This is a genomic window from Micromonospora sonneratiae (assembly GCF_042679305.1).
In the GTDB taxonomy this organism is placed as follows: Bacteria; Actinomycetota; Actinomycetes; order Mycobacteriales; family Micromonosporaceae; genus Micromonospora_H; species Micromonospora_H sonneratiae.
This window is the reverse complement of record NZ_JBHTMP010000036.1, coordinates 1-57,449: the sequence shown is the minus strand read 5'-3', so window position 1 is coordinate 57,449 and position 57,449 is coordinate 1. Positions and strand designations below refer to the sequence as shown.

Sequence of the window (57,449 nt, the reverse complement as noted above, 5' to 3'; positions counted from 1 at the left end):
TGGATCGTCGGCATGGTCACCGCCTGCCAGGTGGTGCCGTTGAAGCGGAAACCTTTGCCCTGGATCGTGTCGAAGGCCCAGATGTCGTTGGCGGCGAAGGCACGGACAATTCCGATCGGATACTGGCTACCCGCCGCCGTATTCGACCAGGCGGTTCCGTTCCAGTGCCAGCGTTGCGGAACATCCTGCGAGTCGAACACGAAGAAATTGGTGCAGGAAACGCCACCGATTGCGGAATACCTTTCGCTGGTGGGAATATTCGGTTGCGGAATCTGCGCCAGTGTCGAACCATTCCAGCAGCGGATGCCAGCCTGGTATTCGTCCGCGAACAGGACGTCGCCGGAAAGGGTCGGCTCGACATAGTCGTAGGCGTTGGGCTTGGGTTGCGTCGGTGCTGGACCGACCTCCGCCACCTGCCAGGTCCCGGGTTGCAGGGCCTGGATGGTGGGGGTTCCGGCAGCGTGGGCGGGAATCGAGAAAGAGGCTAGTCCGACGAGGAGGCTGCCGGCGGTTGCCAGGCGACCCCAGTTTTTCAGTCGCAAAATGCTTCCCCTCTTTTGCGCAGGCCACGGAGACCTGTCCCAACAGGTCTTGTTGTGGCGGATCCCCCGTGGCCCGGTGTTTTCTCGGGCTACTCAAAATCCTAATCGGACGATGATCGAGATACCAGGGTTGACATTTGGCGGCGACCACTCCGCTTTTCAGCGACTGCGCGGAACACCTTTCAGGCGGCGACCCATCTCGCGGGCGATCTCCCGGTTCGCGTCCCGCTCGGCCAGCACCTGTCGCTTGTCGAAGCTGCGCCTACCCCGGGCCAGGCCGATCTCGACCTTCGCCCAGCCGTTGTCGAAGTACAGCGACAGCGGCACCAGGGCCAGGCCCGGCTCCCGGATCTTGGCCAGGATCCGGTCGATCTCACTGCGGTGCAGCAGCAGCTTGCGGGTCCTCCGGGGCGTGTGGTTCGTCCAGGTGCCGTAGGCGTACTCGGCGATGTGCAGGCCGTACAGCAGCAGTTCGCCGTCGACTTCCTGGGCGAACGCGTCCACCAGTGAGGCGCGGCCGGCCCGCAGCGACTTGACCTCGGTGCCGCGCAGCACGAGGCCCGCCTCGTACGTGCGCAGGATCTCGTAGTCGTGCCGCGCCCGCTTGTTCGAGGCGATGACCTGCCGGCCGGTCCGGGAACGCATGTCGCCAAACATAGCCGCCATCCGGGGAACCCGTGCGCCACTGCACCCGGGCGGTCGTCAGGCCGACGGCCGTGGGGGGCCGACGGTCGCGGGCGGTCGCGGCTTGACCTAGCCCGCTGCGGCACCCCCGGCGGCCCGCTGTTCGGCGTACGCCGCCAACCAGGCGACCTGGACCGGATCGAGGGACGGCCGGACCCGTTGCCGGGCCACCGCCACATGGGCCGAGGTGACCGTGGACGCCTCCAGCGACTCGCGCATCGCGGCCAACGCCGACTCCCGGACCAGCGCTGCGCAGTCGGCGGCCGAGAAGCCGTCCAGCGACTCGGCCAGCGCCGGCAGGTCCACATCCTCGGCCAGCGGCACCGAACGGGACGCGGCACGCAGGATCTCGCCCCGGGCGTCCGCGTCCGGCGGCGGTACATAGACCAGCCGTTCCAGCCGGCCGGGCCGCAGCAGGGCCGGGTCGACCAGGTCCGGCCGGTTGGTCGCCCCGATCACGACCACGTTACGCAGGGCCTCGACCCCGTCCAACTCGGTGAGCAGGGCGGCGACCACCCGGTCGGTGGTGCCGCCGTCGCTGGCCTGGCCGCGTACCGGCGCGAGGGCGTCCACCTCGTCCAGGAAGATCAGCGTCGGGGCGGCCTCCCGGGCCCGGCGGAACAGTTCGCGTACCGCCCGCTCGCTCTCCCCGACCCACTTCGACAGCAGCTCGGCACCCTTGACCGAGAGCACGTTCGCCCGGCCGGTGCCGGCCAGCGCGGTCACCAGGAAGGTCTTGCCGCAACCGGGCGGGCCGTAGAGCAGCACGCCACGCGGTGGCTGCACGCCGAGCCGGGCGAACGTGTCCGGGTAGGTCAGCGGCCAGAGCACCGACTCGGTCAGCACCTCCTTGACCGCCACCATGTCACCGACGTCGTCGAGCGTGACGGTGGCGATCTCCAACGTGGACGACGCCATCGACGTGGGGCGGACGACCTCGAGGGCCGCCGTGAAGTCCGCCATCGCCACCAGGGGAGCGGAGGCCGACTTCTGGCGCAGCGCCGCCCGTACCCCGGCCTCGCGGACCAGCGCGGCCAGGTCGGCGGCGACGAACCCGGGCGTACGACCAGCCACCTCGTCCAACCGCACGTCCTCGGCCAGCGGCATCTCCCGGGTCAGTACGGCCAACTGCTCGCGCCGCAGCGCCGGGTCGGGCAGCGGTACGACGATCTCCACCGACAGCAGGTCGGGGGAGCGCAGTGACGGGTCGACGGATTCCGGACGGCTGGTCGTACAGACCACGGCCGTGCCGGCGCGTACCGCCTCGGCCAGCGTCTGTCGGAACACGGTGGCCACCGGGCCGGGCTGCTCGCGAGGGGCCAGCGCCTCGACGTCCGAGATCAGCAGTACGGCCGGCCCGGAACGCCGGGCCGCCTCGGCGGCTTCCCGGAGCCGGCGTGCGGCGGAGTCGTTGGTCAACGCCGCGACCTCCGGCGCCCACAGTGTCTCGACCCGGGCCTGGACCGTCCCGGCCACCGCCCGGACCAGGGCGGACTTGCCCGATCCGGCCGGACCGGTGATCAGTACCCCCAGGGAGATGGTGGTACCCAGGCGGGCCAGCACCTCCCGGTGGTGGAAACCGAGGTCGAGCAGTTCGGTCAGTTCGTGTGCCTGTGCCTTCAGGCCGGGCAGGTCCTCCAGACTGGGCACCGGTTCGACCCGGGACCCCGGTTCGACCCCGGATCCCGCTGCGCCGCTGGTCCCTGTTGCGGTACCGGGTCCGGCCTGGGCGCCGGAGCCGGCCGTTGCGCCAGTAGCGGGGAGTCCGGTAGATCCGATGCTCGGCTCTACCGCGGCTCCGACCCCGGGAGCGACCGTGGCCCCGATCGTCGCCCGCGCCGGGTTGGCCGGACGTACCTCGGAACCGGTGGACCCGTGGGTGACCTGACCGTCGAGCCAGCCCACGACGGTGTCCATGGTGACCAGCGCGGCATCGGCCGGTTCGGCGGTGGCGACGGTGAGCAGGGTGCTGGTCCAGGCGTAGCCGAGCCGGTTGGACAGGCTCCGCCTGGCCGCCTCGACCAGCGTCCGGACGGCTGCGTCCGGCAGGACGTCCTGCGGCAGCAGGGACACGTCGTCGCCGGTGGTGACCATCTTGCCCAGCAGGGCGAGGCGCAGCATCTCCGGTGAGACGACAGCGGTGATCTCCGCCGGACCGGTCAACAGCACGCGTCGGGCGGCGACCACGGGTGCCGCAGCGATCGTCACCTGACCACCGTCGCGTACGCCGAGGTTGCCGAGGGTCAGATCGTCGGCGTAGAGCAGGGCGCGACTGGCGGTGGTCTCGGCCAGTGCCGCGATCCCGGCGGTGACCCGGCGGCCGGTCAGACGTACCGGGGCTCCCGGACGCAGTCCCAACGCGGCCAGCACCTCCGGGTGCAGCCGGACGATGCCCCGGCGGGCGTCCAGCGCGGCCGGCCGCAAGCTTACGGTGAGAGTGAGATCGGGATCCGCCACGACGCCGAGCGTATCCGTCCGGCCCGCCCTTTCTGACCGGGCAGCGACGTGCCTTGCCGGCGTACGGCGGATCTCAGGCAATCCTCAGGATCCGGGCCGTAACGTGATCGCATGCCTTCCCCGCTGTCGGCGCGGCTTCGCCGTGCCCTGCCCCGGCCGACCCGGCGACGAGTCGTCACCGCCTCGGTGGTGACCGCCCTGCTAGCCGGGGCCGTCGTCTGGGCGGTGTGGCCCGAGCGCAAGAGCTTCCGGGTCCAGGAACAGACGATCACCGTACGGTCCGGTCCGGCCGGTGACCAGCCGGTCGACCTGGACACCGCCTTCTACCTACCGGACAGTGCCTCCGCCGGGCGCCCCGTACCGGCGGTGCTGCTGGCCCACGGGTTCGGCGGGACGAAGGAGACGGTACGGTCCGACGCCGAGGACCTGGCCGGGCTGGGGTACGCGGTGCTGACGTACACCGCCCGGGGGTTCGGTCGCAGTGGTGGCCAGATCCACCTGGACAACCCGGACTACGAGGTACGGGACGCGTCCCGACTGCTCGACTGGCTGGCTGCCCGGCCGGACATCCGTACCGATGCGGCCGGTGACCCCCGGGTGGGTGTGGTCGGCAGCTCGTACGGCGGTGGCCTGGCCCTGATGCTGGCGGCCCAGGACCCCCGGGTCGACGCGATCGTCCCGATGGTCACCTGGAACGACCTGCCGCGAGCGTTCCTGCCCGAGTCGACGGGCAGGTCCCCGGTCGACGGGGTGTTCAAGAAGGGCTGGGCCGGCATCTTCTTCGGCAACGGCAGCAGCGTCGGCGGTCCGGGCATCCCCGGCGGTGCCGGTGAGCAGGGGGCCGCTGCCGGTCCGGAGTCGGCTGGCGGCCCCGGCCAGCCCGCCGGCCCGAGTGGGCAGGTGCCCGGTCGGGCCGCACTCGATCCGGCCTGTGGCCGGTTCGCGGCCGATGTCTGCGCGGCGTACCTGGAGATCGCCGCGACCGGGCGGGCCAACGAGAAGGCGGTGGAGTTGCTGCGCCGGTCCAGCCCGGCCAGCGTGCTTGGCAGGATCAAGGCGCCGACGCTGCTGGTCCAGGGTACGGCGGACACCCTGTTCCCGCTGGCCGAGGCGGAGGCGAACGCCCGGGGCATCGCCGCCAACGGCACCCCGGTTCGGGTCGCCTGGTTCACCGGCGGTCATGACGGCGGCTCCGGCCCGGACACCGATCAGGACCGGCTGAAGTTCCTCACCGCCCAGTGGCTGAACCACTACGTCAAGGGTGAGGGGGCGGCCCCGGAGAACAGTTTCACCTGGTCGCGGATTGCCGGTTTCGACGCGATGGACCGGGGGCTGGTGGCCACCGGCTACAGCACCGCCGACTATCCGGGGCTGGGTGGTCAGGCCACCGAGTCGGTGCGGGTGGCCGGGCCACCGCAGCGGATCGCCAACCCGGCGGGTGGCAATCCGGCGGCGATCTCGTCGCTGCCGCTGGCCGGTGGGTTCTCCTCGCTGCTTGAAGGGGTGGCCGGTGACCTGCCCGGCCAGCACGCCCGGTTCGAGTCCGAGCCGTTGGCCGAGGCGGTGGACGTGGCCGGCTCACCGACCGTGTCGATCCGGGCCGCGTCGCCGACCGGCGAGGCGGTGCTCTTCGTCAAGCTCTACGACGTGGACCCGAACGGCCCGGCGGCACTGTCCAACGGCCTGGTCGCCCCGGTACGCCTCACCGGCCTGCCCACCGATCTCGACGCCGCCCAGTCGGTGAAGGTGACCCTGCCGGCGATCGTGCGCCGGATCGAGGCCGGCCACCGGCTGCGGATCGTGGTCGCCTCCTCCGACCAGGGCTTCGCCACCCCGAACGAGCCGACCGTCTACTCGGTGGCGGTCGGTGACGAGCCGGTGGCGCTGCCCACGGTCACCGGTGAGCCGATCCCGACCACCGCCGCAGTGTGGCGCTGGGTGCTGGCCGGTCTGCTGGCCACCATCGTGGTCGGGCTCGTCGTGGTCATCCTGGTGGTCCGTCGCCGGCACCGTCGCCACGACACCTCGGTGACCGCCGAGTACGCCGACACTCCGCTGGTCGTACGGCAACTGCGCAAGGAGTACGCGGACGGCTTCGTCGCCGTCTCCAACGTGGACTTCACGGTGGAACGTGGCCAGGTCGTCGGCCTGCTCGGGCCGAACGGTGCCGGTAAGACCACCACCCTGCGGGTGCTGATGGGGCTGACCCAGCCGACCGCCGGGGAGATCTACGTCTTCGGTCACCGGCTGGTCCCCGGCTCGCCGGTGCTGTCCCGGATCGGGGCGCTGGTGGAGGGGCCCGGGTTCCTGCCACACCTGAGCGGTCTGGAGAACCTGCGGTCGTACTGGCGGGCCACCGGGCGACCGCTGGCCGACGCGCACTTCGACGAGGCGTTGGAGATCGCCGGCCTGGGTGACTCGGTACACCGCAAGATCCGGACGTACAGCCACGGCATGCGGCAACGGCTGGCCATCGCACAGGCCATGCTCGGCCTGCCGGAACTGCTGGTGCTCGACGAACCGACGGACGGGCTCGACCCGCCCCAGATCGCCGAGATGCGCCGGGTGCTCAAGCGGTACGCCACCGACGGCCGGGCGGTGCTGGTCTCCAGCCACCTGCTGGCCGAGGTGGAGCAGACCTGTACGCACGCCGTCGTGGTCAACAAGGGCACGATCGTGGCCTCCGGCCCGGTCGAGGAGATCGTCGGCGAATCGCCGAGCGTGCTGTTCGACGTGACCGACCCGGTCGCCGCCCGGGACGTGCTGGACCGGCTGGAGGGCGTACGGGTGCTGCCGGACGGGGACGGCGGGCTGGTCGTGGACACCAACGGCACCGCCCGCAGCGAGGTGGTGGCCGAGCTGGTCCGGGCCGGTGTCGGGGTGGACCGGGTGGTGCCACGACGCCGCCTGGAGGACGCGTTCCTCGCCCTCGTCGGCGAGAACTCACGGGGAAGCGGGGACCGCTGATGTCAACTGCCGCAGCCAAGTCGACCGGCCGGTCCGGCCCGACTGACCCGCTGGTGGCGGCCGGTGCCGCCCCCGGCTACCGCCCCTCGGCGACCCTGCCGGTCCTGGCGGAGTTCCGACGGCAGGCGTCGCGTCGTCGTACGCAGTTGGCGCTGGGCTTCATGGTGCTGCTACCGCTGATCATCCTGATCGCGTTCCAGTTCCCACAGGACGACAACGACCGTAACGGTGGTGGCGAGTTCTCCAGCCTGATCGACCTGGCCACCACCGGAGGGCTCAACTTCACCCTCTTCACCATCTTCGTGTCAGCGTCGTTCCTGCTGGTCGTCGTGGTGGCGTTGTTCTGCGGGGACACCGTGGCCAGCGAGGCGAGTTGGGGCAGCCTGCGCTACCTCTTGGCGGTCCCGGTGCCCCGGGCCCGGCTGCTGGCGGTGAAACTGATCGTCGCGCTGGCGTACTCCGCGTTGGCCCTGCTGTTGCTGGCCGGCACCGCACTGCTGGCCGGCACGCTCCGGTACGGCTGGGAACCGTTGAGCAGTACGGTGGCCGCCCAGATTCCGGCCGGTGACGGGCTGTTGCGGCTGCTGGCGGTGCTCGGCTATCTGGCGGTGGTACTGCTGACGGTGGCCGGCCTGGCGTTCCTGCTGTCGGTGCTGACGGATGCGGCGCTGGGCGCGGTCGGCGGGGCGGTGCTGCTGTGGATCCTGTCCAGCATCCTCAACCAGATCGAAGCGCTCGGCGTGGTGCGTGAGTTCCTTCCGACGCACTACAGCAACGCCTGGCTGGGCCTGCTCTCGACGCCGATGCAGACGGACGACATAGTGCGGGGCTGTATCTCGGCGATCTGCTACGCCACGCTGTTCTGGTCGCTGGCCTTCTGGCGGTTCACCCGCAAGGACGTCGTCTCCTAGCCCCGAAGATCCCCGTGATCAGGGAGTACGTCCGGCATGTCGCCGGCTCGTTCACGATTCACCTTCCCTGATCACGGGGATCATTGCGCCTGACACGGGGATCATGGCACCTGCCTTGGGGGGCGACGATCAGCCGCAGTTGCCCCAGGTGTACCGGCCGTTCATGGCGTAGTCCGAGCTGGTGGTGATGGCACCGTCGTACTTGACGCACTTGCCGCTCGCCGACACCCGCACCGCGGCGTAGTAGTTGTAGTAGCCCTGGTCGCGTTTCCAGTCACTGGCACCCTGTACGTACACCCGGGCGTCCATGCTGTTACCCGTACCGAGGAACTTCGTCTTGACGGTGGTGACGCAGTTGTCGCCGGTCGCCCTGTTGTACATCAGGTAGACGTCGCCCCATTTCGCGCCGGAGTATTCGGCCGTCAACGTCCGGTGGCCGTCGGACGTCCGACTCCAGGTGCCGCCGAACTCGGTCGAGCAGGCCGCCTCCGGCGTGTACGGCGTGGCCGCCTGCGCCGGTGCACTGACCGGCAGCGCCAACATCAGGGCCGATGCGCTGACGATTCCCAGCCGTCGTACAAGCTTCTTCACGTAGTCCGCGCCCTTTCCATGTCAAGGAACATTGCCGATAAAGTGCAATGTGGAGCGTGAATCAGCGTACGTGGAAGCGTCGTTCTGATGATCATGGTCGGCTGACTCTTGAGTCTTTCTTGAGCCGGTGTTCGGCGAGGTGGCGTGGAGCGGCCCGGCACTCGGAAGTGCCGGGCCGCTCCCTCAGACGCCGTTATCCGCAGCGAACCCAGACCTTCGCCGACGCGTCGTAGACGCACGCCTGGTACAGGAGCGTGCTGTCCTCGTAGTAGTTCTTGTTGCACACGCCCCACTTGCCGTTGCCCAGGCCGTTGCGGCAGCCACCCTGGCGGTAGAGCGTGCCGTTGCGGTAGTTGCCCCAGTGGGCGACGGCAGATGCGCTGTCAGCGGCGGTGTCCTTCACCCACCACTTGTCGCCGTTGGCCTGGAAACAGACGGTGGCCCCGGTGACCGCGCGGCAGGGAAGCCCCGACGGTGGCGTCCCCGCCTCGGCGGTGTTCCACTCGTACGTCACCATCGGCTGGATGTCCGGCGCCGATGCGGCTGCCGAGGCAGGTGCCGACGTCAATGCGCCGACGGTCAGTGTTGCTGCGGCGACTGCGGCGAGCGCCTTCAGTGCTCGTTTCATGGAGTTGGTTTCCTCTCTGTGGCGGTAAGGCCCAGCTCAGATTGGCCGGCTCCACGCCCAGCATGTCCATCGCAACGTTATTGCGTCAATGAGCATCAATATTCTATTTCTGTCGCATTGATTACTCATTACGCATCGTGGCGGCATCGAAGGCATCCCGTGCTGATTGGTCACCGTTTGTTGAGCCCGAGTGCGGACCTACGGCTGGCAGCCGCTTCGGTCGAAGCGGACGCTGACCGGGCTCAGTCCTCAGCCGCCGTGTTCAGCGCCTGGAACAAGAGGTGGTCCTGCCACCTTCCGGCGATGCGGAGGTAGGAGGGAGCCATGCCGATACGGACGAACCCGTTACGTTCGAGCACCCGCTGGGACCGATGGTTGTGCAGCAGGATGTCGGCTTGGATCCGGTGGAGTCCCAGCTCCTCGAAGGCCACCCGTTTGATCTCGCGTACCGCGGCGGTCGCGACGCCACGGCCGTTGTGCGCAGCCGCGACCCAGTAGCCGACGTGGCACGACTGGACCGAGCCGCGCACGATGCCGTTGAGCGCGATGCCGCCCACCACCTGCCCGGATTCGTCGAGAATGACGTGCGGAAGGGTCATCCCGAACGCGTGACGGTCGAGGGCGTCCTGAATGTCGGAGCGTTGACCGGCGACGGTGAAGTAGCTGTCGGGTCGGCTCGGCTCCCAGGGGGCGAGGAAGTCACGGTTGACCTGTAGCAGCTCCGCCAGGATCGGTGCGTCGTCGGGAGTGACGAGTCGGGTAGAGACCATTCGCAGAATTCTGGCAGGGGTGGCTCGGCTCAGAAAGCTCTGAGGCCGAGTGCGGCGACAGCGCTGGCAAGGGTAGGTGCGCTGGCGAAGTGTCGCAGAGTGCTGTCCCGCTTGTGGACGAACAGAAGGCAGTCAACGTGTTCGAAGCGGACGCTGACCGACTGCCCGACGTGATGGCGGATCAGCGGCACGGGGTCCTCGACGAGTGGAGCTGGTTGCGGGGTCTGCAGCACCGGGACGGCCTGGCCAAAGTCGGCGGGAACGGCAGAGTCCACCCTCGCCGTTGGCGTAGGGCATGGTGGGTATTTCGTCGCCGGGGAGGTCGTAGCGGATGTCCCAGACCAGGCCGCCATGGTTACGCTGTCGGGCTTCGACCACGAGGTCCAGACAGAGCAGGTCGGCCAGTTGACACAAACGGCTCAGCTCCGCGTCGAGGTCACGGGCTGCCGGCCGCATCATGTTGCCGAGCCAGATCCGCCACGGAAACCAGCAGTACCTGCCGAAGGCTTCGGCCTCCAGCCGCCACCGCTCGGTTGCGGGCAGATCCGGTGTCCAGTTCCGAGGTAGGGAAATGTTGAACTTGGCTATCCGCTGGCCGGGTAGCGCATGTCCCACCAGGTCGCCACCCGTACCACTGTTGCCAGATAGGCCAGCAGCCGCTTCGGGGACGACGCCACTTCCGATGTCGTCTATGTCGAGGACTACACCGACGCCAACTATCTCGACCGCTCTGACGATGTCCGGGCGTACACTCGCCTCTGGAGCAGACTCCAGGCCGCCGCCCTGGGGCCGGTAGAGTCGCGCCACCTGATCCTCGGCCTGGCCGACGAGATCGAGCGGCGACAGAGATGACGAGGGCCAAGCATGACCACCCCAGACCTCACCGACGCGGCATGGCGGAAGTCCAGCCGCAGCGATGCGAACGGGGGTGCGTGCGTCGAGGTGGCTGACCTGCGCGCCGGGGTTGCCGTCCGAGACAGCAAGGACCCGTCCGGGCCGGTGCTCGCCTTCACTCCGACCGGCTGGCACGCCTTCATCGCCGGTACGAAGGACGGAAACTTCAACCTCGCCTGACCGGCGCAGCCAGGCTAGACGAGTAGTTCCGAAATCTGGCCGGTTCCCGGCGGTCAGGGAAGGCCGCCGTAGAGGCTGTCGAGTTGCCTCGTCCACGCTCCCGCCTTTCACCCCGGTCTACCCCGGCACCTGGCGGGCGCTCTCGCGGATGGACATCGCCCTGGACAAGGAACTCCCGAGACGACGCACGCCGGTGCCAGCAGCCCACCCCGGTGTCGACCCCGTAGCGGTCGGCCACCTCGTGCGAATCCTGACCACCGATGGCGCAACGGCTTGCCCCGCCTGTGCGCCCAGCTCGACAGCCAGCAGACCTCCTCGCCCCCGGCATCGGCGGCGGAAACAACAACAGTTACGCGACACCCGACGAGTAGTCACGAAACCCGGCCAGTGGCCGTCGACGGCCACGTCCAGGTTCTGCATCACAACACGATCCTGGACACCCTCCCCATGCCCGAACATCGACCTCTGACTTCGGAACTACTCGTCTAGAAGCGATTGCGGTAGGCGGCGATGGCTTCACCCGCCTTCTTGAGCAGGGACGCCGAGTCGTCGATGTGCTGGCGTGCTCCGGCCAGGCGCCCGTCAGTACGGCCGACAACTACTGGTCGACCACCAGCGAGGACGGCCAGAATGGCGTTCTGACTTTCCCGCATCTCGATCGTGACCGCCTTCAGCTTGTTGGTGGCCCGATCGACCTGCTCGATGACCTGCCCGAGCCCGGCGACGACCTGGCCTACGAGGCTTGACTGTCCGCCGGGTAGAGCCGTTGCAGATTGCCGCTTACCTCGCCGGCCACCACTGCGCTTGATGCGGTGCCGCCCAGCCGTGGGGCTTGTCGCTGCTATCTGGGCTGGCTGCTGGTCTCGTCGTTCTCTGAAATGGTCGACGGAGGCGGCAATGAAGCCCTTGCCTGCCACCCCCAGCACACCGCCAAAGATGGCCCCGGTGATCACGGAAGCGGTTACCGGTAACCCCCAACTGCTGATGCCCAGGCCGGTCAGGGCACCGAGTGCCCCACTAACCTGCTGAAGCAACGTGCCGCTGCCCTCTTTGAGCGTCTCGAATCCCACTCGCCGTACGAACGGCCGCTCGGTGTTTCTCCGGCGTCGGTTGCCCTTCCGCCAGGTCATGGGGATGTCACGGGGTCGAGGAATGCGCAGCTCGTGGCAATCATGAGCGGAACGTGTATGGAAACGTCGCGCGCGACCTGCTGGGGAGTCATCTCCGAAGGCTCGTCGCCGTCTTTGACGTTTTCAGCATCGTCTGCATACAGGACGCAGGATTGCCAGAGGTCCGAGTCACGGAACGAGAAGGACCACAACCCGTATACATCCACGGGGACGCCGAGGATGGGTTGGTTGGCGAAGCCGATGCGGTGGAGGTGAGGTTCCTCGGCGGTCGAGCCGAGGCCCTGGCCGAGGGGCAGGAGCTTGTGGCGACGGAAGACCGGCTCCAGATCGCCGTACGGGTCGAACTCGACCAGCAGCCCGCGCTGAAGCAGGTCGTCCACGATCTCGGCGGCCCGAGGCTCCGGCTTTGGTGCAGTCTGCAACAACCGGATCAGTGACTCCCGACTGACCTTCAGCTTCGCGTGCGACTCTGCGTCGATGAAGGCAGCCGCCCACACCGCTGCATCGGTCTCGGTCAGCTCCAGCAGGTCGTCACCGAGGTGGATCTCGTAGCACTCCGGTGTCGGGTCCGGCGGTCGGACGTACCGGAAACGTGGGCCCATCGAGAGTCCGACGGGCACGATGACAGACGACATGGCGTACCCCTCGGGTCAGAAACCGGCGACGTAGTTCCTGGTGGCGCCCACCGCGCCCCGCGCGAGCGTCGCGGCCTCGTGCAGCTTTTCCCTCACCTGCCCCAGTCGGGCCAACGCCTCGGCGACCTGGCTGTGGCTTGTGCCGGTGGTGATCGCACGCAGCAGCGCCGTCGTCTGGTTCACCGACTCGACAACCGCCAAGATCTGTGCAACTTGCTGCTCGGTTCTTTCCCCAAACTGAGCCACGCCCGCTTTGATCTCTTCCACGGTTGCCATCGGTTGCGGTCCTCCCCACTGGCTACGAAGGCACCTGAATGCTGACGGTACTGGATTGAGTGCTTTCCGTCAGCCTTCAATGTGGCCAGGTTGGTGGGGTGTTGTCACGCTCAGCTCGACCGCCTGCCGAACGACGTCAGATGCCGTGTCTGGGCGGGGCGCAAGAGCAGGTCGGGTCGGGCCGGGGCTCGCGGTAGCGTGATCACATAATCAGCACGTCATGAGCCGTCTGGGAGAGCTGAAATGATCTTCATTACCGCGAAGTTCCGGATCCTGCCCGAGTACGCGGAACAGTGGCCGCAGATCGCCGACGAGTTCACGAAGGCGACCCGTGCCGAGCCGGGCTGCCTGTGGTTCGACTGGTCGCGCAGCGTCGAGGACCCCACCGAGTACGTGCTGGTCGAGGCCTTCCGGGACGATGCGGCCGGGGCCGCGCACGTGCGGTCCGAGCACTTCAGGAAGGCGCAGGAGACCCTTCCTCCGCACCTGGTCGAGACGCCGAAGATCGTCAACACGACGGTCGGGCAGGACGACTGGTCCCTGCTCGGTGAGATGGCCGTACCCGAGCGGAGCTGAGCCCGTACCTTCGTCAGTCCTGGTCGGCGGAGAGCGTGGTCAGGTTGATCCTGACCCGGTCCAGCGTGGCGACGAGTTGTCGCCGCTCGGCGGGGTCGAGCCCGGTGGTGGCGGTGTCGGCCAGTCTGCGCCACACCGCCTCCACCTGTGGAACCGCTGCCAGTCCCTTTTCGGTGAGCTTGATGCGGACGGCCCGCCGGTCGCCCGGCACCGGCTCCCGGGTGAACCAGTCGCCCGGTTCGAGCCGGGCGAGAGTTCGGGTGACGGTCGGTTGTTCGATGCCGAGGCGCTCGGCGATCTCGCTCACAAGTAGCCCGGTCGGTTCCTGCCCGAGGGTCCACAGGACCACGTCCTGACCGGGGTGCAGTCCCAGGTCCGCCAGCAGTGCCGCCTGTGCTCCGCGGTAGAGCTTGGCCGTCTTGACGAGGGCCTTGTTCGTGGCGACGACCTCCGCGAAGTCCATCCGATGAGTTTAGTACTCCAGCCGCAGATATTGATCTTGATGACTGTTTCTGCTGGCGGCAGGATGAGCTGATCGCCCACGGCTCCCTCGGGTGGGGGATGCCGGTACCTCCCGGCGGGGAGGTGCCGGTCGGGCCCACGCGCCAGAGTCGCGGGCATGAATCTGATGAAACCGTCGTCGGCGGCGTGGGCTGGGGCGCTGGCACTGGTGCCCTACGCGGTGATGAAGACCTACTGGGCATTCGGCGGTACGGCCGGGCGGCCCGCGGGTGACCTCGCGGCGCAGTTCGAGCGGAACGGTGCTCCCGAACTGCTGGTCTGGATGGAGCGGCACGGACTCGACTTCACCGTAATGGGGGCGCTGGGGGGAGCGCTGTTGCTGATGGGGCTGGTCCGGCCGTGGGGGATGAGGGTTCCCCGGTGGGTGCTGCTGGTTCCCGGTTGGGCGGGTGCGGTGTCCCTCACTCCGTACGGGATCGGCACCGTGATCGCCGCAACGCTCGGCATCTCGGTCGGCACCACCGAAGGCTGGTCACCGTGGGTGGGGATGGTCGGGGGCGTCGCGTTTGCCGGACTCGGCGGTGCATTGGCGATCTCAAGCTGGTCCTATCAGCGGCGGTCCCAAGCGGAGGCTGTCGTATCGGGAGTGGTTGACAGGCCGTCCGAGGGTAATGCATAGTCGGCTAATAGTTAGCCGACTAAGGAAAGGTTTTCGGTGGAGACGTATCTCAAGGGCAGGGTGGCGTTCGTCAGCGGCGGATCGGGTGCGATCGGGCGGGCCATCGCCGTCGGGCTCGCCGCCGAAGGAGCTGCCGTCGCCGTGTCCTGGCACTCAGGTCGAGACCGGGCGCAGGAGGTGGTCGACGCCATTTCACAGGCGGGCGGGCGAGCGGTTGCGGTCCAGCTGGACCAGCAGGATCGTTCGGCCGGGCTGGCCGCCCTCGACCGGGTACGACAGGAACTTGGCCCGGTGTCCGTACTGGTGGCCAATGCCGTCCAGTGGCCCTCCCGGGATCTCGACGAGGTCGAGGGCCTGGCCGCGTCACTGGCCACCAACACCGTCGGCACGGCAGCCCTGATCGACGCCGTACTGCCCGACATGCGGGCCGCCGGCTGGGGTCGTGTCGTCATCGTCTCCACCGACATCGTGGAGCAGCCGATGGCCGGCCCGCTCAGCTACGCCGTCGCGAAGGGCGGGCTGGAGACCGCAGCCCGGGTCCTCGCGGTCCGGGAGGCACGACACGGCATCCTCACCAACGTCGTACGGCCCGGTTTCACCCTCACCGATCGGGCTCTTACCACGCCCTTCCTCGGTCAGAAGGCGGTGGACAGCGAGTCGGCGAAGACTCCCACCGGGCGGATCTGCACGCCGGAGGACGTCGCCTCGGCAGTGGTCTACCTGGGCTCCGGCGCCAACGGGCACGTCAACGGGCAGGTGCTCTCCGTCGCCGGCGGCCGGGAACTCGTCCGCTGACGGCGGCGGTGGGGATCTTGGGGAATGGGTCACACCCTGGCCAGTACGTGGGACACCGTTCCAGGGAAGCCGGCGGTGGGTCGTAGACTCGGCCCGACACACAACTGAATACCTCATCCAGAGGGGCTGAGGGATACGGCCCGATGACGCCCCGGCAACCACCTTGCGGACTCGATGATCGAGGCCAGGCGAGGCAGGTGCCAAATCCGTCCCCGTCGCATGGTGCGACGTTGGGAAAGATGAGAGGACGGCCTCGACATGACGTCGATCATCGACGCGACCCCCACCCAGCCCACCGTTGCTGCCAGCCCCGCCCGTGCCCTGGTCTGTCGTGGCTGCGGCGCGGAATACCCGCTGGCCGCCCAGCACGCCTGCTACGAGTGCTTCGGACCGCTGGAGGTCGGGTACGACCAGGCGGCGCTGGCCCGGGTCACCCGTGCCGACATCGAGGCCGGGCCGCAGAACCTGTGGCGGTACGCGGCGCTGCTGCCCGCCGGGCAGGACCCGGCCACCCGGGTCACCCTGGACCCCGGCCTCACCCCGCTGGTCTCCGCTCCCGCTCTCGCCGCCGAACTGGGCATCCGGGCCCCGCTCTGGGTCAAGGACGACAGTGCCAACCCGACCCACTCGTTCAAGGACCGGGTGGTCTCGGTCGCCCTGACCGCCGCGCGTGGCCTCGGCTTCACCCGCTTCGCCTGCGCCTCCACCGGCAACCTGGCCAACTCGGTCGCCGCCCACGCGGCCCGGGCCGGCGTACCCTCGATCGTCTTCATCCCCGGTGACCTGGAGCAGGGCAAGGTGGTGACCACCGCCGTCTACGGCGGCGACCTGGTCGCCATCGACGGGTCGTACGACGACGTCAACCGGCTCTGTAGCGAGCTGGTGGAGACCGAGGAGTTCGAGGACACCGCGTTCGTCAACGTGAACGTGCGGCCGTACTACGCCGAGGGCTCCAAGACCCTGGGCTACGAGGTCGCCGAGCAGCTCGGCTGGCGCATTCCCGAGCAGGTCGTCATCCCGATGGCCAGCGGCGAGCTGCTGACCAAGGTCGACAAGGCGTTCAGCGAGCTGGTCGAGATCGGCCTCGTCGAGGCACCGGCCAACGGCTGGAAGGTCTTCGGTGCACAGTCCGCCGGCTGCAACCCGATTGCGACCGCGTTGCACGCCGGCACCGACGTGATCACTCCGGTCCGGCCGACCGGTATCGCCAAGTCGCTCAACATCGGTGACCCGGCCGCCGGCCTGTACGCCCTGGAGGCGGTGCGCCGTACCGGCGGTTGGATGGAGTACGCCAACGACGACGAGATCCGGGATGCCATCAAGCTGTTGGCGCGTACCACCGGGGTGTTCGCCGAGACGGCGGGTGGAGTCACCGTCGCGGTGCTGCGCAAGCTGGTGGAGAACGGCCGGCTCGATCCGGATGCGGAGACCGTCGTCTACAACACCGGCGAGGGACTCAAGACCATTGACGCGGTGGCGGCGCAGGTCGGACCGACGTACCGGGTCAAGCCGTCGCTCCGCGCGGCCCGCGACGCCGGTCTGCTCGGCTGACCAGCGGTTGTCCGCCGAACGTCGGCCGCTCGGTCGGGCCCGGCTGCGGTGGAATTTGCAGTGGTTAGCTGCGTTCGGTAACGGCTTGTTTTCCATCCGTATGAGAAACACCCCGCCAAGGGCTTGACGGCGGCATCTGAACGACGCAAGATGCTCCGTGCGGGGGGACGTATCGCCGTAGACTTTTGAAGTTCTTACGACCCAGCGCCGGAGGCGTTGTGCGAACGTCCCCCCGACCAACGTGTCCACAGTTGATGGACGGGTTGGTCGGTCGGCCCGGCTGAGGTGGCGACCGATCGTTCTGCGAAGTAAATCGTTCGCGAAACCTGTTTTCCGTCGGCACGCTACGTGCTATGGACATCGCCATCATCCCCCTGGACCCCACCGACGACACCGCCGTTGAGCAGGCCTATCAGATCGTGGCGGCCAGTGACGCTGCCGACCTGCCCGACTTTCCGCCACACTGTCGAACGCGCTTCGTCGGTTGGCTGCGACATCCGATGCCCGGCAACCTGACCCACTTCGCGTTGGCCCGGATCGACGGTGTGCCAGCCGGTTATCTGGGCATCGATCTGCCGCAACTCGACAATACCGACAACGCGGAAATGAACCTCCACGTACACCCTCGGCACCGCCGCAAGGGCGTTGGTCGCGCCCTGCACGACTATGCGGTCCGCCTGCTCCGGGAGCACGGCCGGAAGTGGGTCACCAGCGCCACGGTGGCGACGCTGCCCGGTGGACCACAGCGGCCAGAGGCTCCGGCGGCGTTCGCCACCGCGACCGGAGCCAAGGCGGCGCTGGTCGACGTGCGCCGCCGGCTCGACGTGACCACTGTCGACCAGGCGGAACTGGATCGGCTGTTGGCTGCGGCGTGGCCCAGGGCCGACGGGTACTCCCTGGTCCGCTGGATCGGAGATACCCCGGATGAGGATCTCGACGACCTCGGGTACCTAGATGGCCGGCTGCTTGAGGACGCTCCCATGGGTGACCTGGCCTGGGGACCGGTGCAGGTCGACGCGGCCCGGATGCGGGGCATCGAGGAGGCGTTGAACCTGCGGGGACGGCGTAGGTACCACTGCGCCATGCGGCACGACGCCACCGGCCGGATCATCGCCTGGACGGTGCTCGACTTCGGCGCGACCAGTCCCTGGCACGCCTACCAGCAGATCACCATCGTCGACCCGAGGCACCGAGGGCACCGGCTCGGCACGATCATAAAGATCGAGAACCTGCGGTACGCCCTGGCCAGCGAACCCGGGCTGCGGGCCGTCGACACCTGGAACGCGGCGGTCAACGATCACATGATCTCGATCAACGAGGCGATCGGCTTCCGGCCGGTCGACAGCTGGACCAACTGGCAGTTGGCACTCTGACCTGGGGCCAAGCTACGGCATGATGGCGGCATGACGGAGACCCCGCACCCCCTGTATGCCAAGCACGCCGACACCCTGGCCAAGGCGCTGACCGCGATCACCGAGCGTGGTTACTGGTCGGCGTATCCAGAGTCGCCCAGCCCCCGGGTGTACGGCGAGACCGCCGCCGCCGAGGGGGAGGCCGCATTCAGGTCCTACCTGGACGCCGACTTCCCCCTCGACCAGCCCGGCACCCGGGACCGGGTCGCCACCGAAGCCAGCCCGTTCGGGCTCCCCCTCGGGGTGCGGTACCCACATGCCGACCCGGACGAGCTGATGGCCGCCGCCACGGCGGCACTGCCGGCCTGGCGGGACGCCGGTCCGCAGACTCGGCTGGGTGTGTGTCTGGAGATCCTCGCCCGGCTGCACGCGAACGTGTTCGAGCTGGCCAACGCCGTACACGCCACCAGCGGGCAGGCGTTTGTCATGGCGTTCCAGGCCGGGGGCGCACACGCCCTGGACCGGGCGCTCGAAGCACTGGCCTACGCGTACGCCGAAATGACCCGTCATCCGGGAACCGCCGAGTGGGAGAAGCCGGCCGGCAAGGGTGACCCGCTGCGGATGACCAAGACGTTCCACGTCGTGCCGCGCGGCGTGGCGCTGGTGGTCGGCTGCAACACCTTCCCGACCTGGAACTCGTACCCGGGGCTGTTCGCCTCGCTGGCCACCGGTAACCCGGTCGTCGTCAAGCCGCACCCGCGCGCGGTGCTGCCGCTGGCGATCACTGTCCGGTACGCCCGGGAGGTCCTTGCCGAGGCCGGCTTCGACCCCAACCTGGTGCTGCTGGCCGCCGAGGCGCCCGACGAGGGACTGGCCTCCACGCTGGCCCTGCGGTCCGAGGTACGGATCGTCGACTTCACCGGTTCGACCGAGTACGGCGACTGGCTCGAAGCCAACGCCCGTCAGGCCGTGGTCTACACCGAGAAGGCCGGAGTCAACGCCATCGTCGTCGACTCGACCGACGATTTCGCCGGAATGTGCCGAAACATCGGTTTCTCCTTGACCCTCTACAGCGGACAGATGTGCACCACGCCGCAGAACATCCTGGTACCGGCCGACGGGATCAGCACCGACCAGGGGCACAAGAGCTTCGACGAGGTCGCGGCGGGCATCGCCGGATCGGTCGCCAAGCTGACCGGTGACCCGGCCCGGGCGGTCGAGTTCACCGGCGCGATCGTCAACGAGGGTGTGCTCGCCCGGCTGGACGAGGTGGCCGGACTGGGCGAGGTGGTGCTGGCCTCCCGGGCGATCGAGCACCCGACGTACGAACAGGCGGTGGTGCGTACCCCGACGATCGTGAAACTCGGCGCGGACGCCGCACAGACCTACGGCCGGGAGTGGTTCGGACCCATCTCGTTCGTGATCGCCACCGACTCCACCGACCACAGCCTGCGGATCTTCCGGGACACCGTCGGTGAGCGGGGTGCGTTGACGGCAGCGGTGTACGCCGCCGACGAGAAGGTGCTCGACGCCGCCGAGGCGGCAGCGGTGGACGCGGGCGTGCACCTGTCCTGCAACCTCACCGGAGGCGTCTTCGTGAACCAGTCGGCCGCGTTCTCCGACTTCCACGCCAGTGGTGCCAACCCGGCGGCGAACGCCGCACTGACCGACGGGGCGTACGTGGCCAGCCGGTTCCGCATCGTGCAGTCCCGCCGCCACACGGCCTGAGGTATGCGTGGAAGGGCTCCTTGGCATCGTTCCTGCCGGGGACCCTTCCGCACTGCGCTGCACATCGGCGTTGGGTCGAAACCGTCCGGGCCGGGCCGGTCCGGACGTGGTCGGCCCAACTCGCCGCTGCCACCTCGAAACGGCCGTGTGATCTCTGCTCCTTTTCGGACAGACTTTCCGAAACTTTATTGCCTGTCGATGGACAAAAGGCCTACTGTCCGCTGGCACTTCCACTTTCTTCGCTAAGAAGGAGTTTTGTTGTACAGCTTTCGTGGTGTCGTCGTCGGCACCATAACTGCGGTGGTCGCGGTGGCGGCGGTGGCCACCCCCGCTAGCGCGGCAGCATCACCGCCCGCTCCGTACACCGCCTTGTCCATCGACGGCACGCCGGGTTCCTGGTGGTATCAGGGGGCCCGGGTGTACGACCAGGCCAACGGTTCAACCTTCACAGTCACCGCGAACGCCAGCGACGAGCTGAAGTTCCGCGCGGATCAGGGCAGAGACTACTGGAATTTCGTCCTGGCCCCGCCTCCCGGCGCGTCGTGGACCGCGGACACCAGCTACGACCTGGCCATGTATCCCGAGGCCACCAAGGCGTTCATCGATGTCGTGCATGGTGGAAGCACCTGCTACGAGGCGCCGGGCACCCTCAACGTCCGGGAGGCCACTCGGGACGCCGAAACCAACGCCCTCACCGGGTTCGCGGCCTCCTTCGTGATCTCGTGCTACTCCAGCTACAGCGACCTCCGTGGCGAGATCCGGTGGAACTCGAGCGTTGACTTCGTCGGTGCGTCGACGGACGTCATGTCGCACAACTTCGGCGACCGGCTGGTCGGCAGCCCCGCGGTGACCAAGACGATCACGGTGACGTCGACCGGAACGGCCCCCACGGTCTTCGGGACCGCCGGCTTTTCCACCGCGACGACTGCCTACGCGATCACGGAAGACACCTGCTCGGGCACGACCCGCTCCAGCGGCGAAACGTGCACCATCACGGTCAGCGCGAGCCCGACCAAGTTGAGTGGCGAGTGGACCTTCCTGCAACTGCCCGACAACACCGCCCCCGGTAAGCGGATGGTGCAGCTGGGCATCAACGGCCTCGACCCGCGAACGGTCGGCATCTCCCCGACGGTCCTGGGCTTTATGGACCAGTACATCGCCGAGACGGGTGCACCGAGGACCGTGACCGTGACCGGAACCGGTGCCACGCCGATCACCTATGGCACCGTCACCATTGCTGGCACCGATCCTTCGTCGTTCGTCATCACGGCCGACACCTGCACGGGTGCCACGCTGGCCAAGGACCAGACATGCAAGGTCGATGTCGCGCCAAAGCCCGCCGGCCAGGGTTTCAAGAGCGCTACTTTGCAGCTGCCGAACAACAGCCTCACCACGCCGCAGACCGTGTCACTGAACCTTTCCGGTGTGGTGGGCGCCAAGGGCACCTACTATCCGCTGGCACCGTCGCGGATCATGGACACCCGTACGGGTAACGGTGCCCCGAAGGCGAAGCTGGGCCCGAACGGAACGATCAACCTCCAGGTGACCGGGCGCGGCGGAGTCCCGTCCGAAGGCGTAAGTGCGGTCGTGCTGAACGTGACCGTCACCGAGTCGACGGCTTCGAGCTACCTGACCGTGTACCCGGCTGGACAGTCGAAGCCAACAGCTTCCTCGCTGAACTTCCAGAAGGGCTGGGTCCGGTCGAACTCGGTGACGGTGGCCGTCGGTGCAGGCGGCAAGGTCGCCATCAACAACTTCACCGGCTACACCCACGTCATCGTCGATGTGACGGGTTTCTACACCAGCGACAACTCGCTGGTCTACAGCGGCAGGGGCCTGGGCGGGCAGCTTCAGCCCGTACCGCCGCTGCGGCTCTTCGACAGCCGCAGCGCCTGGGGAAAGAAGTTGCCAGGCGGCTACCAGCTCCGTGCCGGAGTGAACTACGGCGCCGAAGCCAACCGGCGGATGCGGGCCGTCGTCCTCAACATCACCGCTGTGTCACCGTCGGCCAACGGGTTCCTGACGGCCTGGAACGGGGAATGGCCGGCGCCGGACACCTCGACGGTCAACTACAGCGCCGGATCGATTACCTCGAACCTGGCGATCGTGCCGGTTCGGAAATGCTACGACTGCGAGTGGGGATCGGAGTATCCGACCTTCGGCGTCTACTCGCTCAAGGAGACCCACGTAATCGTGGACATCGTCGGCTTCATCGACGACGGCACCCTGCCCGACGGTCTGCGCTTCAACCCGAAGGCGCCGACCCGGATCGTGGACAGCCGAATCGGTCAGGGCCTGCCGGCCAACCTCGGCCATTCCGCAACCGGCACGGTCACCGCACCTGGCCCGGTGCTGACCGAGGGCACCCAGGCGCTGGCGCTCAACGTCACGGCGGTCACGCCCACGGCCAATACCTTCCTGAAGCTCTGGCCGAACGGCATTGGTGGCATCGATCAACCGGACGTCAGCAATCTGAACCTCAACGCCGGAGAGATCGTGGCCAACGCCGCCGTTACCCAGATCGGCCCGACCAACCAGTTCAACGTCTACAACCGTCTGGGTACCACCGGCGTCGTCATAGACGTCGTCGGCACCTTCTGGCTCTACCCGGGCACAGCCAGCGGACCCGCCGCACGAAGCAACGCCGGCAGCACCTCGCGGTCGCCCTACACAGCCCGGGACATGCCGACGCCCGACGTCGTCAGGAAATGACCCGCTGAACCAACAGCACCGGGAAGCGGTGGCCGTCGAGCATCGACGGTCACCGCTTCTGTCCCGGGTCAGCTCGACCTGGAGGAACGCTGCGGGGGCTTCCCGGTCCGCGTCGCCCAGCGTTCTGGCCATGGCCACCGCGCTCTGGCCCCAACCGCATGATTGGGCGCAGCCGTCACCCGGCCAGGGACCACCTACGACCAGGGGCGGGGTTCGGAACCACCCGGTCAGGCGGTACGGCGCATCTGTAGCTCGGTGAGCGTCGGCAGCCTCGGGTGCGGTACGCGTACACCGGTGTCGACGAAACCGAGCCGCTCGTACGCCCGGATGGCCCGGTCGTTGCCCACCACGACCTCCAGCATGAGCTCGGGCCGCCCCACTGACCGGGACCAGGCCGCCACGTCCTCGATCAACTGAGCGAGAAGTCCCCGACCCCGCCACGCCGGGGTCAGGTAGACACTGAAGATCACGGTCAGTCCGGGGTCCTCCGAGGACGGGAAGCCTCCCACATGGCCGACGAGACGGTCGCCGTACTCCGCCACGGACCTGGTGGAGTGCTGGCCGACCGCGTCGCTGGCGATCCGTGCCTCGAACTCGGCGTGTGGGCGGGCCGCCGCCTCGGCCACCGTCTCCATGAAGGCCAGCGGGGAATCGGCCAGCATCTCCAGCCGGAGTGCCCGCATCCGGCTGGCGTCCGCCGGGCGGATCCGGCGGACGGTGGGACCGTCGGCCACGCGGATCCGGCGGGCTGCCGGACCGGTGGGCGCGAGGGCCTGGCTCGGGGCCGAGGCCCACATGCTTGTCATGACGCATGACTACCCGGATGCCGGCTGGTCGGCAACCTGATTGCGGTAATGCCTTCCGGGTTGTTGCCTGCTTACAGAGACAAGCGACAATAGCTGAAGCGTTTTCTCAGGTGGACTGGGGTGCGACCAGTGACGGGGCCACCGCGTTCGTAGAGGTGGGAACCGGCAGCTTTATCGGGTGGGACGTGATGTCCGATTTGGGGGAGTGCGTAGCTGGAAGGGCTCGTGTACCGTGCGATTTCGGCCGCTGGATTCGATAGGTCCGATGGGAGCGACGGGCCAGCGGTCCCGACCGGCGTACGCCGTTGTCGGGGGTTGTCGTTGACCCAGCACCAATCGAAGTGAGGAAGTGCACCGTGGCGCAAGGCACCGTCAAGTGGTTCAACAGCGAAAAGGGCTACGGCTTCATCGCAGTCGACGGAGGACAGGACGTCTTCGTCCACTTCTCCGCGATCGAGATGGATGGCTACAAGGCATTGGACGACGGGCAACGGGTGGAGTTCGAGATCGCCCAGGGGCAGAAGGGTCCCCAGGCCGAGAAGGTACGCGTCATCGCCTGACCGGTTCCCGGTCGTCGTACGACGTACCCACACACCGGCGGTGGACCGAATGATCGGTCGACCACCGGTTCTCATGTTTGATCCGGCAGGACCGTGGCCTGTTCAGGTCACGGTCACTGAGGAGTGGCTGAGTTGGATCCGGAATGGGTGGCCACGCCGAACCCGATGATCCTTTGGTTGCACCATCCGGAGCCGGACTCAATAGTTGGTTCAGCCGGGTAGCGGAATCGGCCAGGCGAAGCTGGTCGTTCCTTTTGTCGATCATGCTCGTTACTCAGGTCGGACCGGCGTTGGCGATCGAGCTTCTGACGCTCAGCGACGCCAGCCCGTTCGGTGCGCCGGGTGTGGCCCAGGCCGATGTCGGGACCCTTGTGCCACTGGGCTACCTCGCGGCAGGGTTCGTCGCGACGGCTCTGTGGTCGTTGGGCTGGGCCTCCGGTGTCTGGGTGGTCACCCGCCGGGCGGCCGGTGAACCGGTCAGCCTGCTGTTCTCTTCGAGCGAACCAATCCGCTCGGCCGCTCGGCCCGCATGTTCCAGGCCCGCTCTGCTGGTCACCCACGCCGAACAACGCGGCCACGAGTCGCCGGTGACCGCTGCCCGGCTGGTTCGGGAACTCCACCGTCGGTCCTCCGCCGGCCCGCCGAGCTTTCGTTGATCTTCGGCTGATCCGACGCCCCGGGCCGAGCGCGAACCATGGGCGGGACGCCCCGACGCGCTTGCACTCGACAGGGGAGAGTGCTAAACAGGTGTTGGCACTCGCACCCCGTGAGTGCCAAGGTCGGGGCGGTAGGGTCACGGTCGCGGGTCCGCAAGGAGACGGACTCGCGTCACATGGCCGGTCGTCGCGGGCTGTCCGGCCCGGCCGGCGGACGTCACTGTCGCCAGGTAGTGACGTCCGAAGGTGCGTAATCAGGCGGCTCATCCGGGAGCCAACAGGCCCGGGTGGCCGCGAGTGTCCAGGAGGACAACGCCGTATGGCCAAGATGATCGCGTTCGACGAAGAGGCGCGTCGCGGCCTCGAGCGGGGCATGAACACCCTCGCCGACGCCGTGAAGGTAACCCTCGGCCCCAAGGGCCGCAACGTGGTGCTCGAGAAGAAGTGGGGCGCCCCCACCATCACCAACGATGGTGTGAGCATCGCCAAGGAGATCGAGCTCGAGGACCCGTACGAGAAGATCGGCGCTGAGCTGGTCAAGGAGGTCGCCAAGAAGACCGACGACGTGGCCGGTGACGGCACGACGACGGCGACCGTCCTGGCCCAGGCGCTGGTCCGCGAGGGCCTGCGTAACGTCGCGGCCGGCGCGAACCCGATGGCCCTGAAGCGGGGCATCGAGGCCGCCGTCGGTGCCGTGGCGGAGGAGCTGGCCAAGCTCGCCAAGGACATCGAGACCAAGGAGCAGATCGCCTCCACCGCGTCGATCTCCGCCGGTGACACCACCGTCGGCGAGATCATCGCCGAGGCGATGGACAAGGTCGGCAAGGAAGGCGTCATCACCGTCGAGGAGAGCAACACCTTCGGGCTGGAGCTTGAGCTCACCGAGGGTATGCGCTTCGACAAGGGCTACGTGTCGGCGTACTTCATGACCGACCCGGAGCGGATGGAAGCGGTCTTCGACGACCCGTACATCCTGATCGCCAACAGCAAGATTTCCGCGGTCAAGGACCTGCTGCCGATCCTCGAGAAGGTCATGCAGTCGGGCAAGCCGCTGGTGATCATCGCTGAGGACGTCGAGGGCGAGGCCCTGGCCACCCTCATCGTCAACAAGGTGCGGGGCACCTTCAAGTCCGTCGCCGTCAAGGCCCCGGGCTTCGGCGACCGCCGCAAGGCCATGCTGGTCGACATTGCCACCCTCACCGGTGGCCAGGTCATCAGCGAGGAGCTCGGTCTGAAGATCGACGCCGCCAACCTGGACCTGCTGGGCCAGGCGCGCAAGGTCGTCATCACCAAGGACGAGACCACCATCGTCGACGGTGCCGGTGACGCCGAGCAGATCCAGGGTCGGGTCAACCAGATCCGGGCCGAGATCGAGAAGAGCGACTCCGACTACGACCGCGAGAAGCTGCAGGAGCGGCTGGCCAAGCTGGCCGGCGGCGTTGCGGTCATCAAGGTCGGCGCGGCCACCGAGGTCGAGCTGAAGGAGCGCAAGCACCGCATCGAGGACGCCGTCCGTAACGCCAAGGCAGCCGTCGAGGAGGGCATCGTCCCCGGTGGTGGCGTCGCGCTGGTGCAGGCCGGCAAGACCGCCTTCGACAAGCTGGACCTCACCGGTGACGAGGCGACCGGTGCGCAGATCGTCAAGATCGCGCTGGACGCCCCGCTGCGGCAGATCGCCGTCAACGCCGGCCTCGAGGGTGGCGTCGTCGTGGAGCGGGTCCGCAACCTGGACGCCGGCCACGGCCTCAACGCCGCCAACGGTGAGTACGTCGACCTGCTCAAGGCCGGCATCATCGACCCGGCCAAGGTGACCCGTTCCGCGCTGCAGAACGCGTCGTCGATCGCGGCCCTGTTCCTGACCACCGAGGCTGTGGTCGCGGACAAGCCGGAGAAGGCTCCGGCCGCGGCGGCTGCGCCGGGCGGCGGGGAGATGGACTTCTGATCCCAGCGTCCAGACAGGACCGGGAGCCAGCGTCCCAGTAAGACAAGAAGGGGCGGGCCGCGCAAGCGGTCCGCCCCTTTCGTCATGTTGGTAACGGTCGTTGGTTACGCCGCTTCTCGGCCCGGGTGAACGGTTGCCTGATCTGGATGGGCGTGTCGACCAATTCGATCAACTCGTCGGCGGCCTCGTCGTCGACGCCGTCCATTTCGGCCAGTTGGTCCGCGTCGCCGTAGTCGAGCCGACCGACTGGAACCTCTCCGGGTGGGTCGGTCACCCGGGTGTTCGCGGTTTCCCCGGTCGCATCCGTGAGCCGCGTCCAGGCAACCGGTTGGAGATCGTCATCAGCTTCCTTGTCGTTCGCCATGATCTCCTCCTCCCAGTCACACCGTAGGTCCTACCTGCGGGAGAGGCCTGCGGAACGGGGTAATGTGCCCGTGTTGCCGATTTAGCCCTTTACGGAGGTAATTTGCCTCTGTCTGACGACCGTCTTCGTGGTGCCGATCAGGCACGGACCATCACCCACGGTCATCACCCACGGCCCATTCCTCCCGTCATGCGTTGAACCGATCGGTGGTCAACACGACCATTCCCTCGGTGGCCCGGCTCTACGGTGCAGCATGCGCCTCGGCGGCCGTCATCACGAGTACGGCGTCCGTACCGTACAACCGCGCCTGCCGGAGCACATCCAGCGCGGTGGTCCCGGTCGAGTGCATCGCCACGGCCGTGTCAGCGGCCAGGTGGTCCGGGATCGGGTGCAGGGTGAGGTGAGTTCGGGCGTGCATGACGGCGACCCTGGAAGCTCAACCAAGCTTGAGACCAAGTCCACCGTCGAGGCACGCCGCAGATCAGAGTTGCCTGCGGTAGAGGAAGAACACCCGCTCGATCCGGGCACCGGCACTGCCGGAATAGAACGGCACCGGGCCGACCCAGCCGATCTGGGCCTGCTCGTGTCCGGACGCCCGCTGGTCACGCAGGCAGCGACGGAGCAGCACGCCGCCGATGCCCAGACCCTCGGCGGCCGGAGCCGTGCCCATCGGACCGAACCAGGTCGGCCGCGACGAACCGTACGCGGCGAAGCCGAGCAACTCGTCACCCCGTACGGCGATGTGGCAGCCGCTGTCGGTCCGGTCGACCGAGTGCGACACCTCGTCGTACCACGCGCCACCGAAGTGCTCGGTGATGAGCGAGGCCAACGCCGGCAGGTCGTCGGACGTCGCTCGACGTACGGCGATCCCGGCGGCGGCCAGTCGCTCCTCGGCCGGTGCCGTGGACCGAAGTGCCGGCGAGCCGTCGTACGACAGGTCGGCGGTCATGTTCCACGCCGTACGATCCTGCTCGTAGCCGAGCTTCATCGCCAGACAGACCGCCGGGGTGTAGCGGACGTCGATGCCGGGCCAGGCATAGTACGGCGGGTTGCCGGCGATCCACACCTCGGTGGCACCACGGTCGGCCAGGTCGGCCTCGGCCCGTACCAGCAGGGCCCGGCCGATGCCCTTACGGCGGGCGGACGGCAGCACCGCCAGCAGGTCGATGTGTCCCCGGTCCGGCTTGCGGGAGCTGAGCGAGCTGAGCACGACCCCGACCACCGCGTCGTCGACCAGGGCGATGAAGCCGTCGGTACGCCGGTCGCCGGGGCGTTGCCGTAGCCGGGTCACGATCTGCTCCGCCTCGGCAGCGTCCTCCGGCAGGTCCAGCGCCGCGCGGCACAGTTCCACCACCGCCGGCACCCGGTCATCGGTCAGTACGACTATGCCCAGACCCGCTGCGGTTTCCGGCGGGTCTGTTTTCGGGTAGCTCAGACCCGCTGCGGTTTCCGGCGGGTCTGTTTTCGGGTAGCTCAGACCCGCTGCGGTTTCCGGCGGGTCTGTTTTCAGGTGGTTCGGACCCGCTGTGGCGTTCGACGGGTCCGAGATCAGCTCAGCATCCACGAGCGCGACCATAGGGCATGGGGGACGGGTTAGGAAGGGATCCTTCCTATACGGAGAACGACAAGAAGGGCCCTTCCCTACCTCCGGGCGGCCTGCACGGCGGCGTACGCGTCGACCAGGCCGGCACCTTCGCTGTTGGCCTCCGGGGCGCAGCCGTCCGGGGTCTGGCCCGGCGCAGCGACGGTCGCGGTGTCCCGCAGGATGCGCCAGGTGCCTTCCACGTCGCCGATCAGCGCCGGATTCGCCGACCACATCAGGGCCACCACCCCGGCCACGTGCGGGGTCGCCATCGACGTACCGTCCAGGCTGGCGTAGCCGCCGCCGGGCATCGCTGACAGGATGCCCGCCCCGGGGGCGACCAGATCCGGTTTGACCGCCCCGTCCGGGGTCGGACCACGGCTGGAGAAATCGGTGACCGCCCGGTTCCGGTCGACCGCGCCCACGGTGAAGACGTCCGGATAGGTGGCGGGTACGTCGTCGACCGAGCCACAGAACGGACCGGTGTTGCCGGCGGCGGCGACGAAGAAGATGCCGGCGGCAGCCAGTGCGGCCGTGGCCGGGCGCAGCGCGCTCGGGTCACAGCCTTCGAGGGGTGGACAGCCCCACGAGTTGGTGAGGATCTGTGGGGCCCGCTCGGGCCGCCCGTCGGTGAACGGGTTCCCGCCGGCCGGGAACGGGGCCAGCATGAACTGTAGACAGTCCAGGTAGCGGGCCGGGTTGCCGAGGTTGCGGTCGAGGTTGACACAGCCGACCCAGCGGGCACCGGGTGCGACGCCGACGTCGTTGCCGCCGACCGCCGTGGCGAGGGTGTGCGTACCGTGGCCGTTGCGGTCGCTGGGGGAGCGGGTGCCGTTCCACGGGTCGTACCATGAATCGTCACCGCCCCGGAAACGGGAGGACAGTGCCGGATGGCGACCGTCCACGCCGGAGTCCGAGCCGCCGACCACGATCCCGGACCCGTCGACCCCGAGCTGAGACCAGACCCGATCCGCGCCGATCATGCTGAGATTCCACGGTACGGAGGACGGCGCAGCCGCGTCGCCCCGGGTCACCGCGACCTCCGCCGGTAGCGGTCGTAGCCGTGGGGCCAGCAGCACCCGGTCGACCGCGTCGTGTCGGGACAGCCAGGCCCGCGCGACCGGCCCGCCGTTCACCTCGATGGCGTTGACCAGGTAGTACGGCGTGTAGTCCAGCCGGAACCGGTCCAGGTCACGGCGTAGCTCCGCCTGGGACCGCTCGGCGGTGGCGACGAGCCGCTGGTAGACCTCCCGGACCCGGGCGTCCCGGCCGGCCTGCCCCGACTGACCGGTCGATACGCCGCCCAGGTCGGCCTGTTCCTTGAGGACCACGAGAAGCCGCTCACCGTGCAGACCGGGCTGGCCGAGGCCGACGTACACCCCGGCGGTGGCCACCAGGACGATGGCGGCGGTGGCCGTACCGATCCACCGGTGGGGGGACGCGGCCCGTGCGCGGGCGAAGCTGACGCCGTACCCGAGGCCGAGCAGGAGCGCGACGGCGAGCGAGCAGCCGGCGGCGACAGCGGCCCAGAACGGCACGTCCCGCCCGCTCAACAGCAACAGCGAGATCTCCTCGGGGTCGGTGAAGGCCAGCGGACCGAGCGCGGCCAGCCCGACCAGCCACGCCGTCGGTGCGGCCGACCCGGGACGGTTGCCCGAGCCGGCCTCGTACGTGGCGAAGCGTCGCTGTGTGGCGGGGCGGCGCTGGGCGAGGGCCTGTAGTGCGGCAGCGGCGAAGCCGGCCGACGGCATGATGATCAGCTCGGCGAGTTGGGTGGCCGGTTGTCCGATTCCGGCCGCCAGCACGGCCAGCGCCACTCCCGCGACCAGACCGCCGAGCAGCACCAGGCGTGGACCGCCGGCCGGGCGGCCGTCGCTGTGGCGCTGGTAGGCCGCCCAGAACCGCCCGTCGAGGAGAATGCTGGCGAACCAGCCGACCGCCGCCGCCGTACCGATCGCCAGTACGGTCTCCAGCGGTCCACCCAGCGCCCCGATCCAGGCCCAGGGCAGCAGCAGTGCCAGCCCGGCGGCGATCGCGAATCCGGTGGCGGGCGATCCGGCACCGGTGGCGGAGGTTCGACCGCCGGGCTTCACCGGTTGCCCGCTGGGCTCGATGTGCTGCCCGTCGGGCTCGGAGGATTGGCTGGGCTCGACCGGTTGCCCGCTGTGCTTGATCTGCTGCCCACGCCGGTTCAGTCGCCCGGTCAGCATCGTGGCCAGGGCGAGCAGTACCGCCAGCGCGGCCAAATAGCCCTCGTGGTGGGACACCGGGATCGCCCGGAGCAACCCGAACACGCCGAGCGCGCCGGCGGCGATCAGCCAGGCGCGGCCGGTGGTCCGTACCGCCACCGAGCGGGGCAGCCCGGCCAGCAGCCCGGCTGGCAGCGCCACCAGCCCCGCCGCGACCAGATCGCCCACCGGCCAGAACCAGGCCGGTTCGTCGATCCCGGCAACGAGCAGCACCTGCGCGATCAGCCAGCCGGTCGCCTGACCGCCGACTGTCACGGCGACCGCCCAGCAGCCGACCAGCACGGCGGCGACGGTCGGCCACGGTCCGGGGCGCGCCGGGGCCGGGGCGGGAGGCCACGGTGGCGGCGGGGACTGGGAAAGGTCGTACGGTCGTATCGGGCCGTGCTGCATTCTCGAAACAGTAGTCAGCCGGAGCGCGCCGGAGAGGCTCTCGGGGTGCCCCCACCGCCCCAATGATCGACTGGCTCAGCCAGTGGGACGGAAACTACCTGGCGCCGAAGCTGTGGACCACGGCCCGGAACGCATCCTCGATCCTGGCCGGGTCTCGGGCGTCGAAGGCCTTTCCCCCGGATGTCTTTGCGATCTCTTCCAGGGATCCCAGGTCGGAATCCCGGTCGAATGCGATGCAGAAGATCCGGACGGGTTTCCTCGGATCCAGCTTGACGTCGCGGAGCAGCCTGGCGAGGTTGTTGTCGGCGTCGTATTCGTTCCTCCCGTCGGTCAGCACCACGACCGCGTTGATCCGATCAGGGGCATAGTTCTCGACCATGTGTCGATGCGCTGCCCGTACGGTGGTGTAGAGCGCGGTGCCCGGCCCGTCGGCCTTCAGCTTGTCGAGCTTCTCGGTGAGGGCTCCCTGGTCGAGTCTCGAGAGTCGCACCTCGGGCTTGAAGGGGGCGTCCGGGTGCTGCTTCGTCTCCGTCGAGAACGACCACAACGCGACTTTGTCCTCGGTGCCCAACAGGGCCAGGGCCTTCCTGGTCGCCTCGGTCGCCCGCTCGAAGCGGGAACGGTTGCCGGATTGTGCGTTCATCGAGGTGGACGTGTCGATGGCGACAAGGATGTTCGCCTTCTTGCTGAGCTTGTTCCAACCTTCCAGGATCTTCGTCACGACCTCCGGGGCCGGCTCCTTGAAGGGATCCCTCGGGGCGCCGCGGGCATGCGTCCACCTGGAGAGCTCTGCCGAGGGGGTCCGCCTGTGGTCGCGGAAGCCGAACAGTTGGAACTCCTCCTGCTGCGGCTTCTCCAGCAGGAATTCGTGGAAGTCGTCGGCGATCTGTCGCTGCTGCTGGTCGGTCGAGGGCAGCACCACGTACGGGTGGTCGAGGTCGTAGGTGCCCTCCCTGGGATGTAGTGCGATCAGCGGCACCCTGGGCCTGACCGGCTCGCCGGAGCTTCCGCTGCTCGGACTCATTTCGCCCCGGTTGTACTGGTAGACCAGCGACTCCTGCATCACGATCGCGTTCAGGTCGGTGACGCCCGCCTCGCCATCGAGGGACAGGTCCGCCTCGGCATGCCGCTTGAGCAGGTCGACCACATCGTCGGTGTAGTGCGATACGTTCGCCTCGATGCCGCGGACGTACGCGGTGACCGCGTCCTTCTCCAGGTCGTCGAGGGTCAGGGTCGAGCCGCCCTCCTTTCCGCTGGCCGCGTAGTACGTCGCGATGGTGGCTGCGAGGCCGGAGGTGGACAGTGCGGGGTTGTCCTTACTGAACGTGAAATTGCCCAGTTCCGGGTGCCCGAAGGTCGCCCAGCCATCCTGACTGGGCGCACCCAGGATCTCGCCCCAGCCGAGCGTGCCGCGCTCCTGGAGCAGCAAGCCCTTCTCTTTCGGTAGGGCGATGACCAGTGGGCTGCTTGCGATAACCGGATGGTCCTCGCGAGGTAGCAGGGCGTCCCTGTTCAACTGCCTCAGTTGGCCGATCCAGAGCGAGGACGCCGGTAACCAGACCTGTGGCACAGGTGAGCTGCCGGCCCATCCGCCGGCCAACTCGTTCATGGCCTCGCCTGAATTCATGCCCTGGACGGTCACGGTGGCGCACCTGCCCGCCACGTCCCGGCCCCGGCTCTTGTTGTAGCGCTCGGCGAGCTTGCCGATCAGTGAGCTCTTCTCGGAGGAGGAGTTGACCCTCAGCGGGACGCACCCGGCGGGGTCCGGTCGGACGATCACATAGGTCGCGGCGATGACCACGAGCCCGGCGACGACGGAAATCGCGTACGGCAACCAGCGGCGGGCGGAGTGCCTGCCGGGAATTACCAGTTCTTCACTGGTTCGGCTCACTTTGATAGACATTCTTCCGTTCCGCCTAGGTCTGGGCAGGGAGGTGAACCGGAACCGTGGTCAGGGACCCGGGCTGGGAGGCGGGCGGTAGGTGATCGGGGTGGCCCCGGCGGAATCCGCCCCGGGTCGAGCCGACAGCGCGGTGGCCAGCAGCAGGCGAACGCTGTAGACCACGACGAACGTCACCGTTGCGGCGATCACTGCGGTACCGGTGTCGCTGGAAGCTGCGTACCCGGCAGCCGCCCCGGTCAGCCCGAGGAACACCGCGGTCGATATGCCCCACGGGTCGGCGTACTCCCGGCGCAGCCGCTGGGGCCAGGTTTCCCGCCGTACGGTTTCCGCTGGGGCCGTGGCGGTCGGCGCCGGGGAGGTCGGGACCGGGATGGTCATGGTCGGGCGGTTCGGCATCGGGTACGTCGGTGCGGGCGCGGTGGCCCGGACGTTGCCCTCCCGCAGAACGGCCTCGAGCGGCGGGGTGGCCGAGGGACGGGCGACGTAGCCGAGCAACCGCAGCAGCACCTGTTCGGCGCTGGGCCGGGCCTGTTGGTCCTTGTGCAGGCACTGTCTGATCAGCTCGTCGAGTGGGTCGGGCAGCACCGGCAGGTCAGGTGGCTCGTGGAGCACCCGGTGCATCACGGCGCCGATCGAGTCGCTGCCGAATGGCGGTCGGCCGGTCGCCGCGAACGCGATGGTCGCCGCCCAGGCGAACACGTCACACGCGGGGCCGACCTCGTCGTTGCGGAAACGCTCCGGTGCCATGTACGGCGCGGTGCCCATGACCTGTCTGGTCATCGTCTCGGTGAGGTCGAGGGCACGGGCGATCCCGAAGTCGATGACCCGTGGACCGTCCAGGCCGAGGATGACGTTGTCCGGCTTGAGGTCACAGTGGACGACGTCCGATCGGTGGATCGTGGTGAGGGCGGTGGCGATGCCGACGGCCAGCCGGTGCAACGTGTTGCCGGACATCGGTCCCTGCTCCCGAACGTGCCGGCGCAGGGTGGGGCCCTCGATGAACTCGCTCACCACGTACGGTGCGTCCCCGTCCACCTCGGCGAAGAGGATCTGCGCGGTGCAGAAGGACGCGACCCGACGGGCGGCGGCGATCTCCCTGGCGAACCGGGCCTTGGCCCGGGGGTCGCGGTGCAGGTCGACATTGATCACCTTGACGGCGACCCGCTGTCCGTCACCGTCCCGTCCCAGGTAGACGACTCCCTGTCCGCCCGTACCCAGCCGGGCGAGCAGTTGGTAGGGCCCGGCCGAGCGTGGATCATGCGGGCTCAACGGTGTGATACCCGGCATCGTCACCCCCATCAGGCCGACCATCTGGACCATTCAGCTCTGTCGGCCCGGCATCCCCCGTTGCGGACTACACGGGTATGGTGTCACGCCCGCGCCAATTGGCGGGAACACATGTTGCCTGGTTGCGGGAACACGTGTCTGCCTGATCGGCAGGGACGGGTCGGCCGGAGCGATCATGACTGCGCAGAACGGACCCGGCCTGGAACAACCGTTCGGTCCGGCGAGGGCCCGACCTGCGGGCCCGACCTGCGGGTCGGAATCACCGCTGCCTGGATCACCGTGCGCCGTCCATTGCCTGGCGGGCTACGGTAAAGGTGTGCGTGACCCCAATGTGTCCCGGTACGTCGCCAGCCAACTCTCTCCGACCCGCCGCGATGACGACCTGCGCCGCCTCCGTAACGAGCGCTTCGACGTGCTCGTCATCGGTGGCGGGGTGACCGGTGCCGGTGCCGCGCTGGATGCCGCGTCCCGGGGCCTCAAGGTCGCCCTGGTCGAGGCCCGTGACTATGCCTCGGGCACGTCCAGCCGGTCCAGCAAGTTGATCCACGGCGGCCTGCGCTACCTGGAGCAGCTGGAACTCGGCCTGGTCCACGAGGCGCTCACCGAGCGTGGCCTACTGGCCACCCGACTGGCTCCGCACCTGGTTCGACCGGTGCCGATCCTGGTCCCGTTGCCATCCCGCACCGGGGTCGCCGGGCTGCCCGCCCGCGCCTGGCAGCGTTCCTACTACGGAGCCGGGGTGGCGGCCTACGACGCGTTCGCCGGGCTGTTCGGTGGTGGTCGCGGCATGCCGCTGCACCGCCACCTGACCCGGGAGGGCGCCCGGCGGTTGTTCCCGAGCCTGCGCCAGGATGCCATCGCCGGGGCGATCCGCTACTACGACGGACAGGTCGACGACGCCCGACTGGTGGTCACCCTGGCCCGTACCGCCGCCAGCCTGGGCGCGACCGTGGTGACCAGTGCCCGGGCGGTCAGCCTGATCCGCCAGGCCCGTGAGGTGACCGGGGTACGGGTCCGGGACATGGAGGCCCGGCCCGGCTCGCCCGAGGCCGAGTTCGACGTGAGCGCCCGTACGGTCATCGCCGCCACCGGCGTCTGGACCGACGACATGTCGCGGATGCTCAACGACGTCGGGCTGCGCCCGAGCATGCGGGTACGGGCGTCCAAGGGGGTGCACCTGGTGGTGCCCCGCTCGGCGATCAGCGGCGAGGCGGGACTGATCCTGCGTACCGCGACCTCGGTGCTCTTCGTGCTGCCCTGGGGCGGGCACTGGATCATCGGCACCACCGACACCGACTGGCAGCTCGATCGGGCCCACCCGGCGGCCTCGGCCCGGGACATCGAATACCTGCTCGACCAGGTCAACCCGGTGCTCGACCGGCCACTGTCCAAGTCGGACATCGAAGGGGTGTACGCCGGCCTGCGCCCGCTGCTGTCCGGCGAGGCCGACTCGACCTCCAAGCTGTCCCGCGAGCACGCGGTGTTCGAGCCGATGCTCGGTCTGCTGCTGGTGGCGGGCGGCAAGTACACGACGTACCGGGTGATGGCGGCCGACGTGGTGGACCAGGCCGTCCGTCGGCTCGGCGGGAACCGGCCGTCGCGTACCGCCGACCTGCCGTTGCTTGGCGCGGACGGCTACACCGCGATGTGGCGGGACCGGGCGGACCTGGCCCGGCGGCACGGCGTGCAGGTGGGCGTGGTGGAGCACCTGCTGGAGCGCTACGGCACGCTCACCGTCGACCTGCTGGCCCTGATCGAGGCTGATCCACTGCTGGCCGCACCGCTGGCCGGGGCGCCGGAGTACCTCGCCGCCGAGGTCGCGTACGCGGCCCGCGCCGAAGGGGCGCTGCACCTGGACGACGTACTGACCCGGCGTACCCGGATCTCGATCGAGACCGCCCACCGGGGGACCGAGTCGGCGGAGCACGCGGCCGAGCTCATGGGCGCGGTGCTGGGCTGGGACGAGACGGTACGCGCTCGTGAGGTCGAGCACTACCTGGCCCGGGTGGAGGCGGAACGGCAGTCGCAGCAGATGCCCGACGACGCGACCGCGGACGCGGCCCGGGTCGGCGCACCGGACGTCCGGGGCTTCGCCGCCGCCGACCGGGGAGTCGAGGAGGACCTGCGCGGGCTCCAGCGCTAGCCGGAAGCGGGTGGGACTGCGGCGTCGATGGATTCACCGTACGGTTGTCGGATGAGCATTCGTCGATGGCGATACGTCCTGCCTCTGCTGGCGGCCAGCGCGCTGGTGGTCACCGCGGCAGCCGGATGTACGGGTGCCGAAACGCCGTCCCAACCGGCGGGCGGCCCGCCGACCCCGGTGGTCGGTGGCACCGGCCCGTCGCCGGGGTCGCCGGAGGGTTTCCCGCCGACGCCGACGGGCACCCCCGCCGGGCAACCACCGTCGGCTGGCGGCAGCGAGGTCACGATCGTCCGTAGCGGCGGCTTCGCCGGGGTCTGGCAGTCGGTGACCGCCGGTACGGACGGGAAGTGGACCTTTTACAACCAGCCGAACTCCCGGGACGCGCAGAACGGCACCCTCACCGTCGGGCAGCGAACGAAGCTCCGGTCGCTGCTGGCCGATCCGGCGCTGACCGCCGAGGCACGACAGCGCCCCGGCTCGCCCAACTGTGCGGACGGGTTCTCCTACACCCTGACCACCGGCGCGTTGACGGTTTCCTGGCTCGACTGCGGCAGTTCGCCGAAGACGGCCGGAGCCGTGGTCCAGTTGCTGGCGGACACCACCCCGTTCTAGGCCGGAACCGGTCAGAGCACCTTGCCGGGGTTGAACAGGCCGGTCGGGTCCAGGGCCGACTTGATCGCCTGGTGCACCCGTACACCCACCGGGCCGATCTCCTGAGCCAGCCACTCGCGTTTGAGCAGGCCCACCCCGTGCTCGCCGGTGCAGGTGCCGCCCATCTCCAGCGCGAGCCGCATGATGTCGTCGAATGCCCGCCGGCCGCGTTCGATGCTGGCCGGGTCGGCCCGGTCGACGACGATGTTGGGGTGCATGTTCCCGTCACCGGCATGCCCGACCACACCGATCGTGACGCCGCACTCCTCGGCGATCCGGTCCACCCCGTCGAGCAGTGCCGCCAGCGAGCCCCGGGGAACCGCGACGTCGTCGATGATCAACCCACCGTTGCCGCCCGGGAACGCCTCGGCGGCGAACCGCTCCATCGCCGGGTGCGCCATCCGCCGGGCCTGCAACAACGCGGCGGCTTCGATCTGGTCGGTCGCCGCGAACACCTCGTCCGCCCCGGCGGCCTCGCACACCTCGGCCAGCCGTTCGAGGTCGGCCGCCGCCCTCGGCCCGGTGTCGGACGCGGCCAGCAGCAGTGCGCGGGCGTCCGTACGCAGCCCCATCGACTGGTACGCCTCGATCGCCCGCAGGTGGGTCTGGTCCAGTAGCTCCAGCAGGCTGGGGGTGAGGCCCTGGGCCGAGATCTCGGCCACCGCAGTGCCGGCCGCTGCCGTGGAGGGGAAGACGGCGACCAGGGTGAGCGACTCCTCCGGGGCGGGCCGCAGGGACACGGTGATCTCGGTGATCACGCCGAGGGTGCCCTCCGAACCGACGAAGAGCCGGGTCAGGTCGTACCCGGCGACGCCCTTGGCCGTACGTCGGCCGGTGCGCAGCACCTCGCCGGAGGCCAGCACGACCTCCAACCCGAGTACGTACTCGGTGGTCACCCCGTACTTGACGCAGCACATGCCACCGGCGTTGGTCGCGACGTTGCCGCCGATGGTGGACGACTCCCAGGAACCCGGGTCGGGCGGGTAGCGCAGCCCGTGTTTGCCGACCTCGGCGGCCAGGGTGGCGTTGACCACCCCTGGTTGCACCACGGCGATCCGGTTGACCGGGTCGATCTCCAGGATCTGGTTCATCCCGGCGGTGGAGAGGATCACCGCTCCGTCGACCGCGTTGGCCGCGCCCGCCAGGCCGGTACGGGCCCCCTGCGGCACCACCGGTACCCCGTGTCGGGCGGCGGCCCGGACGACGGCGACCACCTCGGCGGTGTTGCGGGGGCGGGTGACCACGGCCGGCATACCGGCGACACACAGATCGGCTTCGTCGCGTTGGTGGACACGGAGCAGATCCGGGTCGGTCAGCACCGCACCATCGCCGAGGGCGGTACGAAGTTCGTCGAGCAGCGGGGAACCAGTCACGCCTGAAGAGGCTATCCGCCGGAAGCCGTACCGGCCATGGTCATCTCCCGTACGGCCGGGCCGGTCCCGGGCGTGCCGGCAACGGCGGAGCCGGGCGTGCCGGCAACGGCGGAGCCGGGCGTGCTGGCAACGGCGGAGCCTTGGCGGCCGAACTTGTCCGTCCAGGGCGTCTTGCGACGATTCATCGGGCTCATGGTGGGTAGTCCCGGTCATGGCCGCTCGGAGGGATAAGTCGGTCAAACTGCACATCGATGGCGTGCAACTCGACACCGACGCCCACCGGATCTCGGAGGCGCTCGCTGAACTACGCCGGAAGTCCGTACCGACGTTGCACGACCGGATCTACCGCGTCCGGCTCAGCCTCGGGCTTGCCGTGCAGGCCGCGATCGCCGCCGCCCTGGCCTGGGTCGCCGCGCACGAACTGCTCGGCAACCCCGAACCGGTCTTCGCGCCGATCGCGGCGGTCGGCACCCTGGCCTCGTCACTCGGCCAGCGGCTGCGTCGGACCGTCGAACTGATCGTCGGGGTGGCCCTGGGAATCGCCATCGGTGACGGACTGCTCATCGCCATCGGTACCGGGCCCTGGCAACTCGGCCTGATCGTCGGGATGTCCATCATCATCTCCATCGCCCTGGGTGGTGGTCCCGCCGTGGTGACCCAGGCAGCCGCCACCGGTGTGCTGATCGCCACCCTCAGCCCCACCGTACGGAACCTGGAGTTTCCCCGGGTCATCGACGCACTGGTCGGCGGCATCGTCGGGCTGCTCGTGGTGGCCGTGTTGTGGCCGAGCAACCCGTTACGGCTGGTGGACAAGGCCGCCCGGCGGGCGCTGGACATCCTGACCAAGCAACTGTCGGTGACGTCGGACGCGCTCGCCAATGGAGATGCCAAGCAGGCACAGCACGCCCTGGACTGCCTACAGGAGGTGGAGGAGCGGATGGACGAGCTACAGGACGCCCTGGAGGGCGGCCGGGAGACCGCCATCCTGTCCCCCGTCCGCTGGCACCGGCGAGGGGCGCTGGCCCGTTACTCGCAGAGCATCGAGTTCATCAACCATGCCGTGCACAACAGCGGGACCCTGGTTCGGCGGGCGGTAACCGCCCTGGAGGACGAGGAACCGGTGCCGCCGACCATGCCGATGGCAGTGGCCAACCTGGCCGAGACGGTACGACGACTGGTGCAGGAACTGGGCCGGGGGGAGAAGCCTGAAGCGACCCGTGAGGTGGCGCTCCGTGCGGTCAGTGAAGCCGGTCGGGCGTACAACGACGGGGTGGGTTTCTCCGGCAGCGTGGTGGTGGCGCAGATCCGTACGACCGCGAGTGACCTGCTGCGGGCCACCGGACTCGAACGGACCGAGGCCAACCATCTGGTCCGCCAGGCGATCGGCAGTGCGTCCAAGGCGACGGCGGAGACCGCACCCCACACGCACATCGAGGACGAGTGAGGTGCGGCCCATGACCAGATGACCACGCCTGGAGCTACGGTCAACCGATCCTGCCCGGAGCTTCGATCGTGCCCGGTACGTCGGTCAGCCGATCGTGCCCAGCGCGTCGAGCAGCCGATCGACGTGGTCGACGGTGCTGCCCAACCCGATGCTGACCCGTAGCGCGGTCGGCGGCAGATCGGTACGTCCGGTCCGGGCGGCGGCCTCGGCCAGAAGCCGCCGGGCCAGTGGGTGGGCGCAGAACAGCCCGTCCCGTAACCCGATCGCGTGTTTGCGGGCCAGTACGGCGGCCACGTCGGCGGAGTCGTGACCGGCGACCACGAAGGAGACGATGCCGACCCGCTCCGCGTCGGCGTCGAAGGTACGTAGCTCCACGACATCGGGCAGCGCGGCGAGTCCGGAGCGCAACCGCCCGAGTAGCGCCTGCTCGGCCGAGCACAGTGCGGCCCGGTCCGCCCCGTCCAGGGCCACGCAGACCGCAGCGAGGGCGACCGCGCCGAGCAGGTTGGGCGTACCCGCCTCATGCCTGGCCGGACCCCTGGCCCACCGTACGTCGTGGGTCGCCGATCCGACGTGGACGGTTGCCCCACCCCCGGCCAGGTACGGCGGTGCCGCGTCCAGCCAGTCCGCCCGCCCGACCAGCACCCCGGCACCGAACGGCGCATAGAGCTTGTGCCCGGAAAGGGCCAGATAGTCCACCCCCAGCTCGGTGATGCTGATCGGGACGTGTGGCGCGAGTTGGGCGGCGTCGACCGCGATCCGGGCACCGTGCCGGCGGGCGACCAGCGCCAGTTCGGCTACCGGCCAGCACTCTCCGGTGACGTTGCTGGCCCCGGTCACGGCGACCAGGATCGGAGCGTCGGTGGGTCGGCCTGCGCCGTTGGATGAAGCTGCGCCGGTTGCTCGGCCTGCGCCGTTGGATGAAGCTGCGCCGGTTGCTCGGCCTGCGCCGTTGGATGAAGCTGCGCCGGTGCGTGGGGCCGGGTTCCGGCGCAGCTCACGTAGTGCCGCGTCGAGTGCCCGTACCGCCGCGCCGGGCGAGGACGGCACCGGCAGCCGTACCGTGCCGGTTGGCCAGGGGAGCAGGTTGGCATGGTGCTCGGCGTCGAAGGTGACCACCGAGGTCCCGGCCGGAAGGGCGCTGGCCAGCAGGTTGAGCGCGTCCGTGGTGTTACGGGTGAAGACGACGTGGTCGTCGGCCCGCGCATCGAGGAAGTCGGCGATGGACTGCCGGGCCCGTTCGTACGCCAGGGTGCAGTGCTGCGACAGCGCGCCGGCGCCCCGGTGCACGCTGGCGTACCAGGGCAGCAGTTCGGTCACGGCGTCGGCGGCGGCTCGCGCGCACGGTGCGGTGGCCGCGTAGTCGAGGTTGATCTGGCCGGGCACACCGAGTACGCCGAGCGAGCCGGGCACGATGCCGGCCTTCGGGCCACGCCGGTTCGCCCGACGCTGCGGGGCGATCCACGGAATGGAAACGGTGGAGGTGGGTGCGACTGGGGTGCGCATGAAGAGCCCCTTCGACAATCCAGGGACCCCGAGTGTGAAAAGGGTGATGGGGTCCGCGCTTGCCCAGCACACGGATCGGGCTGGGCCCGGTCATCACCCGGGGCACCCCACCGCGAACCTCAACGAGGGTTGCCGGCCAGCAAGCCGGGGCTTCGACCACCTCCTGGATAGGCGGTGATCGTTGGTCGCTGGCACTCGTGACCTGACTCGGAGCATAGCGGGCATGGATGCGCCCCGGAAACCCGGTGGCGGGTGGCTACGCTGACGGCATGGCCGACACCCCACCCGGCGGTGCCCCGTACCCGTCGTCGCCGCCCCCGCCCGCCGGTCCGCCGTATCCGCCGGCCGGGCTGCATCCGCCGCAGGGACCGGTGGTGACGCGGGTACCCGGGCGTGGTCTGAGTTGGCGGCGTGGCCTGGTGATGGTGGGAGCGGTCCTGTTCATTGCCGCCTGTGCCATTTACATGCTCTTCACGCTGGGTGAGAACCTCGGCGTCACCGCGCTGCTGGTCGGTCTGGTCGCGGCGATCCTGCCGGTGCCGGTGCTGGTGGCCTGTTTCCTGTGGCTCGACCGGTACGAGCCGGAACCGATGAAGTATCTCGTCTTCTGCTTCGCGTGGGGCGCGTTCGTCTCCACCGCCGCGTCGTTGACGGTGAACACGCAGGCGGCGGAGATCTTCGCGAAGATGGGCCTGCCCGACGCGCTGGTGGCGGTGCTGGTCGCTCCGTTCATCGAGGAGCTGACCAAGGCGTTGGGGCCGATCCTGCTGCTGATCTTCCGGCGGCGGGAGTGGTCCGGGATCACCGACGGACTCGTCTACTGTGGACTATCGGCGGTCGGGTTCGCGATGGTGGAGAACATCCTCTACCTCGGCGGCCACGGCTACGCCACGGGTGTCGACCAGTACGGCCCGGCGACCGGCGCGCAACAGGTCTTCGCCATCTTCATCATGCGCATCCTGCTCACCGGCTTCGCCCACCCGTTGTTCACCTCGATGACCGGTATCGGGCTGGGCATCGCCGCCCGCTCGGCCGACCTGCGGGTTCGCCTGCTCGCCCCGCTGGCGGGCCTGATCCTGGCGATGATCCTGCACGGTGCCTGGAACCTCATGCCGTCGCTGGTCCAGGCGACCGGCGAGGCGTTGATCCTGCTCTACGGCTACATCGGGGTGATGGTGCCCATCTTCTTCGGCATGGTCGGGCTGGCCATCTGGCTGCGGACCTGGGAGGGGCGACTCGTCGAACGCACCCTGCCCGACTACGTCCGCGCCGGCTGGCTCACTCCACCGGAGGTCGCCTCGCTGGCCAGCCTCGGTCGTCGGCACTCGGCCCGCCGTTGGGCCCGTCGGGTGGCCGGCGACGCGGGTGCCAGGGCGATGCGGAGCTACCAGTTCGCGGCGACCCGGCTTGCGCTGCTTCGGGACGGGGCACGACGCGGTCTGGACACCAAGCCGAACGATCTTGCCCGGATCGCAACCGAGGAACAGCAACTGCTGGCCGAGATCTCCGCCTGTCGGCAGGTCTTCGTCGGCCGTGACCCACAGGCCCCGGTCGGCGTGTGGGACGGAACGCGCTACCACCTGACCTTCCCGGACGGGGTACGCCGGCCGGTGGAGGCACCGGACGAGCCAGTGGTGCCCGTACCGGTCGTGCTGGCGCCGCCTCCGGCGATGGCGTACGTCGGTGGCTACCGCCCGCCCTACGGTCCGGGGCCGATCGGGCGACCACCGTTGGGCGGCGGCCTGGGCAGCCCGGTCGGCAGCGGCGGCCCGGTCGGCAGCGGCGGCCCGGTCGGTAGTGGCGGCCCGGTCGGTAGTGGCGGTCCGGCTGGTCCATATCCATCCGGCCCGCAGTCGGCCGGGCCTTCGCCGTACGGCCGCCCGCCGGTCGGGGCACCCGTTCCCGGATCCGCCGAGGAATGGGGCCCACCCCGGGCCTAGCGGGTGGCGGCGGCGAGGGTCTTCGGCCCGTCGGTCGGGTCGGCCCGTCGGTCGGGTCGACCCGCTGGTCCAGCCAGTTGCTGGTCCAGCCAGTTGCTGGTCCAGCCGACCCGCCGGTCCGGCGGCAGAGGTAGCCGCCGACCGCTGTCGCCAGCGGTCGGCGGTCAGAGGTAGAGGCCGGTGGAGTCGGGCTCGACGCGCTGAGCGGCGACCGCGTGCACGTCACGCTCGCGCAGCAGGACGTACTCCCGGCCGTGTAACTCGACCTCGGAGCGGTCGTCGGGGTCGAAGAGCACCCGGTCGCCAGCCACGATGGACCGTACGTTCGGCCCGACCCCGACCGCCGTCGCCCAGGACAACCGTCGACCCATCGAGGCGGTCGCCGGGATGACGATGCCTGCGGTGGAACGCCGCTCGCCCTCGTTGCCTTCGAGGCGGACCAGGACGCGGTCGTGCAGCAGGCGGATGGGCAGGCCAGAGTCGAGGTTCGGATCGCCGGTCACGATCGAGACGTTACCAAGGCTGCGAGCCTGCGCCGACGCTGCCGGGTCGGGCGGTGCCAAGGGTTGAGCCGGTGCGTCGGAGGGCAATGTCCGGGATAAGTCAGGGCTGGTCAACTTGAGCCCGTTTGGCGATACCCGGCTAACGTAAGAGGCCGATACCAGCCAGGAGGTGCACTTGAGCCGCTTCGAGAAGTTGCGGGCGAGGCTCCGCCGCGCCTACGAGTCAGGCCGCGCCTCGGTCAAGACGGCGCGTGGGCGTGAGCACCGGGGTAACGACGGTTCCGCCAGCGACGCACCTCCTGCTGCCCTGCCGGCCGCCCCCGTAGCGTCGGCGGCAGAGACGGGAGCGGCGACGGAGATCCATCCCTCCACGTCGAGCCGTGACGATGCCGACGTGCCGCACGGTCTGCGGATCGCCGCCGCCTGGGCGTGGCGGCTCGGTGTCCTCGGCGTCGTCGGTTGGGCGCTGATCGAGGTGATCGGGACGATCCGGATCGTCGTGATCCCGCTGGCGGTCGCCCTGCTTCTCTCCGCCCTGCTGGCTCCGGCGGTGGGCTGGTTGCTGCGGATCCGGTTTCCCCGATCACTGGCAACCGGGCTGGTGCTGGTCACCGGGCTGGGCGCGGTGATCGGCACCCTCACCCTCGTGGTCAACGAGTTCATCGCCGGCGTCCCGGCGTTGAGCAAGGACGCCACCAAGGGCGTACGGCAGATCCAGGACTGGCTCAAGACCGGCCCGCTGCACCTGTCGGACGGCCAGCTCAACCAGTACATCGACCAGGGGCAGAAGTGGGTGGACGAGAACACCCAGGCTCTGACCAGCGGCGCGCTCTCCACCGCCACCACCGTCTTCGAGGTGCTCACCGGCACCCTGCTGGTGCTCTTCGCGACCTTCTTCTTCCTCCGGGACGGGGGTCGGATCTGGGGCTTCCTGGTCCGGCTGCTGCCGTTCGCCGCCCGGCTGCGGGTCGACGAGGCGGGCCGGGCCTCCTGGGCGACCCTGGTGGCCTATGTCCGGGCCACCGTGCTCGTCGCCTTCATCGATGCGGTCGGTATCGGGATATTCCTGGTCATCTTCGACATCCCGTTCGCCTTCCCGCTGGCTGCCCTGGTCTTCCTCGGCGCGTTCATCCCGATCGTCGGGGCGACCCTCTCCGGTGCGGTGGCCGTACTCGTGGCACTGGTCGACAGCGGCTGGGTGACCGCCCTGATCATTCTCGGCGTCGTGGTCGGCGTTCAGCAGGTCGAGGGCCACATTCTCCAGCCGTTGATCATGGGCCGGGCGGTGGCGTTGCATCCGTTGGCCGTCGTCATCGCCATCACCGCCGGCGTGGTGCTGGCGGGGATCGTCGGTGCGCTGGTCTCCGTACCGTTGATGGCCGTGCTCAACACCGGCATCCGTCGGCTTGCCCACGGGCCGATGCCACCACCGGAAGCGGTGGTGGTCGCGGCAGAACCACCCGGCCGTTGACCGCCGCTTCCGCTGGCCGACGTCCGGTCGGCCGGCGGAAGCCGGCAGGCTCAGTCGCGGCTGAGCCGTTCCAGCGCACCCCGGGCGACATCGGACCGGGTGGTGTACCAGAACGGCGGTAGCGAGCGACGGAGGAACGCGCCGTACCCGCGAGCCGTCTCCAACCGGGAGTCGAGCACCGCCACCACGCCCTTGTCACCGGTCGACCGGATGAGCCGCCCGACACCCTGGGCCAGCCGTACGGCGGCGATGGGCACGCTGACCGCCGCGAACCCGGACCCACCCGTGGCGTCGACGGCCGCCGCCCGCGCCGCAGCCAACGGCTCGTCCGGGCGGGGGAACGGCAGCCGGTCGATGACGACGAGTTGGCAGGCGTCACCCGGAACGTCCACGCCCTGCCAGAGGGACATCACCCCGAACAGACAGCTCGACCGGTCCTCGCGGAACCGGCGGACCAGCAGCGGCAGCGCCTCCTCCCCCTGGAGCAGCACCGGCAGGTCGGTGCGGGTCCGCAGCAGCTCGGCTGCCTGCTGGGCGGCCCGTCGCGAGGAGAAGAGCCCGAGCGTACGGCCACCGAGCGCGTTGACCAGCGCCAGCAGCTCCTCGGCGGCCGGGTCGGGCAGCCCCGAGGCAGCGGGCCGGGGCAGGTGCGCGGCCACGTAGAGGATGCCCTGCCGGGCGTAGTCGAACGGCGAACCGACGTCCAGTGACCGCCACCCGGGGCCGGAGTCCCGGCCGTCGTCAACCCGGGTCTTGGCGGCGGTCTTCGCCGGCTGTCCTCCGGTATCCGGCTGCCCGCCCGCTGCCGGTCCCGCCTTCCGGCCCGGTGCGGTAGCCGCCGCGAGGGCCGACGCGGCAGGCGACGGCGGTGGCGGATCAGGTGCCTCCAGCCCGAGCGCCCGGGCCACCGTGTCGAACCGTCCGCCCAGGGTGAGCGTGGCCGAGGTGGCGACGACGGTGCGTTCGTCGTACAGGTGGGTGGCCAACGTGCCGGCGACGGAGAGCGGGGCGACGACCAGGGCGCGTCGGCTGGACCCACCGATCTCCGCCTTCTCGACCCAGGCCACGTCGTGGTCGGCTTCCTCCAGCAGGCGTTGCGCGGTTTTGGACAGCTCGTCGAGCACCGCCTTGGCCTGCTGCTTGCGTACCGGGTCGGGATCGTCGGCCTTGATGTCGCCGATCTCGTCGAGGGCGGTCCGGGTCGCCGCGTCGAGCAGCGTGCACGCCTCGCGTAGCGGGGCCGGCAGCCCGTCGACCAACCGTCCGGCAGGCACCTCGGTCAGTCCGACCGAAAGTGCGTCGCCCGCCTCGGTGAGAGTCTCTGCGGTTTCGGGTTTGAGCACCGGTCGGGCCCGCCGGGCCGCCCGGTCGATCAACTCCGGTACGAGTTCCGCCTGGGCCGCCGAGGAGACCCGATCGGCGAGCTCGTGGGCCTCGTCGACGACGAGCAGCTTGTGCGGCGGCACGATGTGCCGGCCGGCCAGCATGTCGACCGCCAGCAGACTGTGGTTGGTCACCACTATGTCGGCCTCGCGGGCGCGGGCCCGGGACGCCTCGGCGAAGCACTCGTCGCCGTACGGGCAGCGGGCCGCCCCGACGCACTCGCGGGCTGGCATCGACACCAGTCGCCAGGCCTGCTCGTCGACCCCGGGGTCGAGTTCGTCACGGTCGCCGGTGTCGGTCTCCAGGGCCCAGTCGCGTAGCCGTTGGATCTGCTTTCCGAGCCGGCCCGCCTCGCCGAGCCACTTCGTGCCCCCCTGGGCGGACGTCTCGAAGAGGGTGTCCTCCGGCTCATCCTCTGTGGAGTTGTCCAGCCTGGCCAGACACAGGTAGTGATGCCGCCCTTTGAGCACGGCGAAGGTCGGCCGTCGACGCAGTACCGGCTCCACCGTGTCGGCCAGCCGGGGCAGGTCGTGGTCCACGAGCTGCGACTGTAGGGCGAGCGTTGCGGTGGAGATCACAACTGGACCGTCCACGGTCAGCGCGGGGGCGAGGTAGGCCAGGGACTTGCCGGTGCCGGTGCCGGCCTGGACCAGCAGGTGGTCGCCGGAGGCGATGCTCTCCTCGATCGCCGCAGTCATCTGCTGCTGGCCCGGCCGGGCTGCGCCACCGGGTACCGCGCCGACGGCAGCAGCCAGCAGCTCTGTGCCGGTCGGCTGGCCGGCGCGACGGCGACGACGACCCGGCCTGCCCGACCCGTTTTCCGAGTCGGTCGAGGTCGTGGAGTTGGCTGCGGAGGTCGGCGCGGTCACCGTGCGACCGTACCCGGCGCCCCTGACGTCCGGTGCGCTCAGCCACCCGGCGTCGCCCCGTTTTCTGGGCGGCAGGTGTTGGCGTGGATCGGCTAGGGTGCGGGAATGTCGAGTGATGTGGTGCGGGTCGTCTACCGCAAGTACGACGGCACCGCACACCGGGACTACCCGGCGCGCAGGCTGGCCGAGGACGACCTTGGCATCTGGCTGGGGGTGACCGCCGGAACACACTCGATCTATCACGGCCGGCCGTCGGTCGAACAAATTCCGTTCGTGCTGCTCGTGCCACATAATGCCTGGTGGACCGGCATGTTCAACCCGCCCCCGCGGACCAGCGAGGTCTACTGTGACATCGCCAGCCCGGCCCGCTGGGAGGGGGACACCGTACACCTGATCGACCTCGACCTCGATGTGGTGCGCCGCCGCGCCACCGGTGCAGTGGAGTTACGTGACGAGGACGAGTTCGCCGAGCACCGGGTCGAGTACGGCTACCCCGAGGACCTGGTCGTGCAGGCCGAGGCCGCCGCGGCGTGGCTCTACGGTGCGCTCGGCGACGGTACCGAGCCGTTCGCGACGGCGTACCGGAAGTGGCTGGCCCTCGTCGTCTGAGCCTGCCGCCTGACGCTGCCGCCCGGTCCCGGCTCGGCCTGAGTCGCCCGGTCCCGGCTCGGCCTGAGTCGCCCGGTCCCGGCTCGGCCGGACCCCACCATCGGATCTTGACGGCGGGGCGACCGCTGCTCCGGACCCTGGATCGTCCCTGTTCTGGTCGGTCGTGGTCATGCCGACCAGGTGATCTGGCTGCTTCGTTCCACGTCAGCCGTGGTCCGGCGGCAAAACCGCCGCGGGACATGCGCACGAGTCAAGATGAACGTTAGGTGAACGATGGGTTAATGGGGTTTGACCAGGGGTAGCCCGCAGGAATCAGCGTTTTCACGTTTCCTAGCATCTCCCGAGGGCAGGCTCCCCATATGGTCCGTCCCCCGTCCACCGACGCAACGAGGTCCGTCCCGTGAAGTTTTCCTTCCGCCCCAGCGAGGGCGCCTTCTACGAGCTCTTCACCAGGGCCGCGCAGAACCTGGTGCGGGGTACCGAGCTGCTCAACGAGTTGGCCCTGCCCGGCGTCGACGTCCAGTCGGTGAGCGAGCGGCTGACCGAGGTCGAGCACGACAGTGACCAGATCACCCACGAGCTCTACAAGAAGATCAACTCTACCTTCATCACCCCGTTCGATCGCGAGGACATCTACCGGTTGGGCTCGTTGCTCGACGACGTGATGGACCACCTGGAGGCGGTCGGCAACCTGCTCTACCTCTACGGGCTGACCAAGCTGCCGTCGCTGCCCCGGGAGATGCACGAGCTGGTCAACGTACTGGACCAGCAGGCCCGGCTCACCGCCGCGGCGATGCCCCGACTGAAGTCGATGAAGGATCTCGAGGACTACTGGATCGAGTGCAACCGGCTGGAGAACGAGGGCGACCAGGCCTATCGGATGCTGCTGGTCCGCCTCTTCTCCGGCGAGTACGACGCGCTGACCGTCCTGAAGATGAAGGAGGTCGCCGACGAGCTGGAGGCGGCCTGCGACTCCTTCGAGCACGTCGCGAACACCGTCGAGACCATCGCGGTCAAGGAGTCCTGAGTTCGTGGACACGACCCTCATCGCCGTCATCGCGGTGATCATCGTGGCCATGGTGTTCGACTACACCAACGGCTTCCACGACGCGGCCAACGCCATCGCCACCAGCGTCTCGACCCGGGCGCTCACCCCTCGGATCGCCCTCGCCCTGGCGGCGGTCGGTAACTTCGTCGGTGCGCACTTCGGGGCCGGCGTGGCCAAGACGGTGGGGGACGGGCTGGTCACCCTGCCCACCGGGGTGGAGAGCCTGGGGGTGCTCTTCGCCGGCGTCATCGGGGCGATCTGCTGGAACCTGATCACCTGGTACTTCGGTCTTCCGTCGTCCTCGTCCCACGCGCTCTTCGGCGGCCTGGTCGGCGCGACGCTCTTCGCCGCCGGTGGCGTCGTCCAGTGGCTGAACATCGTGGAGAAGGTCATCATCCCGATGGTGCTTTCCCCGGTGGTCGGCCTGGTGCTGGGCTACCTGGTGATGCTGGCCATCCTGTGGCTCTTCCGTAAGGGGCATCCGGGCAAGCTCGGCCGGGGCTTCCGTTGGGCGCAGACCGCGTCCGCCGCAGCCATGTCCGTCGGTCACGGTATGCAGGACGCCGCCAAGACGATGGGCATCGTGGTGCTCGCCCTCTACACCGGCGGCTACCAGAGCGACAAGTCGCACATCCCGGAATGGGTGTTCTGGACGTCGGCTGCGATGCTGGCGGCCGGTACGTACGCCGGTGGTTGGCGGATCATCCGTACGCTCGGCCGGAAGATTATCGACCTCGGGCCGCCCGAGGGCTTCGCGGCTGAGACCGTCGCCAGCGCGGTTCTCTACTTCAACGCGCTCGTGCTCAAGGCGCCGATCTCGACCACCCACACGATCACGTCGGCGATCATGGGTGTCGGGGCGACGAAGCGATTGTCGGCGGTGCGCTGGAACGTGGCCGGAAACATCGTGGTCGCGTGGGTGATCACCTTCCCTGCTGCTGCGATCATCGCCTGCATCACCTACTTCCTCGTCCGCCCGATCTTCGGCTGAGCGACTCTACCTTCAAGATCCACATATTTGGCGGAAGGGTGGCCATCCCGGTCTGGATGGCCACCCTTTCCGGGTAGGTGCCCATGCCCGGCCCAGGGGAATCCGCGCACCCGGCCGAGGTGTATGGCGCGCGGAGGCACCTGTGTCGGGCGCGGAGGGGTGGAGACTCCCGCTAGGGGTACGTGACGCCGACCTGCTCCCGTACGGCGTCGAGCAGCCCCATCACCTCCAGAGTGGCCGCGTGCGGCACCAGCGGGCTCTCCCGTAGGCCCGCCGCGAGGCAGCGCTGCACCTCGGCCGCCTCGTCCTGGTAGCCCCCGCCGACCAGTGGAGCGGAGAAGACCTCCGGCTCGGCGTCGGCCCGGTGCAGGGTGAACCGGTCGGGGCGGAAGAACAGGCTGGGCAGCTCGATTCGCCCCCGGGTGCCGGTGATCGTGGCCACCAGCGGCGTCGCACCGAGCATGCCGCAGGTCAGCATGGCGAGCGCGCCCGATTCGTACCCGAGGATGATCGCGGTGTTCTCGTCGACGCCCTCGGGGCTCAGCTTTGCCCAGGCCTTCACCTCGTCGGGTACGCCGAGCAGCAGGTGGGCCAGGCTGACCGGATAGATGCCGAGGTCCAGCAGCGCGCCGCCGCCCAGTGTCCGGCTCCGCAGCCGGTGCTCCGGCGGGAACGGCCCGGCCAGGCTGAAGTCGGCCGCGACCGTGGTCACCTCGCCGATCGCGCCATCGGCGATCAGCTCCAGCGTGCGCAGGATGAGCGGGTTGCAGCGCATCCACATCGCCTCCATCAGGAAGACGTCGTGGGAGCGGGCCGTCTCGACCAGTTCTGCGCTGCCGGCCCGGTCCAGCGTCATCGGCTTCTCGCACAGCACCGCCTTGCCGGCCCGTAGGCAGGTCAGGGCCGCGTCGCGGTGGGCGATGTGCGGGGTGGCGACGTACACCACGTCGACGTCGGGGTCGGTGGCGAGTTCGGCCCATGATCCGTACGCCCGGGGGATGTCGTGCCGGTCGGCGAACGCCTTTGCCGCCTCGGCGGACCGTGAGCCGACGGCGACGACCTCGGCGTCCGGCAGCAGGCGGAGGTCTTGGACGAAGCGTGCGGCGATGTTACCGGTGGCCAGGATGCCCCAACGTGTCATAGTCGGCACGCTAGCCGAGAGCGCTCCCAGGCCACTCGGCTGCCCCGGTGACTTGCCTGTGCCGGCCGGGCGATGGGGCGAACTAAGCTCGCGGAATGACGATCCGCGACTGGACCACGGCGCTCGACTGGTCCAAGGCACCAGCCCCGCTGGTCGAGCACGCCCGCCGTTTCCACGCCGAAGGCAAACCGCCGGCACCGGCGCGGGTCGCCGCCACCGTCCTGTTGTTGCGGCCCGCCACCACCACCGGCTTCGAGGTGTACGTCATCCGTCGGGTTGCCGCGATGGTCTTCGGCGGCATGTACGCGTTTCCGGGCGGCGGGGTGGACCCGTCCGACTCGCAGGTACGTCTCGGCTGGTCCGGCCCCACCCCGGGCGACTGGGGCCAGCGGCTGGCCCTGGAACCCGGCGCGGCGCAGGCGGTGGTCTGCGCGGCGGCCCGGGAGGTCTTCGAGGAGGCGGGCGTCCTGCTGGCCGGGGCGTCAGCCGACACGGTCGTCGGTGACGTCAGCGGGGACGACTGGGAGGCGGCCCGGTCGGCCCTGGTCAAGCGGCAGCTGCACTTCGCGGACCTGCTGGCCGAGCGGGAGTTGACGCTGCGGTCCGACCTGCTGGTGCCGTGGAGCCGGTGGATCACCCCGGAGTTCGAGCCGCGTCGCTTCGACACGTACTTCTTCGTGGCGTTGCTGCCGGAGGGGCAGCGGACCCGGGACGTCTCCGGCGAGGCCGACCACACGATGTGGATCAGGCCGGAGGAGGCGCTGGAACGGGCCGTCGCCGGCGAGATCGCCATGCTGCCGCCGACCATGCTCACCCTGGCCGAGGTGGCGGCCTGTGGTGAGCTGTCCGCCGTTCCGGCGGCAGCCGCCGGGCGTGACCCCGCCAAGCCGATCATGCCCCGGATGGAGTTCCCGTCCGACGGCAGCGAGCCCCGGTTCCTTCTCGACTGACCCGGACCAGCCCCCCTTTCCTCGTTGATCATGCCTGCCCCGTTGATCATGAAGTTATCATCACCGAAACCGACAAAATTTGCCTACAACTTCATGATCAACGAGGAGGGGAGGGGCGGCGGCAGGCCACCAGGCAGGTGGGTGGCGGGCATGATGCCTGCCCCGGGTTGGGGAGCCCTTCGTCACGCCCAAGCGGCAGCTCAGCCGAAGCGGCCGGTGATGTAGTCCTCGGTCTTCTTCACGCTCGGGTTGCTGAAGATCTTCTGCGTGTCGTCGTACTCGATGAGTCGACCGGGGTCGCCGGTCCGCTCGATGGAGAAGAACGCCGTACGGTCGGAGACCCGGGCCGCCTGCTGCATGTTGTGCGTGACGATGATGATCGTGAACCGGTCCTTCAGCTTGAACATCAGGTCCTCGATCGCCAGGGTGGAGATCGGGTCCAGTGCCGAGCAGGGCTCGTCCATCAGCACCACCTGTGGCTCGACCGCGATCGTCCGGGCGATACAGAGCCGCTGCTGCTGACCGCCGGAGAGACCGGCCCCGGGCTTGCCCAGCCGGTCCTTGACCTCGTCCCACAGGTTCGCTGACCGCAACGCCTGCTCGGCGGCCTCGGAGAGGACCGACTTCTTCCGTACGCCGTTGAGCCGCAACCCGGCGACCACGTTGTCGAAGATCGACATGGTGGGGAACGGGTTGGGCCGCTGGAAGACCATGCCGATCGTCCGACGGACCGCCGTCACGTCCACGTCGCGGTGGTAGATGTCCTGGTCGTCGATGGTCAGTTTGCCGTCGACCCGGGCACCGGGCAGCACCTCGTGCATCCGGTTGATGGACCGCAGGAAGGTCGACTTGCCGCAGCCCGAGGGGCCGATCAGGGCGGTGACGGTCTTCGGCTCGACGGTCAGGTTGATGTTCTCGATCGCCTTGAACGAGCCGTAGTAGGCGGTCACGTTCGTTGCTTCGATGCGCTTGGCCATGGTGGTACTACCTCCGAGGATCAGCGGCTCAGCCGGTTACGGCGGGCCAGCAGCTTCGCCGCGATCGTCAGGACGAGGACGAGGGCGACCAGGGTGAGCGCCGCCGACCAGGCCCGGTCCGGCGCGTACTTGGAGGCGTCCCCGGCCTGCTGGTAGACGAAGAGCGCCAGGGACGACTGGTTGTTCTCGAACGGGTTGAAGTTGATCGCCGCGCCCCCACCGGCGACCAGCAGTACGGGTGCGGTCTCCCCGGCGGCGCGGGCGATGGCCAGCATCACGCCGGTGACGATGCCGGGCAGGGCGGTGGGCAGCACGATCCGCAGGATCGTCTTCCACTTCGGCACCCCCAGGGCGTACGACCCTTCGCGCAGCGGGGCCGGCACCAGGCGCAGCATCTCCTCGGTGGAACGCACGATGGTCGGCAGCATCAGCACGCTCAACGCCAGCGCGGCAGCGAAACCGGAGTAGCCGGGCCGGCCGTCGTTGAAGACGGGCGTCACGATCAGCACCCAGAAGGCCAGGACGAAGAGGCCGGAAACGATGGACGGGATGCCGGTCATCACGTCCACGAAGAACCGGATCGCGAAGGCGAACCGGCCCCGGCCGTACTCGACGATGTAGATCGCGGCGGCGATGCCGAGCGGTACGGTGATCAGCGCGGCGATGCCGACCTGTTCCAGGGTGCCGATGATGGCGTGGTAGGCACCACCGTTCGCGTCCCGGGCCCCGATGTTGTTCATCGAGGTCAGGAAGAAGTTGGCGTCGAGCCGTTCGAGGCCCCGGCTGACCAGGGTCCAGACCACCGAGGCCAGCGGCAGGACGGCCAGTACGAAGGCGGAGTGGATCAGGGCGTGCCAGGTGCGGTCGCGGGCCCGTCGCCGGCCCTCGATCACGTTGCTGGCGGCGTACAGCCCGGCCAGGTAGAGCAGTGCGCCGATGACGACCACCAGCACCGGGCCACCGATGCCGGTGCCGTAGACGATCGCGGCCGAGCCGGCCAGGGCGGCCACCGCGATACCCAGCATCGCGGGTACGGGCAGCCGGCGGGTCCGTAGGTCGCCGATCGGTGCGCTGGAGGGCCGGGTGGCGGTCGGGGTGGTCGTGGCGGTCATGCGGCGGACTCCGTGAACTCCCGGCGGCGGTAGAGGATCGCCCGTGCGGTGATGTTGACGATCAGCGTGATGGCGAAGAGCACCAGGCCGGAGGCGATCAGTGCGCCGCGACCGGTGTCGCCGGCCTCGCCGAAGGCGTTGGCGATGTTGGCGGCGATGGTGTTGCCGCCGTTCTCGATGAGGTTGACCGAGATGCCGAAGGTCATGTTGAGGGTCAGCGCGAGGGCGATGGTCTCGCCCAGGGCCCGGCCCAGGCCGAGCATCACGGCGGCGACGATGCCGGGCCGGCCGTACGGCAGCACGGCCGTGCGGATCATCTCCCAGCGGGTGGCCCCGAGGGCGAGGGCGGCCTCCTGGTTGGCGGCCGGGGTCTGGAGGAACACCTCGCGGGACAGCGAGGTGACGATCGGCAGCACCATGATCGCCAGAACCAGCGAGCCGAGCAGGATCGATCGGCCGAACGGGCCGTCGCCGCCGAAGATCGGCAGCCAGTTGAAGTACTTGTTCAACCAGGCCGACAGGTCCCGGACCGGTTCGTAGAGGACCTCCCGGCCCCACAGGCCGAAGACCACGCTCGGTACGGCCGCCAGCAGGTCGACCAGGAACCCGAGGGTCGTGCCGATCCGGCGGTGGGCGTAGTGGGACAGGTAGAGCGCGATCCCCAGCGCGACCGGTACGGCCATCAGCAGCGCCAGCACCGCGGAGAGCACCGTCCCGAACGCCAGTGCCCCGATGCCGAACTTCGGCTCGGGGTCGTTGGGGAACCAGCCCTGGAAGGTGAAGAAGTTGACGGTGTTGGCCTGTAGCGCCGGGACCGCCCGGGCGATCAGGAAGACCGCGATGGCCACGATGATGACGAGTACCGCCGCGCCGGCGGCCAGCGTGACGCCCCGGAAGGCCCGTTCGGTGCCGAAGGCCCGGCGTCGGGGCAGGCCTCCGCCGCCGCCCAGCCCGGCCGGCCCGGGTGAGGCCCCCGTCGGGGCGGGGGCGTCGGACGGATCACGGTCCAGGATGGTGGTCGCTGGTACGTCGGCCGACTGCGCCGAGGCGCCGGCCGAGCGGGGAGGGTTCTCGCCCATCTGCGCTCGCTTACGTTCCGTAGGTACGGGGAAGGCTTCAGGAGATGTTCTTGACGGCGGCTTCGACCTTGGTGCGTACCGACTCGGGCAGCGGGGCGTAGCCCAGCTCAGTCAGTTCCGCCTGGCCGGCGCTGCTGGCGGCGTGGGTGAGGAAGCCCTTGAGCAGCGGGAGCTTGTCGGCGGGAACGCCCTTGCTGCAGACGATCTCGTAGGTCACCAGGACGATCGGGTAGGCCCCGGCCTCCTTGGTGTTGTAGTCGATCGACATTTTGAGGTCGTCGCCCTCACCGGTGAGCTTCGCGCCGGCGACGGCCTTACCGGCCGACTCGGCGGTCAGCGCGGCGAACTCGCCCGCCCCGTTTCCGATCTTGGCGGTCTTCAGGGCCGAGTTCTCGGCGTACGACCACTCGACGTAGCCGATGGCACCGTCGGCCTGCTTGACCGCGCTGGCCACCCCGTCCGAACCCTTGGCGCCGGTGCCGCCGGGCGCCTTCCATGCCTTGGCCTTGCCGAAGGTCCAGTCCGCCTCGGCGGTCTTGCTCAGGAAGGCGGTGAAGTTGTCGGTCGTGCCCGACTCGTCGGAGCGGTGCACCGCCTGAATCGTGGTGGCCGGCAGCTTGACGCCCGGGTTGTCCGCCTGGATGGCGGCGTCGTCCCACTTGGCGACCTTGCCAGCGAAGATCTTTGCGAGGGTGGCCGGCTTGAGCTGGAGGTTGTCCACCCCGGTGAGGTTGTAGGCGATGGCGACCGGGCCGATCACCATCGGCAGGTGGATGGCCTTGCCGCCGACGCACTTGGCGTCGGCCTTGGGCTGCTCGTCGTCCTTGAGTACGGAGTCCGAGCCGGCGAAGTCTGCGGTGCCGGCGATGAAGGCCTGGATTCCGGCGCCGGAGCCGGAGGGCTCGTAGTTGATCGTCGCGCCCTGGCACTTCTGCTGGTACGCCTTGATCCACTCGCTGACAGCGTTCTTCTGGGCTGACGAACCCTGCGCGTTCAGCGTGCCGGTTGCGCAGTCGGCGGAGCTGGTGGACGCGGACCCGGTGGGCTCGTTGTTGTCCGAGCCGCAGGCACTGAGGGCGAGCGTCGCAGTCAGAGCGAGGCAGGCAAGCGTGCCGTGCCGCTGGAGCTTCACCTGAAGGTTCCCTTCACATGGACGGAAGCGCCGGGATCCTGTGCACCCCGGGAGCCGGTCGTTGAACCAGCTAGTAGGGAAGTTAGGAGTGCCAGGTAGCCGGTTTGCCGGTCGTGGGTGAACGAAGGGTGAACAGGTGTGACCAGGTGAATGGCCGGAAGTTTAGGGTGAGTTGTCCGTTCCGTTAACTGACGGACGGGAGGTGACCATGTCGGGTAGAAGATCCCGAGAGTGCCGCCTTTACGGTTTCCGGTAGCGGACGTCCGTCGACCGCAGGGCGAACCCGAGCCGGGTGTAGAGCGCCGTAGCGCCGGTGTTCGACTCGTCGACGTAGAGCATCGCCCGGGTCAGTCCCCGGTCCCGCAGATACAGCAGGCCGGCGGTGGTGAGTGCCCGTCCCAGGCCGAGCCCGTGTGCCTCCGGTTCCACGCCGACGACATAGACCTCGCCGATCGGTTCGGAACCGGCCAGATCGTGCACCTTGGTCCAGTGGAAGCCGAGCAGCCGTCCGGTGTCGTCCTCGGTCGCCAGCAGGAAGCCGGCCGGGTCGAACCAGGGCTCGGCCATCCGGGTGTGCAGGTCGTCCAGGGTCCACCGGCTCTGCTCGGGGTGGTCGGCGAAGGCCCGACGGTTGACCGCCAGCCACCTCTCGTCGTCCTCGCCGGGCCGGAAGCTGCGCAGCGACACCCCGGCCGGCAGCCGGGGCTCGGGCAGTGGGACGGTAAGCGACCGACGGAACTGCCACAGCACCCGGGCCCGCTCGAACCCCAGGTCGAGCGCGAGGGCGGCGGCGGCCGGGTGGTCGCCGTGCGCCCAGACGTTGAGCGGTCCGCCGGCCCGGGCTGCGGTCGCGGTGACCAGGGCTCGA

The 57,449-nt window shown here is 69.2% G+C and carries 50 protein-coding genes, 1 pseudogene and 2 riboswitches (1 of these 53 running past the window's edge); of the genes and pseudogenes, 23 read left to right on the top strand and 28 right to left on the bottom strand.

From position 1 onward, the window contains the following. The 3 genes from ACFQ4H_RS21945 to ACFQ4H_RS21935 form a co-directional block, all read right to left on the bottom strand. Positions 1-413: the 5' portion of a hypothetical protein gene (locus tag ACFQ4H_RS21945; RefSeq protein ID WP_377573228.1), read on the bottom strand. Its footprint begins 508 nt before the window's first position; only the first 413 of its 921 coding nucleotides appear in the window; the start codon lies at positions 411-413; its stop codon lies off the left edge, out of view. 288 nt (positions 414-701) lie between these two features. Continuing rightward, positions 702-1,187, bottom strand: coding sequence for an SsrA-binding protein SmpB (gene smpB, locus ACFQ4H_RS21940; RefSeq protein WP_377573225.1), 486 nt, complete (start codon positions 1,185-1,187; stop codon positions 702-704). A 108-nt stretch (positions 1,188-1,295) separates the two neighbouring features. Further along, entirely contained in the window at positions 1,296-3,683 is a 2,388-nt protein-coding gene (locus ACFQ4H_RS21935; protein ID WP_377573222.1) for an AAA family ATPase, read from the bottom strand. A gap of 111 nt (positions 3,684-3,794) precedes the next feature. On the opposite strand from ACFQ4H_RS21935, the gene ACFQ4H_RS21930 reads away from it, so the two are divergent. Then, complete coding sequence (locus ACFQ4H_RS21930; RefSeq protein ID WP_377573219.1) at positions 3,795-6,650, top strand: alpha/beta fold hydrolase; 2,856 nt, start codon at positions 3,795-3,797, stop codon at positions 6,648-6,650. Continuing rightward, positions 6,650-7,561 carry an ABC transporter permease gene (locus tag ACFQ4H_RS21925; RefSeq protein ID WP_377573216.1) on the top strand — a complete coding sequence of 304 codons (912 nt, stop codon included), beginning with the start codon at positions 6,650-6,652 and terminating at the stop codon, positions 7,559-7,561. The genes ACFQ4H_RS21930 and ACFQ4H_RS21925 overlap by 1 nt, the downstream gene beginning before the upstream one ends. A gap of 129 nt (positions 7,562-7,690) precedes the next feature. On the opposite strand, the gene ACFQ4H_RS21920 is transcribed toward ACFQ4H_RS21925, so the two are convergent. The 3 genes from ACFQ4H_RS21920 to ACFQ4H_RS21910 form a co-directional block, all read right to left on the bottom strand. Continuing rightward, positions 7,691-8,152, bottom strand: a complete 462-nt coding sequence (locus ACFQ4H_RS21920) for a hypothetical protein (protein WP_377573213.1) — start codon at positions 8,150-8,152, stop codon at positions 7,691-7,693. 193 nt (positions 8,153-8,345) lie between these two features. Continuing rightward, complete coding sequence (locus ACFQ4H_RS21915) at positions 8,346-8,780, bottom strand: hypothetical protein (RefSeq protein ID WP_377573210.1); 435 nt, start codon at positions 8,778-8,780, stop codon at positions 8,346-8,348. Positions 8,781-9,022: 242 nt separating this feature from the next. Further along, complete coding sequence (locus ACFQ4H_RS21910) at positions 9,023-9,550, bottom strand: GNAT family N-acetyltransferase (RefSeq protein WP_377573207.1); 528 nt, start codon at positions 9,548-9,550, stop codon at positions 9,023-9,025. Positions 9,551-10,273: 723 nt separating this feature from the next. Here ACFQ4H_RS21910 and ACFQ4H_RS21905 point away from each other — a divergent pair. Together ACFQ4H_RS21905 and ACFQ4H_RS21900 are read left to right on the top strand one after the other, a co-directional pair. Beyond that, positions 10,274-10,402 (top strand): annotated as a pseudogene (locus ACFQ4H_RS21905) (DUF5753 domain-containing protein); the annotation flags it as partial. A 12-nt stretch (positions 10,403-10,414) separates the two neighbouring features. After that, positions 10,415-10,624: a DUF397 domain-containing protein gene (locus tag ACFQ4H_RS21900; RefSeq protein WP_377573204.1), complete on the top strand. Its 210-nt coding sequence runs from the start codon at positions 10,415-10,417 to the stop codon at positions 10,622-10,624. A gap of 485 nt (positions 10,625-11,109) precedes the next feature. Here ACFQ4H_RS21900 and ACFQ4H_RS21895 read toward each other — a convergent pair whose 3' ends face one another. The 3 genes from ACFQ4H_RS21895 to ACFQ4H_RS21885 are packed head-to-tail and all read right to left on the bottom strand — an operon-like array spanning position 11,110 to position 12,665. Further along, entirely contained in the window at positions 11,110-11,694 is a 585-nt protein-coding gene (locus tag ACFQ4H_RS21895) for a hypothetical protein (RefSeq protein ID WP_377573201.1), read from the bottom strand. A gap of 56 nt (positions 11,695-11,750) precedes the next feature. Further along, the gene (locus ACFQ4H_RS21890) at positions 11,751-12,389 is read right to left on the bottom strand and encodes a hypothetical protein (RefSeq protein WP_377573199.1); all 639 of its coding nucleotides are present in this window, start codon (positions 12,387-12,389) and stop codon (positions 11,751-11,753) included. 15 nt (positions 12,390-12,404) lie between these two features. Then, entirely contained in the window at positions 12,405-12,665 is a 261-nt protein-coding gene (locus tag ACFQ4H_RS21885; RefSeq protein WP_377573196.1) for a hypothetical protein, read from the bottom strand. 243 nt (positions 12,666-12,908) lie between these two features. Here ACFQ4H_RS21885 and ACFQ4H_RS21880 point away from each other — a divergent pair, with 243 nt between their 5' ends. After that, positions 12,909-13,241 (top strand): putative quinol monooxygenase, encoded by a 333-nt coding sequence (locus ACFQ4H_RS21880; RefSeq protein ID WP_377573193.1) that lies wholly within the window; start codon positions 12,909-12,911, stop codon positions 13,239-13,241. A gap of 13 nt (positions 13,242-13,254) precedes the next feature. Here the strand turns inward: ACFQ4H_RS21880 and ACFQ4H_RS21875 are convergent, their stop codons facing one another. Then, entirely contained in the window at positions 13,255-13,704 is a 450-nt protein-coding gene (locus ACFQ4H_RS21875) for a MarR family winged helix-turn-helix transcriptional regulator (RefSeq protein WP_377573191.1), read from the bottom strand. Between the two features lie 156 nt (positions 13,705-13,860). On the opposite strand from ACFQ4H_RS21875, the gene ACFQ4H_RS21870 reads away from it, so the two are divergent. From ACFQ4H_RS21870 to ACFQ4H_RS21845, 6 genes are all read left to right on the top strand, one after another. Next, complete coding sequence (locus tag ACFQ4H_RS21870; RefSeq protein WP_377573188.1) at positions 13,861-14,382, top strand: hypothetical protein; 522 nt, start codon at positions 13,861-13,863, stop codon at positions 14,380-14,382. Positions 14,383-14,418: 36 nt separating this feature from the next. Continuing rightward, positions 14,419-15,177, top strand: coding sequence for an SDR family NAD(P)-dependent oxidoreductase (locus ACFQ4H_RS21865; protein WP_377573185.1), 759 nt, complete (start codon positions 14,419-14,421; stop codon positions 15,175-15,177). Between the two features lie 110 nt (positions 15,178-15,287). Then, a riboswitch (SAM riboswitch) is annotated at positions 15,288-15,423 on the top strand. Positions 15,424-15,435: 12 nt separating this feature from the next. After that, on the top strand, positions 15,436-16,728 hold the full coding sequence (gene thrC / locus ACFQ4H_RS21860) for a threonine synthase (RefSeq protein WP_377573182.1): 1,293 nt from the start codon (positions 15,436-15,438) through the stop codon (positions 16,726-16,728). 353 nt (positions 16,729-17,081) lie between these two features. Then, positions 17,082-18,101, top strand: coding sequence for a GNAT family N-acetyltransferase (locus ACFQ4H_RS21855; protein ID WP_377573179.1), 1,020 nt, complete (start codon positions 17,082-17,084; stop codon positions 18,099-18,101). A 30-nt stretch (positions 18,102-18,131) separates the two neighbouring features. Continuing rightward, the gene (gene paaN / locus ACFQ4H_RS21850) at positions 18,132-19,808 is read left to right on the top strand and encodes a phenylacetic acid degradation protein PaaN (protein WP_377573176.1); all 1,677 of its coding nucleotides are present in this window, start codon (positions 18,132-18,134) and stop codon (positions 19,806-19,808) included. Positions 19,809-20,066: 258 nt separating this feature from the next. Beyond that, positions 20,067-22,520, top strand: coding sequence for a choice-of-anchor D domain-containing protein (locus ACFQ4H_RS21845; RefSeq protein ID WP_377573173.1), 2,454 nt, complete (start codon positions 20,067-20,069; stop codon positions 22,518-22,520). 227 nt (positions 22,521-22,747) lie between these two features. Here the strand turns inward: ACFQ4H_RS21845 and ACFQ4H_RS21840 are convergent, their stop codons facing one another. After that, positions 22,748-23,326, bottom strand: coding sequence for a GNAT family N-acetyltransferase (locus ACFQ4H_RS21840; protein ID WP_377573170.1), 579 nt, complete (start codon positions 23,324-23,326; stop codon positions 22,748-22,750). 356 nt (positions 23,327-23,682) lie between these two features. Between ACFQ4H_RS21840 and ACFQ4H_RS21835 the strand changes: the two genes are divergently transcribed. From ACFQ4H_RS21835 to groL, 3 genes are all read left to right on the top strand, one after another. Further along, positions 23,683-23,886: a cold-shock protein gene (locus tag ACFQ4H_RS21835; RefSeq protein WP_033342363.1), complete on the top strand. Its 204-nt coding sequence runs from the start codon at positions 23,683-23,685 to the stop codon at positions 23,884-23,886. Positions 23,887-24,149: 263 nt separating this feature from the next. Continuing rightward, a complete protein-coding gene (locus ACFQ4H_RS21830; protein WP_377573167.1) occupies positions 24,150-24,542 on the top strand; it encodes a hypothetical protein in 393 nt (130 codons plus the stop codon). Positions 24,543-24,861: 319 nt separating this feature from the next. After that, positions 24,862-26,484 (top strand): chaperonin GroEL, encoded by a 1,623-nt coding sequence (groL, locus tag ACFQ4H_RS21825; RefSeq protein ID WP_377573164.1) that lies wholly within the window; start codon positions 24,862-24,864, stop codon positions 26,482-26,484. Positions 26,485-26,566: 82 nt separating this feature from the next. On the opposite strand, the gene ACFQ4H_RS21820 is transcribed toward groL, so the two are convergent. From ACFQ4H_RS21820 to ACFQ4H_RS21795, 6 genes are all read right to left on the bottom strand, one after another. Then, a complete protein-coding gene (locus tag ACFQ4H_RS21820) occupies positions 26,567-26,758 on the bottom strand; it encodes a hypothetical protein (protein WP_377573289.1) in 192 nt (63 codons plus the stop codon). A 331-nt stretch (positions 26,759-27,089) separates the two neighbouring features. Further along, the gene (locus ACFQ4H_RS21815; protein ID WP_377573161.1) at positions 27,090-27,266 is read right to left on the bottom strand and encodes a hypothetical protein; all 177 of its coding nucleotides are present in this window, start codon (positions 27,264-27,266) and stop codon (positions 27,090-27,092) included. A 63-nt stretch (positions 27,267-27,329) separates the two neighbouring features. Then, positions 27,330-28,241, bottom strand: a complete 912-nt coding sequence (locus ACFQ4H_RS21810; protein ID WP_377573286.1) for a GNAT family N-acetyltransferase — start codon at positions 28,239-28,241, stop codon at positions 27,330-27,332. 248 nt (positions 28,242-28,489) lie between these two features. Further along, positions 28,490-31,069 (bottom strand): S8 family serine peptidase, encoded by a 2,580-nt coding sequence (locus tag ACFQ4H_RS21805; RefSeq protein WP_377573159.1) that lies wholly within the window; start codon positions 31,067-31,069, stop codon positions 28,490-28,492. A gap of 94 nt (positions 31,070-31,163) precedes the next feature. After that, entirely contained in the window at positions 31,164-32,960 is a 1,797-nt protein-coding gene (locus tag ACFQ4H_RS21800) for a vWA domain-containing protein (RefSeq protein WP_377573156.1), read from the bottom strand. A 60-nt stretch (positions 32,961-33,020) separates the two neighbouring features. Then, complete coding sequence (locus ACFQ4H_RS21795) at positions 33,021-34,292, bottom strand: serine/threonine protein kinase (RefSeq protein ID WP_377573154.1); 1,272 nt, start codon at positions 34,290-34,292, stop codon at positions 33,021-33,023. A 298-nt stretch (positions 34,293-34,590) separates the two neighbouring features. On the opposite strand from ACFQ4H_RS21795, the gene ACFQ4H_RS21790 reads away from it, so the two are divergent. Both ACFQ4H_RS21790 and ACFQ4H_RS21785 read left to right on the top strand, forming a co-directional pair. Continuing rightward, positions 34,591-36,402, top strand: coding sequence for a glycerol-3-phosphate dehydrogenase/oxidase (locus tag ACFQ4H_RS21790; RefSeq protein ID WP_377573283.1), 1,812 nt, complete (start codon positions 34,591-34,593; stop codon positions 36,400-36,402). Between the two features lie 51 nt (positions 36,403-36,453). Beyond that, a complete protein-coding gene (locus ACFQ4H_RS21785; protein ID WP_377573152.1) occupies positions 36,454-37,014 on the top strand; it encodes a hypothetical protein in 561 nt (186 codons plus the stop codon). Between the two features lie 11 nt (positions 37,015-37,025). On the opposite strand, the gene ACFQ4H_RS21780 is transcribed toward ACFQ4H_RS21785, so the two are convergent. Beyond that, on the bottom strand, positions 37,026-38,426 hold the full coding sequence (locus tag ACFQ4H_RS21780; protein ID WP_377573150.1) for an FAD-binding oxidoreductase: 1,401 nt from the start codon (positions 38,424-38,426) through the stop codon (positions 37,026-37,028). An 11-nt stretch (positions 38,427-38,437) separates the two neighbouring features. Continuing rightward, the gene (locus ACFQ4H_RS21775; RefSeq protein WP_377573147.1) at positions 38,438-38,611 is read right to left on the bottom strand and encodes a hypothetical protein; all 174 of its coding nucleotides are present in this window, start codon (positions 38,609-38,611) and stop codon (positions 38,438-38,440) included. Between the two features lie 26 nt (positions 38,612-38,637). Between ACFQ4H_RS21775 and ACFQ4H_RS21770 the strand changes: the two genes are divergently transcribed. After that, the gene (locus tag ACFQ4H_RS21770; RefSeq protein ID WP_377573144.1) at positions 38,638-39,870 is read left to right on the top strand and encodes an FUSC family protein; all 1,233 of its coding nucleotides are present in this window, start codon (positions 38,638-38,640) and stop codon (positions 39,868-39,870) included. A gap of 84 nt (positions 39,871-39,954) precedes the next feature. Here the strand turns inward: ACFQ4H_RS21770 and ACFQ4H_RS21765 are convergent, their stop codons facing one another. Continuing rightward, complete coding sequence (locus ACFQ4H_RS21765; RefSeq protein ID WP_377573281.1) at positions 39,955-41,286, bottom strand: aminotransferase class V-fold PLP-dependent enzyme; 1,332 nt, start codon at positions 41,284-41,286, stop codon at positions 39,955-39,957. A gap of 140 nt (positions 41,287-41,426) precedes the next feature. Then, a riboswitch (SAM riboswitch) is annotated at positions 41,427-41,579 on the bottom strand. 24 nt (positions 41,580-41,603) lie between these two features. On the opposite strand from ACFQ4H_RS21765, the gene ACFQ4H_RS21760 reads away from it, so the two are divergent. Further along, positions 41,604-43,316, top strand: a complete 1,713-nt coding sequence (locus ACFQ4H_RS21760; protein WP_377573141.1) for a PrsW family intramembrane metalloprotease — start codon at positions 41,604-41,606, stop codon at positions 43,314-43,316. 164 nt (positions 43,317-43,480) lie between these two features. Here ACFQ4H_RS21760 and ACFQ4H_RS21755 read toward each other — a convergent pair whose 3' ends face one another. Next, positions 43,481-43,819 carry a GroES family chaperonin gene (locus ACFQ4H_RS21755; RefSeq protein WP_377573137.1) on the bottom strand — a complete coding sequence of 113 codons (339 nt, stop codon included), beginning with the start codon at positions 43,817-43,819 and terminating at the stop codon, positions 43,481-43,483. A 169-nt stretch (positions 43,820-43,988) separates the two neighbouring features. Here ACFQ4H_RS21755 and ACFQ4H_RS21750 point away from each other — a divergent pair, with 169 nt between their 5' ends. Continuing rightward, positions 43,989-45,290: an AI-2E family transporter gene (locus ACFQ4H_RS21750; protein ID WP_377573134.1), complete on the top strand. Its 1,302-nt coding sequence runs from the start codon at positions 43,989-43,991 to the stop codon at positions 45,288-45,290. A gap of 50 nt (positions 45,291-45,340) precedes the next feature. Here ACFQ4H_RS21750 and ACFQ4H_RS21745 read toward each other — a convergent pair whose 3' ends face one another. Then, complete coding sequence (locus ACFQ4H_RS21745) at positions 45,341-47,431, bottom strand: ATP-dependent DNA helicase (RefSeq protein WP_377573278.1); 2,091 nt, start codon at positions 47,429-47,431, stop codon at positions 45,341-45,343. Positions 47,432-47,647: 216 nt separating this feature from the next. Between ACFQ4H_RS21745 and ACFQ4H_RS21740 the strand changes: the two genes are divergently transcribed. The 3 genes from ACFQ4H_RS21740 to ACFQ4H_RS21730 all read left to right on the top strand — a co-directional run bounded on the left by ACFQ4H_RS21740 (position 47,648) and on the right by ACFQ4H_RS21730 (position 50,190). Continuing rightward, positions 47,648-48,151: a DUF402 domain-containing protein gene (locus tag ACFQ4H_RS21740; protein WP_377573131.1), complete on the top strand. Its 504-nt coding sequence runs from the start codon at positions 47,648-47,650 to the stop codon at positions 48,149-48,151. Positions 48,152-48,551: 400 nt separating this feature from the next. Then, complete coding sequence (locus tag ACFQ4H_RS21735; protein ID WP_377573128.1) at positions 48,552-49,178, top strand: DUF47 domain-containing protein; 627 nt, start codon at positions 48,552-48,554, stop codon at positions 49,176-49,178. Between the two features lie 4 nt (positions 49,179-49,182). Beyond that, positions 49,183-50,190 (top strand): inorganic phosphate transporter, encoded by a 1,008-nt coding sequence (locus tag ACFQ4H_RS21730; RefSeq protein WP_377573125.1) that lies wholly within the window; start codon positions 49,183-49,185, stop codon positions 50,188-50,190. Positions 50,191-50,362: 172 nt separating this feature from the next. On the opposite strand, the gene ACFQ4H_RS21725 is transcribed toward ACFQ4H_RS21730, so the two are convergent. After that, positions 50,363-51,331, bottom strand: coding sequence for a Gfo/Idh/MocA family protein (locus ACFQ4H_RS21725; protein WP_377573123.1), 969 nt, complete (start codon positions 51,329-51,331; stop codon positions 50,363-50,365). A 95-nt stretch (positions 51,332-51,426) separates the two neighbouring features. On the opposite strand from ACFQ4H_RS21725, the gene ACFQ4H_RS21720 reads away from it, so the two are divergent. Beyond that, positions 51,427-52,281: an NUDIX hydrolase gene (locus tag ACFQ4H_RS21720; protein ID WP_377573120.1), complete on the top strand. Its 855-nt coding sequence runs from the start codon at positions 51,427-51,429 to the stop codon at positions 52,279-52,281. 200 nt (positions 52,282-52,481) lie between these two features. On the opposite strand, the gene pstB is transcribed toward ACFQ4H_RS21720, so the two are convergent. From pstB to mshD, 5 genes are all read right to left on the bottom strand, one after another. After that, positions 52,482-53,258 (bottom strand): phosphate ABC transporter ATP-binding protein PstB, encoded by a 777-nt coding sequence (gene pstB / locus ACFQ4H_RS21715; RefSeq protein WP_377573117.1) that lies wholly within the window; start codon positions 53,256-53,258, stop codon positions 52,482-52,484. Positions 53,259-53,278: 20 nt separating this feature from the next. Next, on the bottom strand, positions 53,279-54,370 hold the full coding sequence (pstA, locus tag ACFQ4H_RS21710) for a phosphate ABC transporter permease PstA (protein WP_377573114.1): 1,092 nt from the start codon (positions 54,368-54,370) through the stop codon (positions 53,279-53,281). Beyond that, on the bottom strand, positions 54,367-55,449 hold the full coding sequence (gene pstC, locus ACFQ4H_RS21705) for a phosphate ABC transporter permease subunit PstC (protein ID WP_377573111.1): 1,083 nt from the start codon (positions 55,447-55,449) through the stop codon (positions 54,367-54,369). Before pstC ends, pstA begins: the two co-directional genes overlap by 4 nt. Before the next feature lie 37 nt (positions 55,450-55,486). Then, entirely contained in the window at positions 55,487-56,581 is a 1,095-nt protein-coding gene (gene pstS, locus ACFQ4H_RS21700; protein WP_377573108.1) for a phosphate ABC transporter substrate-binding protein PstS, read from the bottom strand. Positions 56,582-56,821: 240 nt separating this feature from the next. Next, on the bottom strand, positions 56,822-57,449 hold a 628-nt coding region (gene mshD, locus ACFQ4H_RS21695), incomplete at its 5' end, for a mycothiol synthase (RefSeq protein ID WP_377573105.1).

Coding starts and splice junctions, on each gene's coding strand:
- ACFQ4H_RS21775 (WP_377573147.1), bottom strand. CDS start 38,611: ATGAATCGTCGCAAGACGCCCTGGACGGACAAGTTCGGCCGCCAAGGC.
- smpB (WP_377573225.1), bottom strand. CDS start 1,187: ATGCGTTCCCGGACCGGCCGGCAGGTCATCGCCTCGAACAAGCGGGCG.
- ACFQ4H_RS21805 (WP_377573159.1), bottom strand. CDS start 31,069: ATGCAGCACGGCCCGATACGACCGTACGACCTTTCCCAGTCCCCGCCG.
- ACFQ4H_RS21855 (WP_377573179.1), top strand. CDS start 17,082: ATGGACATCGCCATCATCCCCCTGGACCCCACCGACGACACCGCCGTT.
- ACFQ4H_RS21885 (WP_377573196.1), bottom strand. CDS start 12,665: ATGGCAACCGTGGAAGAGATCAAAGCGGGCGTGGCTCAGTTTGGGGAA.
- ACFQ4H_RS21760 (WP_377573141.1), top strand. CDS start 41,604: ATGCGCCCCGGAAACCCGGTGGCGGGTGGCTACGCTGACGGCATGGCC.
- ACFQ4H_RS21875 (WP_377573191.1), bottom strand. CDS start 13,704: ATGGACTTCGCGGAGGTCGTCGCCACGAACAAGGCCCTCGTCAAGACG.
- pstC (WP_377573111.1), bottom strand. CDS start 55,449: ATGGGCGAGAACCCTCCCCGCTCGGCCGGCGCCTCGGCGCAGTCGGCC.
- ACFQ4H_RS21815 (WP_377573161.1), bottom strand. CDS start 27,266: ATGCACGCCCGAACTCACCTCACCCTGCACCCGATCCCGGACCACCTG.
- ACFQ4H_RS21770 (WP_377573144.1), top strand. CDS start 38,638: ATGGCCGCTCGGAGGGATAAGTCGGTCAAACTGCACATCGATGGCGTG.
- groL (WP_377573164.1), top strand. CDS start 24,862: ATGGCCAAGATGATCGCGTTCGACGAAGAGGCGCGTCGCGGCCTCGAG.
- ACFQ4H_RS21840 (WP_377573170.1), bottom strand. CDS start 23,326: ATGACAAGCATGTGGGCCTCGGCCCCGAGCCAGGCCCTCGCGCCCACC.
- ACFQ4H_RS21740 (WP_377573131.1), top strand. CDS start 47,648: ATGTCGAGTGATGTGGTGCGGGTCGTCTACCGCAAGTACGACGGCACC.
- pstA (WP_377573114.1), bottom strand. CDS start 54,370: ATGACCGCCACGACCACCCCGACCGCCACCCGGCCCTCCAGCGCACCG.
- thrC (WP_377573182.1), top strand. CDS start 15,436: ATGACGTCGATCATCGACGCGACCCCCACCCAGCCCACCGTTGCTGCC.
- ACFQ4H_RS21930 (WP_377573219.1), top strand. CDS start 3,795: ATGCCTTCCCCGCTGTCGGCGCGGCTTCGCCGTGCCCTGCCCCGGCCG.
- ACFQ4H_RS21720 (WP_377573120.1), top strand. CDS start 51,427: ATGACGATCCGCGACTGGACCACGGCGCTCGACTGGTCCAAGGCACCA.
- ACFQ4H_RS21925 (WP_377573216.1), top strand. CDS start 6,650: ATGTCAACTGCCGCAGCCAAGTCGACCGGCCGGTCCGGCCCGACTGAC.
- paaN (WP_377573176.1), top strand. CDS start 18,132: ATGACGGAGACCCCGCACCCCCTGTATGCCAAGCACGCCGACACCCTG.
- ACFQ4H_RS21910 (WP_377573207.1), bottom strand. CDS start 9,550: ATGGTCTCTACCCGACTCGTCACTCCCGACGACGCACCGATCCTGGCG.
- ACFQ4H_RS21870 (WP_377573188.1), top strand. CDS start 13,861: ATGAATCTGATGAAACCGTCGTCGGCGGCGTGGGCTGGGGCGCTGGCA.
- ACFQ4H_RS21795 (WP_377573154.1), bottom strand. CDS start 34,292: ATGGTCCAGATGGTCGGCCTGATGGGGGTGACGATGCCGGGTATCACA.
- ACFQ4H_RS21915 (WP_377573210.1), bottom strand. CDS start 8,780: ATGAAACGAGCACTGAAGGCGCTCGCCGCAGTCGCCGCAGCAACACTG.
- ACFQ4H_RS21900 (WP_377573204.1), top strand. CDS start 10,415: ATGACCACCCCAGACCTCACCGACGCGGCATGGCGGAAGTCCAGCCGC.
- ACFQ4H_RS21785 (WP_377573152.1), top strand. CDS start 36,454: ATGAGCATTCGTCGATGGCGATACGTCCTGCCTCTGCTGGCGGCCAGC.
- pstB (WP_377573117.1), bottom strand. CDS start 53,258: ATGGCCAAGCGCATCGAAGCAACGAACGTGACCGCCTACTACGGCTCG.
- ACFQ4H_RS21890 (WP_377573199.1), bottom strand. CDS start 12,389: ATGTCGTCTGTCATCGTGCCCGTCGGACTCTCGATGGGCCCACGTTTC.
- ACFQ4H_RS21725 (WP_377573123.1), bottom strand. CDS start 51,331: ATGACACGTTGGGGCATCCTGGCCACCGGTAACATCGCCGCACGCTTC.
- ACFQ4H_RS21880 (WP_377573193.1), top strand. CDS start 12,909: ATGATCTTCATTACCGCGAAGTTCCGGATCCTGCCCGAGTACGCGGAA.
- ACFQ4H_RS21830 (WP_377573167.1), top strand. CDS start 24,150: ATGCTCGTTACTCAGGTCGGACCGGCGTTGGCGATCGAGCTTCTGACG.